Annotated in this window: 56 protein-coding genes, 1 tRNA gene and 1 pseudogene (1 of these 58 cut by a window edge); 49 read left to right on the top strand and 9 right to left on the bottom strand. The window is 63.4% G+C overall.

Features of this window, described 5'->3' with window-relative positions; genetic code table 11:
- Together SO156_RS21380 and SO156_RS21375 are read left to right on the top strand one after the other, a co-directional pair.
- Positions 1-601, top strand: partial view of an MFS transporter gene (locus tag SO156_RS21380; RefSeq protein ID WP_458148974.1) — the 3' end only. It extends 797 nt beyond the left edge of the window; the window shows 601 of its 1,398 coding nt (coding positions 798-1,398); its start codon lies beyond the left edge, outside the window; it ends in the stop codon at positions 599-601.
- Between the two features lie 194 nt (positions 602-795).
- Positions 796-1,623, top strand: a complete 828-nt coding sequence (locus SO156_RS21375) for a 3-oxoadipate:acetyl-CoA acetyltransferase (protein ID WP_458148975.1) — start codon at positions 796-798, stop codon at positions 1,621-1,623.
- A 1-nt stretch (position 1,624) separates the two neighbouring features.
- On the opposite strand, the gene SO156_RS21370 is transcribed toward SO156_RS21375, so the two are convergent.
- A complete protein-coding gene (locus SO156_RS21370) occupies positions 1,625-2,560 on the bottom strand; it encodes a diacylglycerol kinase catalytic domain-containing protein (protein WP_458148976.1) in 936 nt (311 codons plus the stop codon).
- A complete protein-coding gene (locus SO156_RS21365; RefSeq protein WP_498536153.1) occupies positions 2,544-3,590 on the bottom strand; it encodes an SPFH domain-containing protein in 1,047 nt (348 codons plus the stop codon). Before SO156_RS21365 ends, SO156_RS21370 begins: the two co-directional genes overlap by 17 nt.
- Positions 3,591-3,684: 94 nt before the next feature.
- Between SO156_RS21365 and SO156_RS21360 the strand changes: the two genes are divergently transcribed.
- Positions 3,685-4,419, top strand: a complete 735-nt coding sequence (locus SO156_RS21360) for an NUDIX hydrolase (protein ID WP_458148978.1) — start codon at positions 3,685-3,687, stop codon at positions 4,417-4,419.
- A gap of 6 nt (positions 4,420-4,425) precedes the next feature.
- Here SO156_RS21360 and SO156_RS21355 read toward each other — a convergent pair whose 3' ends face one another.
- A complete protein-coding gene (locus SO156_RS21355; protein ID WP_498536152.1) occupies positions 4,426-5,667 on the bottom strand; it encodes a hypothetical protein in 1,242 nt (413 codons plus the stop codon).
- Between the two features lie 186 nt (positions 5,668-5,853).
- On the opposite strand from SO156_RS21355, the gene SO156_RS21350 reads away from it, so the two are divergent.
- From SO156_RS21350 to SO156_RS21335, 4 genes are all read left to right on the top strand, one after another.
- Positions 5,854-7,059: an MFS transporter gene (locus SO156_RS21350; protein ID WP_498536156.1), complete on the top strand. Its 1,206-nt coding sequence runs from the start codon at positions 5,854-5,856 to the stop codon at positions 7,057-7,059.
- 142 nt (positions 7,060-7,201) lie between these two features.
- Positions 7,202-8,431 carry a CaiB/BaiF CoA transferase family protein gene (locus SO156_RS21345; RefSeq protein WP_498536151.1) on the top strand — a complete coding sequence of 410 codons (1,230 nt, stop codon included), beginning with the start codon at positions 7,202-7,204 and terminating at the stop codon, positions 8,429-8,431.
- 280 nt (positions 8,432-8,711) lie between these two features.
- Complete coding sequence (locus SO156_RS21340) at positions 8,712-11,435, top strand: autotransporter outer membrane beta-barrel domain-containing protein (protein ID WP_498536150.1); 2,724 nt, start codon at positions 8,712-8,714, stop codon at positions 11,433-11,435.
- A 134-nt stretch (positions 11,436-11,569) separates the two neighbouring features.
- Positions 11,570-11,785 (top strand): hypothetical protein, encoded by a 216-nt coding sequence (locus tag SO156_RS21335; protein ID WP_458148981.1) that lies wholly within the window; start codon positions 11,570-11,572, stop codon positions 11,783-11,785.
- A gap of 171 nt (positions 11,786-11,956) precedes the next feature.
- On the opposite strand, the gene SO156_RS21330 is transcribed toward SO156_RS21335, so the two are convergent.
- A complete protein-coding gene (locus SO156_RS21330; protein WP_498536149.1) occupies positions 11,957-12,619 on the bottom strand; it encodes a TetR/AcrR family transcriptional regulator in 663 nt (220 codons plus the stop codon).
- A 334-nt stretch (positions 12,620-12,953) separates the two neighbouring features.
- On the opposite strand from SO156_RS21330, the gene SO156_RS21325 reads away from it, so the two are divergent.
- The 3 genes and pseudogenes from SO156_RS21325 to SO156_RS21315 all read left to right on the top strand — a co-directional run.
- A complete protein-coding gene (locus tag SO156_RS21325; protein ID WP_498536148.1) occupies positions 12,954-14,192 on the top strand; it encodes an acyl-CoA dehydrogenase family protein in 1,239 nt (412 codons plus the stop codon).
- Positions 14,193-14,251: 59 nt separating this feature from the next.
- A complete protein-coding gene (locus SO156_RS21320) occupies positions 14,252-15,310 on the top strand; it encodes a phosphotransferase family protein (RefSeq protein ID WP_498536147.1) in 1,059 nt (352 codons plus the stop codon).
- Between the two features lie 16 nt (positions 15,311-15,326).
- Positions 15,327-15,695: pseudogene (locus SO156_RS21315) on the top strand (MBL fold metallo-hydrolase); the annotation flags it as partial.
- A 281-nt stretch (positions 15,696-15,976) separates the two neighbouring features.
- Here SO156_RS21315 and argE read toward each other — a convergent pair.
- Positions 15,977-17,149: an acetylornithine deacetylase gene (gene argE / locus SO156_RS21310; RefSeq protein ID WP_498536146.1), complete on the bottom strand. Its 1,173-nt coding sequence runs from the start codon at positions 17,147-17,149 to the stop codon at positions 15,977-15,979.
- A 375-nt stretch (positions 17,150-17,524) separates the two neighbouring features.
- The gene (locus SO156_RS21305; protein ID WP_458148987.1) at positions 17,525-18,310 is read right to left on the bottom strand and encodes an SDR family NAD(P)-dependent oxidoreductase; all 786 of its coding nucleotides are present in this window, start codon (positions 18,308-18,310) and stop codon (positions 17,525-17,527) included.
- Between the two features lie 137 nt (positions 18,311-18,447).
- Between SO156_RS21305 and SO156_RS21300 the strand changes: the two genes are divergently transcribed.
- Together SO156_RS21300 and SO156_RS21295 are read left to right on the top strand one after the other, a co-directional pair.
- A complete protein-coding gene (locus SO156_RS21300) occupies positions 18,448-19,146 on the top strand; it encodes a histidine phosphatase family protein (RefSeq protein ID WP_498536145.1) in 699 nt (232 codons plus the stop codon).
- Positions 19,147-19,218: 72 nt separating this feature from the next.
- Positions 19,219-19,986, top strand: a complete 768-nt coding sequence (locus SO156_RS21295; protein ID WP_284262321.1) for an SDR family NAD(P)-dependent oxidoreductase — start codon at positions 19,219-19,221, stop codon at positions 19,984-19,986.
- A gap of 168 nt (positions 19,987-20,154) precedes the next feature.
- Here SO156_RS21295 and SO156_RS21290 read toward each other — a convergent pair whose 3' ends face one another.
- Positions 20,155-21,378, bottom strand: coding sequence for a serine hydrolase domain-containing protein (locus tag SO156_RS21290; RefSeq protein WP_498536144.1), 1,224 nt, complete (start codon positions 21,376-21,378; stop codon positions 20,155-20,157).
- Positions 21,379-21,525: 147 nt separating this feature from the next.
- On the opposite strand from SO156_RS21290, the gene SO156_RS21285 reads away from it, so the two are divergent.
- A tRNA-Trp gene (locus tag SO156_RS21285) sits at positions 21,526-21,601 on the top strand.
- Between the two features lie 72 nt (positions 21,602-21,673).
- Here the strand turns inward: SO156_RS21285 and SO156_RS21280 are convergent.
- The gene (locus SO156_RS21280) at positions 21,674-21,802 is read right to left on the bottom strand and encodes a hypothetical protein (RefSeq protein WP_458149236.1); all 129 of its coding nucleotides are present in this window, start codon (positions 21,800-21,802) and stop codon (positions 21,674-21,676) included.
- A 367-nt stretch (positions 21,803-22,169) separates the two neighbouring features.
- Between SO156_RS21280 and secE the strand changes: the two genes are divergently transcribed.
- From secE to SO156_RS21225, 11 genes are all read left to right on the top strand, one after another.
- Positions 22,170-22,361 carry a preprotein translocase subunit SecE gene (gene secE / locus SO156_RS21275; protein ID WP_027520978.1) on the top strand — a complete coding sequence of 64 codons (192 nt, stop codon included), beginning with the start codon at positions 22,170-22,172 and terminating at the stop codon, positions 22,359-22,361.
- Positions 22,361-22,918 carry a transcription termination/antitermination protein NusG gene (gene nusG / locus SO156_RS21270; protein ID WP_027520977.1) on the top strand — a complete coding sequence of 186 codons (558 nt, stop codon included), beginning with the start codon at positions 22,361-22,363 and terminating at the stop codon, positions 22,916-22,918. The genes secE and nusG overlap by 1 nt, the downstream gene beginning before the upstream one ends.
- A 133-nt stretch (positions 22,919-23,051) precedes the next feature.
- Entirely contained in the window at positions 23,052-23,480 is a 429-nt protein-coding gene (gene rplK / locus SO156_RS21265) for a 50S ribosomal protein L11 (protein WP_027554142.1), read from the top strand.
- Positions 23,481-23,486: 6 nt separating this feature from the next.
- Complete coding sequence (gene rplA, locus SO156_RS21260; protein WP_458149235.1) at positions 23,487-24,179, top strand: 50S ribosomal protein L1; 693 nt, start codon at positions 23,487-23,489, stop codon at positions 24,177-24,179.
- Between the two features lie 94 nt (positions 24,180-24,273).
- Positions 24,274-25,227 carry a 2-hydroxyacid dehydrogenase gene (locus SO156_RS21255; RefSeq protein WP_498536143.1) on the top strand — a complete coding sequence of 318 codons (954 nt, stop codon included), beginning with the start codon at positions 24,274-24,276 and terminating at the stop codon, positions 25,225-25,227.
- A gap of 582 nt (positions 25,228-25,809) precedes the next feature.
- Positions 25,810-26,328 carry a 50S ribosomal protein L10 gene (gene rplJ, locus SO156_RS21250; RefSeq protein ID WP_027520974.1) on the top strand — a complete coding sequence of 173 codons (519 nt, stop codon included), beginning with the start codon at positions 25,810-25,812 and terminating at the stop codon, positions 26,326-26,328.
- Positions 26,329-26,382: 54 nt separating this feature from the next.
- On the top strand, positions 26,383-26,760 hold the full coding sequence (gene rplL / locus SO156_RS21245; RefSeq protein ID WP_027520973.1) for a 50S ribosomal protein L7/L12: 378 nt from the start codon (positions 26,383-26,385) through the stop codon (positions 26,758-26,760).
- 500 nt (positions 26,761-27,260) lie between these two features.
- A complete protein-coding gene (gene rpoB / locus SO156_RS21240) occupies positions 27,261-31,379 on the top strand; it encodes a DNA-directed RNA polymerase subunit beta (protein ID WP_498536142.1) in 4,119 nt (1,372 codons plus the stop codon).
- Between the two features lie 129 nt (positions 31,380-31,508).
- Entirely contained in the window at positions 31,509-35,705 is a 4,197-nt protein-coding gene (gene rpoC, locus SO156_RS21235; protein ID WP_458149232.1) for a DNA-directed RNA polymerase subunit beta', read from the top strand.
- 191 nt (positions 35,706-35,896) lie between these two features.
- Positions 35,897-37,957, top strand: a complete 2,061-nt coding sequence (locus tag SO156_RS21230) for an FAD-dependent oxidoreductase (protein ID WP_498536141.1) — start codon at positions 35,897-35,899, stop codon at positions 37,955-37,957.
- Positions 37,958-38,083: 126 nt separating this feature from the next.
- Entirely contained in the window at positions 38,084-40,108 is a 2,025-nt protein-coding gene (locus SO156_RS21225) for an ABC transporter ATP-binding protein (RefSeq protein ID WP_498536140.1), read from the top strand.
- Here SO156_RS21225 and SO156_RS21220 read toward each other — a convergent pair.
- A complete protein-coding gene (locus SO156_RS21220; protein ID WP_498536139.1) occupies positions 40,036-41,274 on the bottom strand; it encodes an FAD-dependent monooxygenase in 1,239 nt (412 codons plus the stop codon). The two genes, SO156_RS21225 and SO156_RS21220, sit on opposite strands and share 73 nt — an antisense overlap.
- A 642-nt stretch (positions 41,275-41,916) precedes the next feature.
- Here SO156_RS21220 and rpsL point away from each other — a divergent pair.
- The 25 genes from rpsL (at position 41,917) to rplO (ending at position 55,798) form a co-directional block, all read left to right on the top strand.
- Positions 41,917-42,288 carry a 30S ribosomal protein S12 gene (gene rpsL, locus SO156_RS21215; protein ID WP_007603006.1) on the top strand — a complete coding sequence of 124 codons (372 nt, stop codon included), beginning with the start codon at positions 41,917-41,919 and terminating at the stop codon, positions 42,286-42,288.
- Positions 42,289-42,303: 15 nt separating this feature from the next.
- The gene (gene rpsG / locus SO156_RS21210) at positions 42,304-42,774 is read left to right on the top strand and encodes a 30S ribosomal protein S7 (protein WP_254095943.1); all 471 of its coding nucleotides are present in this window, start codon (positions 42,304-42,306) and stop codon (positions 42,772-42,774) included.
- Positions 42,775-42,808: 34 nt separating this feature from the next.
- On the top strand, positions 42,809-44,881 hold the full coding sequence (fusA, locus tag SO156_RS21205) for an elongation factor G (protein WP_498536138.1): 2,073 nt from the start codon (positions 42,809-42,811) through the stop codon (positions 44,879-44,881).
- A 40-nt stretch (positions 44,882-44,921) separates the two neighbouring features.
- Positions 44,922-46,112 carry an elongation factor Tu gene (gene tuf / locus SO156_RS21200; protein WP_498536137.1) on the top strand — a complete coding sequence of 397 codons (1,191 nt, stop codon included), beginning with the start codon at positions 44,922-44,924 and terminating at the stop codon, positions 46,110-46,112.
- An 87-nt stretch (positions 46,113-46,199) separates the two neighbouring features.
- Positions 46,200-46,508 carry a 30S ribosomal protein S10 gene (gene rpsJ, locus SO156_RS21195; RefSeq protein WP_002712302.1) on the top strand — a complete coding sequence of 103 codons (309 nt, stop codon included), beginning with the start codon at positions 46,200-46,202 and terminating at the stop codon, positions 46,506-46,508.
- A gap of 52 nt (positions 46,509-46,560) precedes the next feature.
- Positions 46,561-47,277: a 50S ribosomal protein L3 gene (rplC, locus tag SO156_RS21190; RefSeq protein ID WP_458149229.1), complete on the top strand. Its 717-nt coding sequence runs from the start codon at positions 46,561-46,563 to the stop codon at positions 47,275-47,277.
- Position 47,278: 1 nt separating this feature from the next.
- A complete protein-coding gene (rplD, locus tag SO156_RS21185; RefSeq protein ID WP_027520963.1) occupies positions 47,279-47,899 on the top strand; it encodes a 50S ribosomal protein L4 in 621 nt (206 codons plus the stop codon).
- Positions 47,896-48,198 (top strand): 50S ribosomal protein L23, encoded by a 303-nt coding sequence (locus SO156_RS21180; RefSeq protein WP_027520962.1) that lies wholly within the window; start codon positions 47,896-47,898, stop codon positions 48,196-48,198. The genes rplD and SO156_RS21180 overlap by 4 nt, the downstream gene beginning before the upstream one ends.
- Before the next feature lie 12 nt (positions 48,199-48,210).
- On the top strand, positions 48,211-49,044 hold the full coding sequence (rplB, locus tag SO156_RS21175) for a 50S ribosomal protein L2 (protein WP_458149228.1): 834 nt from the start codon (positions 48,211-48,213) through the stop codon (positions 49,042-49,044).
- Positions 49,045-49,056: 12 nt separating this feature from the next.
- Positions 49,057-49,335, top strand: a complete 279-nt coding sequence (rpsS, locus tag SO156_RS21170; protein ID WP_008963465.1) for a 30S ribosomal protein S19 — start codon at positions 49,057-49,059, stop codon at positions 49,333-49,335.
- 10 nt (positions 49,336-49,345) lie between these two features.
- Positions 49,346-49,732: a 50S ribosomal protein L22 gene (rplV, locus tag SO156_RS21165; protein WP_028137020.1), complete on the top strand. Its 387-nt coding sequence runs from the start codon at positions 49,346-49,348 to the stop codon at positions 49,730-49,732.
- A 19-nt stretch (positions 49,733-49,751) separates the two neighbouring features.
- A complete protein-coding gene (rpsC, locus tag SO156_RS21160; RefSeq protein ID WP_458149227.1) occupies positions 49,752-50,468 on the top strand; it encodes a 30S ribosomal protein S3 in 717 nt (238 codons plus the stop codon).
- Positions 50,469-50,498: 30 nt separating this feature from the next.
- Entirely contained in the window at positions 50,499-50,912 is a 414-nt protein-coding gene (gene rplP, locus SO156_RS21155; protein WP_027520958.1) for a 50S ribosomal protein L16, read from the top strand.
- 5 nt (positions 50,913-50,917) lie between these two features.
- Positions 50,918-51,124, top strand: coding sequence for a 50S ribosomal protein L29 (gene rpmC, locus SO156_RS21150; protein WP_027520957.1), 207 nt, complete (start codon positions 50,918-50,920; stop codon positions 51,122-51,124).
- Between the two features lie 13 nt (positions 51,125-51,137).
- Complete coding sequence (gene rpsQ / locus SO156_RS21145) at positions 51,138-51,386, top strand: 30S ribosomal protein S17 (protein ID WP_008549247.1); 249 nt, start codon at positions 51,138-51,140, stop codon at positions 51,384-51,386.
- A gap of 86 nt (positions 51,387-51,472) precedes the next feature.
- Positions 51,473-51,841 (top strand): 50S ribosomal protein L14, encoded by a 369-nt coding sequence (gene rplN / locus SO156_RS21140; RefSeq protein WP_027520955.1) that lies wholly within the window; start codon positions 51,473-51,475, stop codon positions 51,839-51,841.
- Complete coding sequence (gene rplX, locus SO156_RS21135; protein WP_254095936.1) at positions 51,841-52,155, top strand: 50S ribosomal protein L24; 315 nt, start codon at positions 51,841-51,843, stop codon at positions 52,153-52,155. The genes rplN and rplX overlap by 1 nt, the downstream gene beginning before the upstream one ends.
- On the top strand, positions 52,148-52,705 hold the full coding sequence (gene rplE / locus SO156_RS21130) for a 50S ribosomal protein L5 (protein ID WP_128958540.1): 558 nt from the start codon (positions 52,148-52,150) through the stop codon (positions 52,703-52,705). The genes rplX and rplE overlap by 8 nt, the downstream gene beginning before the upstream one ends.
- 46 nt (positions 52,706-52,751) lie before the next feature.
- Positions 52,752-53,057, top strand: coding sequence for a 30S ribosomal protein S14 (gene rpsN, locus SO156_RS21125; RefSeq protein WP_027520952.1), 306 nt, complete (start codon positions 52,752-52,754; stop codon positions 53,055-53,057).
- Between the two features lie 14 nt (positions 53,058-53,071).
- Positions 53,072-53,470, top strand: coding sequence for a 30S ribosomal protein S8 (gene rpsH, locus SO156_RS21120; RefSeq protein ID WP_027520951.1), 399 nt, complete (start codon positions 53,072-53,074; stop codon positions 53,468-53,470).
- A gap of 16 nt (positions 53,471-53,486) precedes the next feature.
- Positions 53,487-54,020 (top strand): 50S ribosomal protein L6, encoded by a 534-nt coding sequence (rplF, locus tag SO156_RS21115; protein WP_458149226.1) that lies wholly within the window; start codon positions 53,487-53,489, stop codon positions 54,018-54,020.
- Positions 54,021-54,031: 11 nt separating this feature from the next.
- Positions 54,032-54,394 (top strand): 50S ribosomal protein L18, encoded by a 363-nt coding sequence (gene rplR, locus SO156_RS21110; protein ID WP_458149225.1) that lies wholly within the window; start codon positions 54,032-54,034, stop codon positions 54,392-54,394.
- Between the two features lie 47 nt (positions 54,395-54,441).
- Positions 54,442-55,017, top strand: coding sequence for a 30S ribosomal protein S5 (gene rpsE, locus SO156_RS21105; RefSeq protein WP_027520948.1), 576 nt, complete (start codon positions 54,442-54,444; stop codon positions 55,015-55,017).
- A 25-nt stretch (positions 55,018-55,042) separates the two neighbouring features.
- Positions 55,043-55,237 (top strand): 50S ribosomal protein L30, encoded by a 195-nt coding sequence (rpmD, locus tag SO156_RS21100; RefSeq protein WP_027520947.1) that lies wholly within the window; start codon positions 55,043-55,045, stop codon positions 55,235-55,237.
- 75 nt (positions 55,238-55,312) lie between these two features.
- Entirely contained in the window at positions 55,313-55,798 is a 486-nt protein-coding gene (rplO, locus tag SO156_RS21095; RefSeq protein WP_458149224.1) for a 50S ribosomal protein L15, read from the top strand.
- Positions 55,799-55,813: the final 15 nt, after the last annotated feature.

Below are 55,813 nucleotides of genomic sequence, written 5' to 3'. Positions count from 1 at the left end.
TGCCGTGCAGTCCGCCTACGGAATCGGCTTTGCGAAGGACGTCTACCTCTGGATTCCGGTCCTCGGAAACATGCTGGCGGTGTTCGTCATTCCCTTCGTTGGCAACCTGTCCGACAAGGTCGGCCGCAAGCCCCCGATCATCATCGGTTCGCTCTGCTCCGGCCTGCTCGCGTTCGGCTACCTCTATGCCATCAGCATCAAGAACGTGCCGTTGGCGATCCTGTTGTCGCTCCTGATGTGGGGCGTGGTCTATCAGGGCTACAACGCGATTTTTCCGAGCTTCTATCCCGAGCTGTTTCCGACGCGCACCCGGGTTTCGGCGATGGCGATCTCGCAGAATATCGGCACGACCATCACCGCGCTGCTTCCCGCCTTGTTTGCAACCGTGGCGCCTCCCGGCTCGGCCAACATCCCGCTGACCGTGGGAGCCATCGCCTTCGGCATCACGGTCATCGCCGCCCTCGCAGCGGTGACTGCCAGGGAAACGTACCGGATAAGCATCGACGATCTGGGCAAGCCGGATGCCGTTCCGATGCCAAGGGCGGACTATGAGCGCATGCGCGCGGAGGCCGCGAACGGGGCCGCGGCGGTTCCGACCTGACGGCCAGGGGCGGAGGTCACGCGATAATGGCGCAATTATCTCGTATATCGCCGTCTTCCCGCATATGAGAGACATGACTGCCGCTGCGGCCAAATAGGTCAGCAGCGGCGGACTTCACGGAAGTCCCGTGACGCACGATTTCGAATTTCACCGGTATGCGCCGGACTGCATATCGCCTGCCAAGGAGTTGAGAGATGAATCCCGTTGTTGTTGCTGTCGCGATCACCGGTTCCGTTCCGCGCAAGAAGGACAATCCGGCAGTGCCGATCGTGCCGTCCGAGCAGATCGAGTCGACGCACGCGGCCTTCGAGGCCGGCGCGACGCTTGCGCATATTCACGTTCGCAATGACGACGAAACGCCGTCCTCTGATCCCCAGCGTTTCGCCGAGGTGCAAGAAGGTATCAAGAAGCATTGTCCGGGGATGATCGTCCAGTTCTCGACCGGAGGGCGCGGCCGCGATCCGTCGGCGCGCGGGTCGGCGCTCTATCTAAAGCCCGAGATGGCGTCTCTCTCGACCGGATCGGTGAACTTTCCGACCATCGTCTATGAGAACAGCGCCGCTCTGGTCGAGCAGCTCGCCACCGGCATGAAGGCTGGCGGCATCCGCCCCGAAATCGAGATCTTCGATCTGTCGCACCTGCATGGCGCGCGCCGCCTGATCGAGGCGGGACTGATCGACGAGTACCCCCACGTGCAGTTCGTCATGGGCGTCAAGAACGCAATGCCGGCGGATGAGCATGTGCTCGACATTCTTCTCGCCGAGCTACAGCGGCTGATGCCGAAATCGACCTGGACCGCGGCAGGGATCGGGCGCCATCAAGCCGAGGTCATGGGCTGGGCGCTGTCGCGGGGCGCCGACGCGGTTCGCACCGGGCTCGAGGATAACATCAGGATCGACAAGAATCGTCTGGCGAAAAGCAACGCGGAGCTCGTGACCCTCGCCTGTGAAGCGGTGACGCGCCACGGCCGACGCGTCGCCACGCCAGCGGAGGCAAGAGCGGCGCTGAGGATAGCGAGGTAGATCACACGATCAGCCGTCCCCGTCGCGTCGCTATCCCGATCGCGACTTCGGCACCGGCGTTGAATTCGAGGCGGTCGGCTTCGATGCCGTCGCTGAAGATGACGCCGTTTTCCGGCATAAGTGAACGGATGCGCAGTTGTTCGGATGCGGTGAGGCTGCCGCAGACGAGGTTGGTCGCTGAATGCCGGCTGGGGAAAGGCTCGCGCACGGCAAAGCGCAGTTCCGGCGCGTCCCAGGGCAGGGCAGTGTAGGCGGCCGGCGCGACCGGGTGGCTGAATTGGCCGGCGATTGCGACCGAGCCGGTGACGATGCTCTTGAACCAGGCGGTCGAGCCGAGCCCGGTCGCGACGATCAGCCCGCTCGAGGACTGCCGCTCCGTCGTCTCGCCGGTCGCAATCTCGTAGATCGCTGAGGTGTGCGTGCGGGCGCCGATGAAGAGGTCGTTTACGGCGTGGAGCACCTGGCCGTCTGAGAGCCGCGCCTCTGCCATCGTCACCGCCTGACTGTCGCGCTTCTCGGTTGCGACATCGGGCAGGAGCTTTGCAAGATCGCTTGGCGCAAAGGGCAGGAGGATGCCGTCGTAGCGCACCGGATCCGGGTTGAGCCCGATCAGCGGATGGCCGTCGAGATATTTCATGGTGTTGGCGACGACGCCGTCCTGGCCGAGCGCGACCACGATGTCCGAGGGCGCGAAGATGAAGTTCGGCAGGAAGCTGCGCTCGATCACCTGGTAGCGGCCCCATTGCTCCAGCGCTTGCATGGATAGATGCTGCTGCGCGCGATAGACCTCGTGCTCGCGCTCATAGTCGGAGAAGTCGGCGCCGAGATGCTCGACATAGAAGCGCGCCTGCGCCGCGGTCAGGTAGCGCGCGACCAGGTCCTCCAGCCTGGTCTTGCGCGTCACCAGCACGATCTTGCGGTCATTGCCGGCGGGCATTGGCGACCTCCATCGCCTTGGGCTTCTCCATCAACTGGCTGAGCAGGTCCGGCGAGACGTTGAGCTGGCCGATCTTTTCGGCCTTCTCGGCAATGCCGGTGAAGGCCTGCGCGATGAGCTGGCCCGGCTGCATGCCGGCAGAGGCAAGTGCCTGAATCACGCGGGTGTCGACGCCCTCAAAAATCTTCATCAGCGCGCCGACGCGATAGGCTTCGGCATCGGCCAGCGTGCGGGTGTTTTCGGCGTTGAGTTCGACAAAGTCCTTGCGTTTGCCTTCGAGCGCGATGTCCGCGATCATGCCGGCCTGGCGCAGCTCGTTCTTCTTGGCGGCGACGCTGGCGTCCGCGTCCATCTGCGTCTCGCGGATCGAGCGCTTCTTCTGCTCGACCGCGATCTCGGTGTCGAGCTCGCTCTCGCGGATGGCGCGCTCCTGCTCGACCGCAAAATTGCGACGGGCGAAAATCGCTTCGTCCGCGTTCTTCAGGATCGCCTCGCGCGCTTCGGCCTCCAGCGCCTTCGCAGTGTCAGGCGTCGGTTTGATGCCGCGGATGGAGACGCCGAGGATCTCGAGCCCGAGCGAGGCGATGTCGGCGCGCGCACGCAAGCCGGTCGCGATGATGTCGGCGATGCGGTCGGAGGCCTGCAAGGCTTCCCTCAAGGTCAGCTCCTTCACCGCCTGCTGGGCCAGCACCTCGACGGTGCCGAGAATGCGCTGCGGCAGCTTCTCCGGGTCGTCGGTCTCATAGGTCTTGCCGTCGCTCTTCAGCGTGAAGTCGAGCATCGAAGCCGCCTTTTTCGGCTCGCTGACGCGATAGGTGACGTGGCCCTGCACGGTGAGGGTCTGAAAGTCGCGCGCGATCTGCTGAAAGATGAAGGAGGCGTCGCGGCTGCCGATGGGGACGGCGACGAGCGAGGTGGCCGGCGCGTAGTAGAACGCGGATAGTCCCGCGCCCTCGGCGACCACGGCGCCGGCGCGGTACTTCATGAGATAGGTGGTGGGCTGGGCCTTGATGAACCTGACGCCGAACATGGCATCCTCCTAATAAGTTGGTCTGGACAACTAAGTAAGTTGCACTGTACAACTAAGTGAGCTACTGTCAAGCGGCAAAAGAGGGGAGGTCGCAATGGCGTCGAAAGGCCAAGCCCAGGGCATTGAAAATTCGGGACAATTGGATTTCCCGCGGCCGCTGGTCACGGTCGACGTGGTGATCTTTGCGATCCGGAACGAGGGCCTCCACGTCCTCCTGGTGCAGCGGCCGGCTGGCGCGGGCGAGCCGTTCCCGCTCAGCTGGGCGCTCCCGGGCGGCTTCGTCGATGTCGCCAAAGACCGCGACCTCGAGGCTTGCGCCGTGCGCAAGCTCAAAGAGAAGACCGGCGTGACCAGTCCCTATCTCGAGCAACTCGGAAGCTGGGGCAGCGCCACGCGCGACCCGCGCGGCTGGTCGGCGACGCATGCCTATTTCGCGCTCGTGCCGGAGGAAGCAGGCCGGGCCGCACTCGCAACCGACGCACAATGGTTTCCGATTGTCGCCGGCAAGATCAAGCCGAAGCTCGCCTTCGACCACGGCGAGATCCTCGCTGCTGCCGTCGAGCGCCTCCGTAACAAGGTCGAATACACCTCGCTGCCCGCATACCTGATGCCGGCGGAATTCACGCTGCCCGATCTTCAGCGGGTCTACGAGATCGTGCTCGACCGTCCCTTGGAAAAGAGCGCCTTCCGTACACGGATCCTCTCGGCCGACATGATCGAACCGATCGCCAAGATGCGGCGCGGCCCGAACCGGCCGGCGCAGCTCTATCGCCTGAAGAAGGGCAAGGAGCCGGTGTACTTCGTGCGCACGTTCAATCCGCCGGAGTGAGGGACGTTACGCGAACTGGCTAGTTCGCGGCGGCTCTGGTGGATCAACCACAAACCCTTCGCAGGTGATGAGGCCGTCGATCAGTCTGAACTCCAGCCTGTCGTAACCCGGCATCGTCTCGCCGGGCTTCGGCGGCAGCAGGGCGATGCGACCTTGAATGCACAGCACGGACTGCCCGGCGCCATGCCACATCCTGATTCCGGTCTCCTTCCAGCGCCGGCGAATCAGCGTCTCGCGATCGCAGAGATCGTCGGATTTCGTGACGGCGGCTGGGGCGATATCGGCTTTGGCGGTGACCGGCTCGACTGGTGGCGCTTCGACGGGATCGGTCTCGACGAGGTCGAGCTGAACCACGTTGGTCTCGACGGCCGTGGCTGCGAAAGTTTCCGCGGCATCGGGATCGGCCGCATCGATGTCGAAAGTTTCGATGCGAGAGGGAGCGGTCTCAACTGCCTCGGGCTCGACTGCCTCGGACTCAATCGTATCGGGCTGAGCAGCCTCGCTCTCGGTCTTGAGTTCAACAGCCGACGTCTCAATTGCGTCGACCTCGATCGTGTCGGTTTCGGCAGAACCGAGCGGAAGGACATCGGTCTCGGCAACAACGGTCTCGGATGAATCCTCTGATGGCACAACCTGGGTCGTAACGTCTTCGGTGCCATGCGCATCGGTTTCGGCTGTCGCGGCCTCAGCCGCGTCGGCCTCGGCGCTTTCGATTGCGACAATGGGCGTCTGAGCCAACTCGATTTCAGCTATTTCGCTCTCAGCGGGGAGACCTTCGTTTTCAACGGTCTCGATGTCAGGCGAGGAGAGGTCGTCGGACGCCATAGCAGGGGAGACGACATCGCATACGCTTGTCGTGACCGGCTCGTCTGCATCCATCTCGGCAGCGTCAGTCTTGGCGGTTGCGGTCTCAGCGACATCGGTCGCGGGAGCCTCCATCTCCTCAGCTTCGACGGTGTCAGGTTCGATGGGCTCGGCCGCAGCGGTCTCGGTTCCACCGGGAGCCGCCTGCACGGTGTCGGGTTCGATCGTTTCCGCTTCGACCGCGCCACGCGCGCCATCGTCCTTCGTGACGTCCGCAGCCGGTGCCTGAAACTCGCTGACGACGGCCGGTTCGTCGTTCGTTCGACCGCGCAGCAAGGATTTGAATTTCGCGACCGCAAATTCAACCGCCGGGATCCGGCGCAGCGCTATCGCCAGTCTCGTGAGGACTGGGAGCTGTTTGGGAGCATACTCGGCGTGAGACATCGGTGATTCTCGAAAGGAGCAAGAGTTGCCCGCGACGCGCGGGACTGTCAAATCGCGCTCATGCCCGTTGTCGCCATGTCAATGCCGTTGTGGCGGATAGGGTCATGCCGGGCTCGTAGTGCAGCGCGGGGTGGAGATGGTGTATTCGGGAATGACCGGATCGGTCCGATCCGGCCTCGGGGCGGAATACGTCGCTTGAAATTCGATACGAAGCTGATTGGCGTCATGGCGGTGCTCGCCGTCACCCAACTCGTCGGATGGGGGACGATCGGGCTTCCTGCCATCGTCGGCCGCGATCTCGCTGCCGATCTCAATATGAGCCTTCCGGCGGTCTTCGCGGGAACGTCGGTTCTGTACGTCGCCATGGGGCTGTGCGCGCCCTGGCTCGCAAAGTCCTTCACGCAACATGGCGCGCGTCGTGTGATGATGGTGGGCACGGTCGTGACCGTGCCGGGCTTTGTGTTCCTGTCCTATGCGCAGGAGCCGATTCATTATTTCGCGGCCTGGATCATTCTCGGTGTGGCTGGCAGCGCCACGCTGTCGACCGGCGCCTACATCATGCTGAACGAGGTTGCCGGCCCGCGCGCCAAGAACGCGATCGGCGCATTGATGCTGGTGACGGGCCTTTCCGGCAGTATCTTCTGGCCGACGACGTCGTATCTGAGCAGCCTCGCCGGCTGGCGCGGAACGTGTCTGATCTATGCGGCCATGATGATCGTCGTCAGCCTGCCGCTCCTGGCCTTCTGTGCACCGCGCTGGCGCAAGGCGAGCGAGGAAGCCCCCACCAAGCTACGGGACGTGCCGGCTTCTCCAGTTCCCAGGAGCACCTTCCACTTGGTGGTGTCAGCGGTCGCGCTCAATGCCTTCGTGAACTTCGGCTTGGGCGCCGTCTTCGTCGAGCTCCTGAGAGCCGAGGGGTTGTCTCCGGCGGAGGCGGTCGGCTTCGGCTCAATGCTGGGCGTGATCCAGGTCAGCGCGCGCGGCATCGATTTCCTTGGCGGCGGACGTTGGGACGGAATCACGACCGGGCTGGTCGCGGGCACCGCGCTGCCGCTTGCCATGCTGCTCCTGATGGCGGGCAACGGCTCATATTGGGTGGTTGCGCTGTTCATCCTGCTCTATGGCCTCGGCAGCGGCGCGATGGCAGTGGCGCGGGCAACGATTCCGCTGGTGTTCTACGATCAGACCGAATTCGCCAAGGCGACGTCGGTGATCGCCCTGCCGGTCAATCTCGCCGCAGCCGTGTCGCCTCCGGTTCTCGCAGCGCTGCTGGTGCATTTCGGCAGCCGTGGCCTGCTTGGCCTGACCATGCTCTGCTCATGCGCAACGGTGCTGATCCTCGTCGCCCTGGGCCGCCGCCGGCCGGGTGCCGCGACGGCTGCAGCGGCGTAACGTTGTCAGGACCGCCCTGAGAGCGGCCCGCGGATGGCGGCATGCCACCAATGCAAGGCTCGCAGGTCCAAAATAGTGTATCCGCAGGAAGCGCGGCCCGGCCTTGGCCGCCGCGCCAACAGCAGTTCCCGGAGGAAACCTTATGTCGGCCCTGCCGCTCTCAGGCATCAAGATCCTTGACCTCACGCGCGTGCTCGCGGGGCCCTTGTCGGCCCAGATGCTCGGCGATCTCGGAGCGCAGGTGATCAAGATCGAACGGCCCGGCACCGGCGACGACGCGCGCGCCTTCGGCCCGCCTTACCTTAGCGACCCCGACGGCAAGCAGAACAACAACAACTCGTTCTACCTCTGCGCCAACCGCAACAAGAAGTCGGTCACGGTCAACATCGCCAAGCCCGAAGGGCAGGCGATCATCCGCGAGCTTGCCAAGGACGTCGACGTCTTCATGGAGAACTACAAGGTCGGCGATCTCAAGCGCTATGGCCTCGATTACGAGACGATCAAGGCGGTCAACCCCGGCATCGTCTACTGCTCGGTGACCGGTTTCGGCCAGACCGGCCCCTACGCCCCGCGCGCTGGCTACGATGCGATCCTGCAGGCGATGGGTGGCTTGATGAGCGTCACCGGCCATATCGACGGCGAGCCTGGCGAGGGTCCGATGAAGGTCGGCCCGTCGATCGTCGACTACATGACCGGCATGAACACCTCGATCGGGATTCTCTCGGCGCTTTACCATCGCGACGCCAATGGCGGCGAGGGGCAGCACATCGACGTCTGCCTGTTCGATACCGTCATCGCATCGTTGTCGCACTGGCTGCAGATCTACCTCGTCAACGGCAAGACACCGCCGCGCCGCGGCACCTGGGGCAATGGTGGCATGCCGGCCGGCGTGTTCCGCTGCACCGATGGCGAACTGATGCTGGTGGTCGGCAATGACGGTCAGTTCCAGCGGACCTGCGCCGTGCTCGGCGAGCCCGAACTCTCGAGCGACAAGCGCTTCATCAAGAACAACGACCGCGTCGTGCACGGCAAGGAGATCATGGCGATCTTCGCTGGTCTGTTCCTGAAGAAGCCGGTGGTCTACTGGCTGGAAAAGCTGGAGGAGGCCGGCGTGCCGTCAGGTCCGATCAACAATTTCGAGCAGGTGTTTGGCGATCCGCACGTCCAGTCGCGCGGCATGCGGGTGAAGGTGAAGCACAAGTTCGAGCCCGAACTGTCGCTGATCCGCAACGCGCTGACGTTCTCGGAAACCCCCGTGACGGACTATCGCGCGCCGCCGCTGCTCGGGGAGCACACGCAGGAAATCCTTGGCGGACAACTCGGCTATGATGCGGAGAAGATCGCGGCGCTGAAGAAGCAGGGCGTGATCTAGGACGATATCGCGGACATTGGAAGCCGGCGACTGATCCGAGCGGCCGAGGTACCAGCGTGGATCGCTGATGCATTCGCTAAGTGATGGCGCGAGGAGCGCAACCAGATGTCGGCCGAAGCCGAAACGTCTGGGCGAATGGTGGCGCGGCGGCAACATCGACCGCGAAATCGGCCGTCAGGGCGTTCTAGGGCAAATCTTTATTCGCTGGAGTCCAAGACAGTTATTCGCCGTCTGATCATCTTGCAGTCACTGTTTCGACCGCAAGATGATGGAATCGGTAATGAAAATACGACGTGGCGCCCTGCTGAAGACGACGGCGCAGTTGTCCCAGTCGCCCCTTCGCATGAGACCCCTGGCGCTGACGGCATCGTTTTCGCTCTCTTTGGCTGCGGTCGTCATGTTGCCGTCCGGTGAGGCCGCGGCTGCCTGCGTGCAATCCGGCAATGCCGTGACCTGCAGCGGAGCGAGCAGCACCGGCTTCGGCACCGGCGTCGAGAGCAACCTCTCCGTCACGGTTCAGTCCGGCGCCGCGATCTCGGTCGGCGCGTCAGAAGTGGCGATCAAACTCGACAGCGGTAACACCGTCGTTAACAGCGGCGCCATCAGCTCGACGGGGGCGAGCGCCGCCGGCATCCGGCTCACCGGCTCCGGCAACACGGTAAGCAACTCCGGCACCATCACCCTGACTGGTGACGGGTCGTACGGCATCGGCGTCAACAGCACCAACACCATCCAGAATTCCGGTACGATCACGATCGGCGCCAATGGCTATGGTGTCTATCTGGGGAGCGGCAACAATTTCACCAACAGCGGCACGATCAACGTCGGCTCCAGCTCGGCCGGCGTCTACGCTCTCTACAACAACAACACCGTGATCAACAACGGCACCATCGTCACTGACAGTATCGGAATCCAGGGCACCGGCGACAATAACGCCTTCACCAATGCCGGCACGATTTCTCTCGGCGCTCCCGGATCTATCGGCATGTTCGTATCCAGCACAGGCAACGTGCTGACCAACACCGGCACGATCAGCTCTGGTAGCGCGAGCTCCTACGGCATCGCCGCTGACGGCGGCGGCAACACTATCCTCAATTCCGGCGTCATCACGGTGGGCAGCAGCACCAGCATCAACAGCACCGGCGTGTATTTGTTGAACAACAGTGTGCTTACGAATAGCGGCACCATCACCGCCGTCGATACGGGGGGCATTGGCGTCATGCTCTGGAGTAACGGCAATACCGTGACCAACAATGGAACGATCAGCGCACTCGGCAACGGCGGAGTTGCGATCGAATTCGTCGGCAACGGCAACACGATCGTCAACAGCGGCACGATCAGGGGCGGTCAGAACGGCTTCTCGCTGTTTACCTTTGGCGCCGCGAACAACACCATCACCAACAATGGAACGCTTGACGGCGCCATACGGCTCTGGGGCAGCGGCGATAGCCTGACCAACAACGGGCTCGTCACCATCAGCGATCCGGCGACTGCACTGGGGCACGGCATAATCGAGCTCGGCGGCACTTTCACCCAGTCCGCGTCGGGCACTCTTGCGCTGCGCGTCGACAATGCCGGCAACAGCGACGGTCTGTATGCTGCCGGGCAGGTCAAGCTCGACGGCACGTTGCGCTTGGTGGCGCAGCCGGGCCTCTATCAGTCGTCGACGACTTACACCGACGTTGTGCAGACGGCTACAGGCGTCTCGGGCCGGTTCGCGAATGTCACGGTGTCATCGGCCTTCCTCAATGCCGCGGCGACCTACAACACCAATTCGGTCGACGTGACGCTGACGCGCCAGGGGTTCGGCTCGGTCGCAGGCGAGACCGCCAACCAGCGCGCGGTCGGCAATGCACTGGAGGCCGGCTACTCGACCGCGCTGACCGGCGCGGCCGCGACGTTCTATTCCAATCTGTTGCAGGCGGGCTCGGTGCGCGTGCTCGATCAGCTCTCGGGCGAGGGGACCAGCGGCACGCAAAACACCGCCTTTGCCGCGGGCAGCATGTTCGGCCAGACCATGGACGGCCAGATGGATGCGTGGCGCAGCGGTCACCGCGGCGAGGCCGCGGGAAGTGGCGCGCTCGGTTACGCCTCGGAGCGTCCGGTCACCTCGGCCTTCAACGCGCTGAAGGCGCCACCGCTCGTCGAGCCGCAGTGGCACGCCTGGGCGTCGGGTTTCGGGGCCGGTCAATCGCTGTCGGGCGACGCCACGGTCGGCAGCGCGGGCTTCAGCGACCGCATCGCGGGCGGCGCGGCCGGTGTCGATCATCTCTTCGGACCGGATCTGCTGGTCGGCATCGCCGCCGGCGGCTCCAGCGCGACGTTCAACGTCGATGATCGTGCCACCTCCGGCAGGGTCGATGGTGCCCATGTCGGCGCCTACGCGATCCAGCGGTTCGGCGCGACTTACGTCTCCGCGCAGCTCGCCTACAGCCATTTCAACAATTCGACCACGCGCACCATCACCGGCATCGGCGGCGACGAGATCGCCAAGGGCTCGTTCGGCAGCGACCAGTTCGGCGGACGATTTGAGGTCGGGCGGACCTACGACTTCGGCAGGGTCGCCGTTACGCCGTTCGCCGCGCTCCAGGCCGCGCAGCTGTGGCAGGCCGGCTATACCGAGACCAGCATCACGGGCACAGGGCCTGGCGTGCTCGGCCTGAGCTACGCCTCGCGCAGCGTCTCCTCACTGCCGACCTTCCTCGGCAGCAAGTTCGACGCCCGCTTCGATCTCGGCAACGGCATGATGTGGATGCCGTTCGCTAGCCTCGCCTGGGTGCATGAGTTCTCGCCGAACCGCGACGTCACGGCGACGCTGGTGTCGATGCCGGTTTCCGCTTTCACCGTGGAGAGCGCGCGCGCCGCGAGCGACGCCGGTCGAGTCGAGCTCGGCTCGCGCCTGGTGCTGAACCGGTGGTCAGAACTCTCCGCGCGCTTCACCGGCGAGTTCGCTAGTGGCAGCCAGAGCTATGCCGGCACGGGAACTTTTCGGGTGAACTGGTGAGAGACAACGGAACGGTGAGGGGCGAGCGTTCCCTTGTCCACAGATGATCCGTAGTTGCCCCGGCTTTCGTCGCAATCCGGACTCGTATTCGATCGCTTCATCTGACGAACTGGTGTTCGGCAGGGAGGAATCGAATGTCCTATACGATCGGCTATCAAGCGAAGAACCAGAAGGCAGTTCTAGCCACCGAGGCGGCGACGGCCAACCAGGCCGTGGCGATCGTCGCAGCGCTGCAAACGTCGGCCGAGGAAATCAAGTTCATCCGCTCGCCGCAGGAAGGCGACATGGGCATTGAAATGCTGCTGCTGCTGGCGAAGGAAGAAGCCGAGGAGATGCCGCAGAGGATGTGATGCTGCTTTTACCCTCCCCCCTTGCGGGAGAGGGTGCGCTCGCGAAGCGAGCGAGGGTGAGGGGTCTCTCTCCGCGAGTGACGCTCGCGCAATAGAATCTGCGGAAGCCACCCCTCATCCGGCGCTTTGCGCCACCTTCTCCCGCAAGGGAGAAGGAAAAATATGCGCGCCTCAGCGCGCAGCGACCTTCGCCGGGGCCTTGCCCTCTGCCTTTCCGGCCGTCAGCCCCATCACCGCCATTACGACCACGCGTTCGATGATGCCGTTGACGTCGTCGAGATCGCATTTTCCGTCCGACAGCTTGGTCAGCCGTTCGCTCTCGCGGATGGTGTGGTGCGCCATGGCCAGCGCGAAGTGCAGGCCCCAATAGATCTCCTCATCGCTGCGGTCGGGCAGCGCGCGGCGCATCGCGGCGGCGAATTTGCGCAAATGGTCAATCTCCCGGTTCTTGATGCGGCGGATCGGCGGCACCGATTCAATGGAGGCGCGGATCATGAAGCGTGCCGCGGTGGAACGCTGGTTCGCCGGCCCCAGGCAGCCATTCAGGGTCGGGCCGACGAGGGCGCGCAGGATCATTTCGATCGGGGCGCGGCCGCCGCCCTGTTCTTCCGCCGTCTTGAGCTCCGCCAGGCGCTCGCGGTTGAGGGCGATGCTCCGCGTCACGAACAATTCGGCGATCAATTCGTCCTTCGAGCCGAAATGGTAGTTCACGGCCGCAAGGTTGACGTTGGCCTCGGCGACGATGTCGCGCAGCGTTACGTCGCCGAAGCCGCGATCGGCGTAGAGCCGCTCGGCGGCGGCGAGAATGGCAGATCTGGTCTGATCGCTGGCCATGGCTGAGAGCCTTTTCTCGTCATTCCGGGGCGCGGCGAAGTCGCGAACCCGGAATCTCGCGCACAACTTCCAGATTCCGGGTTCAGCCCTGCGGGCTGCCCCGGAATGACGACGAGGGGCGCGCGCCGGAGGGAGTTGCAATTCAAACAGTTGTATGAAACTATCGTTTGAAGGTCGGGAAAAGTCAATCCGCAATCGGGACCGGTTCGCAACAGCGAGGCCCCGGTTCCGAAAGGTGGCGCGCAAGCCCCGCTGTCGCGGCTTGCAGGCCGCGCAAGGCGGGAGGACAGTCCGGCACAAAAGATCGTTCAGAGAGAGAGACGAGGAGCGTCCCATGGACTTCGACATGTCCCCCAAGCAGAAGGAATGGCTCGAACGCGTGCAGTCCTTCATGACCAAGCACGTGCGTCCCGCTGTTCCCGTCTACAATCAGCAGGATCACACGGGCGAGCGTTGGAAGGTCATCCCGGTTCTCGAAGAGCTGAAGAAGAAGGCCAAGGCCGAAGGCCTTTGGAACATGTTCCTGCCGCCGTCCAAGGAGCATGACGACGACGAATTCCACGGTGCGGGATTGACCAACCTCGAATACGCGCTGCTCTCGGAGCAAATGGGGCACATCTCCTGGGCCTCGGAAGTGTTCAACTGCTCCGCGCCCGACACCGGCAACATGGAAGTGCTGTTCCGCTACGGCACCAAGGAGCAGAAGCGCAAATGGCTGCGTCCGCTGATGGACGGCGAGATCCGCTCCGCGTTCCTGATGACGGAGCCGGCGGTGGCTTCGTCCGACGCCACCAACATCGAAACCCGTATCGAGCGCGACGGTGACCACTACGTCATCAATGGCCGCAAATGGTGGTCCTCCGGTGTCGGCGACCCCCGCTGCAAGATCGCCATCCTGATGGGCAAGACCGACGTCAACGCCGCCAAGCATCAGCAGCAGTCGCAGATCCTGGTGCCGCTCGACACGCCCGGCATCAAGGTCGAGAAGATGCTGCCAGTGTTCGGCTTCGACGATGCGCCGCATGGCCACGCCCAGGTGCTCCTGGAGAACGTCCGCGTTCCCGCATCGAACCTGTTGCTCGGCGAGGGCCGCGGCTTCGAGATCGCGCAAGGCCGCCTCGGGCCCGGCCGCATCCATCACTGCATGCGCACCATCGGCAAGGCCGAGGAGGCGCTGGAGAAGATGGTGAAGCGGCTGATGTCGCGCACCGCGTTCGGCAAGAAGATCATCGAGCACTCGGTGTGGGAGCAGCGCATCGGCGAGGCGCGCACCGATATCGAGATGAATCGCCTGCTGTGCCTGAAGGCAGCTGACATGATGGACAAGGTCGGCAACAAGACCGCGCAGCTCGAGATCGCCATGATCAAGGTCGCAGCCCCCAACATGGCGCTGAAGATCATCGACCAGGCGATCCAGGCTTTTGGCGGCGCCGGTGTCTCGGACGAAGCCGGTCTCGCCAAGGACTATGCGGGCATCCGCACGCTCCGTCTCGCCGATGGTCCGGACGAGGTGCACAATCGCGCCATTGCCAGACTTGAAATCCGGAAGTATGCAAACTCTCCCAAGCACTAATAGGGAGGGCCCGGCGGCGTTCCCGAATAAGATCGACAAGACTGTGAGGGAGCGTCATCGTGGCTGACGGCGTCAGGAAAGACGAGGAGTTCTCGGGCACCAAGCCCGTCGAGGAGCGGCATCGTTTCGACGAGCTGCGGCTCGAGAACTGGATGCGCGAGAACGTCGAAGGCTATCAGGGCCCGCTGGTCGTCCTGCAATTCAAGGGCGGCCAGTCCAACCCGACCTACCGGCTCGACACGCCCGGCCGTTCCTACGTGATGCGCCGAAAGCCGTTCGGTAAATTGCTGCCGTCGGCGCATGCCGTCGATCGCGAATATCGCGTGATCGCAGCGCTCGGAAAGCAGGGTTTTCCGGTCGCGAAAGCCTATGCGCTCTGCCAGGACGACAGCATCATCGGTGCCGCCTTCTACATCATGTCGATGGAGGAGGGCCGCGTATTCTGGGATCCGACGCTGCCAACCCAGACGCCGGATGGGCGGCGACAAATCTTCACCAGCAAGATCGAGACGCTCGCGAAGCTGCACATGTTCGATCCCGCGGCGATCGGCCTCGGGGACTTCGGCAAGCCCGGCAATTATTTCGCGCGGCAGATCGACCGCTGGACCAAGCAGTATCGGGCATCCGAGACCCAGCACATTCCGGAGTTCGAGAAGGTCGCCGAATGGCTGCCGCGCACCGTGCCGGAGCAGGCGCGCGTCTCGATCGTCCACGGCGACTATCGGCTCGACAACATGATTTTCCACGCAACGGAACCGCGCGTGCAGGCCGTGCTGGATTGGGAGCTGTCGACGCTCGGCGATCCCATGGCCGACTTCACCTATCTGTTGATGCAGTGGATCATGCCGGGTCTGGAAGGCGCGGACCTCAAGGCGCTGAACATTCCGAGTCTGGAAGAGGCTGCGCAGATCTACTGCAACGCGACCGGGATGAGCGTGCCGGATCTCAACTGGTACTTCTCGTACAATCTCTTCCGCCTTGCGGGCATCACGCAGGGAATCGCGGGCCGGATCCGCGACGGCACCGCCGCCAACGCCAAGGCGCTCGAATCCGCCAAGCGCACCGTGCCGCTCTCGAAGGCATCATGGGACTACGCGCAGAAGGCGGGCGCGGTATGAACGAGACGAAGGCGCGCCGGGACACACGCCGGGCTGCACGAGCTGGACCACAACGGTGAAGGACGGTGACGCAACACGAAGCGTGCTGTTCTTCTGCAGCGCGACCGTGGCGCTCAACCGGCTGGCCGGGAAGGGGATGACCTATCCGGGCATCGTCGACGATTACAGAAAAACATTCGCGTGGTCGAAGACAGCACATCCTGACGTCCTGCTCGCCCCGCACCCCGAAATGTACGACATGCCCGGCAAGCGCGCGAAGATCGCCGACGGCGCGCCCAATCCCTTCGTGGTGCCGGGCGAGTTCAACAGCTATGCGGACAATCTTGAGAAGCTGTTCGCCGAAGGCCTCGCGAAGCAGACTGTGGAGGCCGAGGCCGGGAAGTGATAGGCGCGGGCGCGTAGGTTGGGCAAAGGCGCGTCGGCGCCGTGCCCACCGCTTATGCGTATACAGAAGTGGTGGGCACGCTTCGCTTTGCCCACCCTACGCACTGGGTACCGGCTCTGCGGCGCGTCACTTCGTACCGCACCGCGTCCGGGACACGATATCTCTGTGATTTGCGGACATGGCGCCGTAGCCCGGATGGAGCGAAACGCAATCCGGGAGCCCTGTCCCCGCATTTCGCTTCGCTTCATGCGGGCTACGGCTGGTGAAGCTAACCCTACGTTTCATTCCTTCGCGCAATGCGCGATCAGCTCCGCGACGAACTCACCGCACTTCTCCAGCTCCGACATCTCGACGAACTCGTCCGGCGTATGCGCCTGTGCGATCGCGCCGGGACCGATCACCACCGAGGGGATATCGGCCATGCTGGTAAACAGGCTCGCTTCGGTGCCGAAGGCGACCTTGGCGTGGTCGTTGCGGCCGGCGAGCTTTTTGGCGAGCGTGACGATCGCGTTGTCGGCCCGGGTGTCGAGGGCGGGATAGTCGAGGATCTCCGCAAAATCGATGCCGCATTCCGGATGGCGTTTCTTCATCGCCGGCTCGATCTCCGCCTTGGCCCAGGCAACGATCGCATCCGTCACCTCTCGTGACTCGGTGATGCCGAGCCCGCGGCACTCGAACTCCACGGTGCAGGTATCCGGCACGATGTTGAGCGCGGCGCCGCCATGCACGATGCTGGTGAGCAGCGTTGCATGCGGGACGTCGTAGAGGCTGTCCTGCTCCGCCTTTGCGGCTAGCGTGACGGCGCGGCGGCGGATCTCGGTGATCAGCTCGGCCGCATATTCGATGGCGTTGACACCATCGGGCGCGATCGAGGAGTGGCGGGCGAGCCCCTTGAAGGTCGCGCGCACGCCATGCTTGCCCTTGTGACCGATGATGACCTTCATCTCGGTCGGCTCGCCGACGAAGCAGCCGAGTGGCCGCAGCGGCTTCTTGGCAACCTCGCGCAGCATCGGCCGCACGCCGACGCAGCCGATCTCCTCATCATAGGAGATCGCAAGATGAATCGGGGTTGTCAGCTTCGCCTCGACCATCTCCGGCACCATGGCAAGGCACACCGCGACGAAACCTTTCATGTCGGTGGTGCCGCGCCCGTAGAGGCGTCCGTCGCGCTCGATCAGCTTGAACGGATCGTGGGTCCATGTCTGGCCCGCGACGGGGACGACGTCGGTGTGCCCCGACAGCACGAGGCCTGCGCGGTCCTCAGGGCCGATGGTGACCCAGAGCGAGGCCTTCTGCCCGGTCTCATCCACGATCCGCTGTCCGCTGACGCCGAAGGAGGCAAGGTAGCTCTCGATATAGGCGATCAGAGACAGGTTGGAGCGGTCGCTCACGGTGTCGAAGGCGACGAGATCGACGAGCAGTTTGCGAATACGGTCGGGTCTTTGGTTTGGCATTGTCGGGTTCTTGGGATGGGAGGGTGGCGGCGCAGCCGCGTGCACGAACCATACCAACAGCGGCGCCCGTCGGGCAAATCATCTGCCGGTAGCTTTCCCGCAGAGATCCCGCATTTGGCGCGATCCTACTTTGCATGGGGTTGTTTTCGAAGAAAAAGAAATCGCCTGTGCCGTCGGGCAAAATCACCTCTGCGATTTTGTTTTGACGATACTGGGAATCGCGGTGTTGTGGACGGAGACTCTCGTGTCCCGGATGCGGTGCAGCGTGCAACGCTGCGCCGCAGAGCCGGGACCTACTCCGGTCGTGCCGTTGAAAAGCATGGGCCCCGGCTCAGCAGCGCATCACTATCGCGCTGCGTCCGGGGCACGAGAGAGTCAAACCGGCTTGCCGGTGTACGGCATCGACGCGGTGAGGCCGCCATCGACCGGAAATGCCTGGCCGTTGACATACGACGCCTCGTCGCTAGCCAGGAACAAGCCCATCGCTGCGAGCTCGTGCGGTTGGCCGGGGCGCTTGAGCGGATTGAGCTGGCCGATCTTGTCGGCGGTGCCGCGCTCCTTGGCGCGATCGAAGATCGGTTTCGTCATGCCGGTCTCGATCAGCCCGGGGCACACCGCGTTGATGCGCACGCCGGTGCCGGAGAGTGAATAGGCCGTGGTCTGCACCAGACTGATCACGCCGGCCTTGCTCGCGGCGTAGGGGTGACCGCTGGCACCGGCCTTGAGGCCCGCGACCGAGGCCGTCAGCACGATCGCGCCCGACTGCTGCTGCACCATGTGCGGCATCGCGTACTTCACCGCGAGGAAGGGGCCGATCAGGTTGACGCGCAAAACCTCCTGCCAATGCTCGACCGTCTGCTCGGCAAGCGGAATGAGCCCGCCGGAGACGCCGGCATTGGCCCAGATCACGTCGAGCCGGCCGTGCGTCTTCACCGCCTTGTCGATGACGGCCATGACGTCCTTCTCGGAACCCGCGTCGGCCATCATGGCCTCTGCAGTGCCGCCGGCGCGCTTGATCTCCTCGACCGTCTCCTTCACGCCCTCGCTGCGATCGACTGCGATCAGTCGTGCGCCTTCTTTCGTGAACAGCAGCGAGGCCGCGCGGCCGATGCCGCTGCCCGCGCCGGTGATGATGACGGATTTGCCTTGCAGACGGCCCATGCGTTTCTCCTTTTTGGTTGTCGCACGACGCTTGCCGTGCGACGGAATTTCAAACAGAATTTGAAACATGCAAGTGTCTTGAGACACGTTCGCTACTCACGTACAGCGACATCGAACGGGATGAAAGGGTTTCGACGATGTCCGATTCCAGCAAGCCCACGGTGGTCACGACGCGGTGGTGGTGGGTCCGTCATGCGCCAGTGCGCAATGACGGCGGCAATATCTACGGCCAGCAGGATCTCGCCTGCGACACCAGCGATCTCGAAGTGTTCGAGGCAGTCGCAAAGATCCTCCCGCGCAATGCGGTCTGGTACTCGAGCAATCTGATGCGCACGCACCAGACGGCGGAAGCAATCTGGGCGGCCGGCTTTCCGAAGCCAGCCAGCATGACGTGGGAAGCGGATTTCGCCGAGCAGAATCTCGGCGAGTGGCAGGGGATGAATCGTGCTGCCTTCGTCGCGAGCCGCCCCGCAGGCAGCAGCTGGTTCGCCGACATCAACGAGCCCGCGCCAGGCGGCGAAAGCTTCATGGACCTCTACAATCGCACCTGCCGCACCATCGAACGGATCAATCGCGAACAGGCGGGGCAGGACGTGATTGCGGTTACGCATGGTGGCACGATCAAGGCGGCGCTGGGGCTCGCGCTCGGCGACGAGCCTGAGAAGGGGCTCTCCTTCGATATCGATAATGTCTCGGTGACGCGGCTCGATTATTTCGCAACAGCCGAGCGCGCCGTCTGGCGTCTGCCGATGGTGAACCAGCAGCCGTGGATCGCGGACGACAGGCATAACGCGATGCATCAACCCGCAGGGCCGGAAGTCAAGAAGCTCGCTTGAGCCGTTGCCGCTCAGCACGGTGGCGGCTCAAGCTTGCGATCACATCAACGTCGTTAGATCTGGGAGAGAAACATGACCTTGTTCGACATGAAGGGAAAAGTCGCCGTCATCACGGGATCGACGCGCGGCATCGGGCTTGCGATCGCGGAGCGCATGGCTGAGCACGGCGCCAAGGTCGTGATCTCCTCACGCAAGGCCGACGTCTGCGAGGAGGTGGCGAAGGGGATCAACGACAGGTTCGGCAAGGGGACCGCGGTCGCGATCGCCGCCAACATCTCCTCGAAGGAAAACTTGCAAAACCTCGTCGACGAGAGCAACCGCGCCTTCGGCAAGATCGACGTGCTGGTTTGCAACGCCGCCTCGAACCCGTACTACGGTCCGCTCGCCGGCATCTCGGACGATCAGTTCCGAAAGATCCTCGACAACAACATCGTCGCCAACAACTGGCTGATATCGATGGTGGTGCCGCAGATGATCGAGCGCAAGGATGGTTCGGTGATCATCGTTTCCTCGATCGGCGGCCTCAAAGGCTCGACCATTCTCGGCGCTTACGCGATCTCCAAGGCGGCCGACATGCAGCTCGCGCGAAACCTCGCCTGCGAATACGGCAAGCACAACATCCGCGTGAACTGCATCGCGCCCGGACTGATCAAGACCGACTTCGCGAAGGCGCTGTGGGACAACCCGGAGAACCTGAAGGCCTCGACCTCGCGCTCACCTCTCCTGCGCATCGGCATCCCCGACGAGATCGCCGGCGCGGCTGTGTTCCTGGGATCGAAGGCCGGCGACTTCATGACTGGTCAGACCATGGTCATCGACGGCGGCGCGACGATCAGTTGAGGCGTTAGTCAGCAGGCGTTTGCCTCACACTCAACTGTCATCGCCCGACTTGATCGGGCGATCCAGTATCCCAGAGGCGGCAATCGCGTAAACCAACTGCCGCCGCGGAGTACTGGATGCCCCGGTCAAGCCGGGGCGTGACACGGAGGATGTTGCGGCAGCCTCGCCTCAATCCACCGCCGCGTACACCAGATTCCGCACCAGGGTCCGCGTGTACTCGCGCTGTCCCGGGCCCTGGCTCATGAACACTGTGAACAAATCCTCCTTCGGGTCGATCCAGAAGAAGGTGCCGGCAATGCCGCTCCAGAAGAACTGGCCGACGCTGCCAGGGAAGGGCGCAATGCCGGGTTCGGTTCGGACGGCGAAGCCGAGGCCGAAGCCATGGCCCGGTGCGAGCAGCGTGCCGTTGACCTTCACGCCCGCGCCAAGGTGATCGGAGGCCATCAGCTCCAGCGTCTTGCGACCGATGATGCGCACACCATCAAGCGCGCCGCCGTTGCGCAGCATCAGCGCGAAGCGGGCGTAGTCCAAGGTGGTCGAGACCAGACCGCCGCCTCCGGACTGCATCACCGGAGCTTCCAGCATGTTGAAGAGGGCGATCTTGTCGCCGGTCCAGGGATCGGCGGGGAAGGGCTTGGCGAGGCGGGCGGCGTTGGCCTCGCTGGTCGAGAAACCGGTCTCGGTCATCTGAAGGGGGCCGAGGACGCGCTCGCTCAGGAAGGCGCCGAGTGACTTGCCGCTGATCACCTCGATGATGCGGCCAAGAATGTCGGTCGAACGACTGTAGTTGAATTCCGCGCCGGGCTGGCAGACGAGCGGGAAGCTTGCGACGAGGCCGGCGTGCTCGGCGTTCGTGATCTTGCGGCTGCGGACGCGGGACTCCTGGTAGAGCTTGTGCACGGGGCTGTCGCCCTGGTGCTCGTAGGTGATGCCGGAGGTGTGGCGGAGCAGGTCCTGCACCGTGATCGGACGGTGGGTCGGAACCAGCTCGAGCTTGCCACCGCTGACGATGCCGACCTGCGGGTTGGCGAATTCAGGGATGTACTTGGCGACGGGGTCACTGAGCAGGACATGGCCGTCCTCGACCAGCGTCATGATGCCGACCGAGACGATCGGCTTCGTCATCGAGAAGATGCGGAAGATCGAATCCTGCGCCATCGGCGCCGTGTCCGCAGGACTCTGCCGGCCCAGCGCCTCGAACCAGCCGACCTGGCCGCGGCGAGCCACCAGCACGGTCACGCCGGGAATGGTTCCCTTATCGATCTCGCGCTTGAAGGCATCCGACATCGCCTGGAGGCGGGGGCGCGACAGACGCAGCGTTTCGGGCCTGGCCTCGGGCAAAAGAGGGGTTCGCGCGGCGATTTTCGACGTCAGGGCGGTCTGGGCGCTCATAGTCATTCCCGGGTTGTTGTTCTTGTTCAGGATGAACTGTGGCCCGGAAGTCGCGGTGCGAACAAGCGCCTCGCTTGCGCTTCTCCCTTGCAAACCGGCCGCCCCCTGTGCTTGAAAGCGGCCTGACCCGTGGCGACGCAGGTCCGTAGGAGTGTAGCTCAATTGGTAGAGCACCGGTCTCCAAAACCGGGGGTCGCAGGTTCGAGCCCTGCCACTCCTGCCAGCTAGCCACCGACCCAATCATCAAAAAGACGGACCAGACCCAGGCGGGATCAGGGTGAGGCTCAGGTTTTGGCTACAGCCCGACAGCATAGGCGGTCGGAGCCGCAAGGACGAGCAGGACGCTTCCGGCGATCGGGGCAGCAACGATAGTAATGGCTGTGGTGGCAATCAGGGCGGTCAAAGCGGCAATGGGCTTCAGCATGGTCATCTCCCAAAAGGGGGCATGCCCCGCCTTGTTGTCCGTCCTTGCAATTGGCAGGTTCGAAGCCCCGTCGGAGCTTCATCCTGGCCCGATAAGCCCTTGATCCTGATCGGCTCTCGCACCGCTTCCCGGGAATAGGGCCTGACGGGACCGGCTGCCCGCACCTTGACCTTTGCCCCCATCCGCAGTAGATACCCGCCACCTGCAGCCGGCCCGTTAGACGCGGATTTCCGGCGCGGCCTTGAAATCCCCGAACAATCGAGCCCGGTTTCCGGCTCACCTTCAAGCGAAGAGGGTTGGGCAGACGGCGGCTGTTCGGATCCCTTTAAATCTTTTCTCGTCTCACGACGGACGTTGGACATCAACGATGGCAGTCAGCCCATTCAAGTTCTTGCAGGAAGTGCGCTCGGAGACCGCGAAGGTCACCTGGCCGACCCGTCGCGAGACGACGATCACCACGATCATGGTGTTCGTCATGGTTGCCCTGGCGTCGATCTTCTTCTTCGCCGCCGACCAGATCATCCGTTACCTCGTCACCCTTCTTTTGGGCATTCACTGATGGCAACAGCCGCAGCAACTCAATCGTCCGACAAGCGCTGGTACATCGTTCACGCGTACTCGAACTTCGAGAAGAAGGTCGCCGAATCGATCCGTGAGCAGGCCAAGCAGCGCAACCTCGAGGAACTCTTCGAGCAGGTGCTGGTGCCGACCGAGAAGGTCACGGAAGTGCGCCGCGGCCGCAAGATCGACGCCGAGCGCAAGTTCTTCCCGGGCTACGTGCTGGTGAAGATGAAGCTGACCGACGAGGCGTTCCATCTGATCAAGAACACGCCGAAGGTCACGGGCTTCCTTGGCGCGGAAAACAAGCCGATGCCGATCTCGGAAGCCGAGGCGATGCGCATCCTGCACCAGGTGCAGGAGGGCGTGGAGCGGCCGAAGGCGTCGGTGTCGTTCGAAATCGGCGAGAACGTGCGCGTGGCCGATGGCCCGTTCGCCTCGTTCTCCGGTGTGGTCGAGGAAATCGACGAGGCGCGCTCGCGCGTGAAGGTCGCGGTGTCGATCTTTGGCCGCGCAACGCCGGTCGAACTGGAATTCGGTCAGGTCGAGAAGGTCTGACCGAACTACGCGCGTAGCCTATGGCTTCGCGTGAAATAGGCCGTGGGAGGAGAGGGGCGGTCGCCAGCCGAGCCTGATCCCGACCACGAACCTGAAACCGCTGGCCTTCGGACCGGCACAACAGGAGTGATACATGGCAAAGAAAGTGACCGGATACCTGAAGCTTCAGGTCCCGGCCGGCGCGGCGAATCCCTCGCCCCCGATCGGTCCCGCGCTTGGTCAGCGCGGTCTCAACATCATGGAGTTCTGCAAGGCGTTCAACGCCCAGACCCAGAAGGAAGAGAAGAACACCCCGATCCCGGTGATCATCACCATTTATGCGGACCGTTCCTTCACCTTCGAGATGAAGACGCCGCCGATGTCCTTCTTCCTGAAGCAGGCTGCCAAGATCCAGTCCGGCTCGAAGGCGCCGGGCCGTGACAAGGCCGGCAAGGTGACCAAGGCGCAGGTGCGCGAGATCGCCGAGAAGAAGATGAAGGACCTGAATTGCGACACCATTGAATCGGCCATGAAGATGGTCGAGGGCTCTGCCCGTTCGATGGGTCTGGAAGTTGCGGGGTAACGGGCCATGGCAATCGGAAAGCGTTTGAAGAAGGCCCGCGAGGGCGTTGATCGCGAGAAGCTTTACCCGCTCGCGGAAGCCATCAAGATGGTCAGGGAGCGTGCCAAGTCGAAGTTCGACGAGACCATCGAGATCGCTATCAATCTCGGCGTCGATCCTCGTCACGCCGACCAGATGGTCCGTGGCGTCGTGAACCTGCCGAACGGCACCGGCCGCACCCTGCGCGTCGGCGTGTTCGCGCGCGGCGCCAAGGCGGACGAAGCCAAGGCCGCTGGTGCCGATGTCGTCGGCGCCGAGGACCTGGTCGAGAAGGTGCAGAACGGCACTATCGACTTCGACCGTTGTATTGCGACCCCCGACATGATGCCGCTGGTCGGCCGCCTCGGTAAAGTGCTCGGTCCGCGCGGTCTGATGCCGAATCCGAAGATCGGCACCGTGACCATGGACGTCACCGGTGCCGTGAAGGGTGCCAAGGGCGGCTCGGTCGAGTTTCGGGTCGAGAAGGCCGGCATCGTGCAGGCTGGCGTCGGCAAGGCCTCGTTCTCCGAGGAGAAGCTGGTCGAGAACGTCAAGGCACTCGCGGACGCGGTTTCCAAGGCAAAGCCGGCCGGCTCCAAGGGCACCTACATCCAGCGCGTCGCTGTGTCCTCAACCATGGGCCCGGGCGTGAAGGTCGAGCCGGGCACGATCCTCGGCTAAGGCCATAGATCATAGAGATGCGAGCAGGGGCGGAATTGGGCAACCGATTCCGCCCCTTCCATTTGTGTGGCGTCGTTCACGGGAAACAATAACAATGGCTGACAAGGTCCTGATCTATTCGCGCTTCCCAAAGACGATGATGGCGCGCTTTGCCGAGCGGTTCGAATTGCTCGACACTGCCGGCAAGCCGGCACAGGAGGTGTTTTCAAGCGATGCATTGGGGAGCATCCGCGCGCTGCTTACGGCCGGTGGCACGCCGCTTGGCGCGGGCGTGATGGATCTCTTTCCGGAGCTGGGTGCAATCGTCTGCTACGGCACCGGCTATGACGGCGTCGACTTGAAGGCTGCCGCTGCACGCAACATCGAGGTCGGCCACAGCCCCGGCGCCAATGCATCCTCGGTCGCCGATATCGCGATGACCTTGATGCTCGCCGCCAGCCGCCGGATCCTGGCTGCGGATCGATACGTCCGCAGTGGCGATTGGGCCGCGTCAAAACCTTCGCCGATGATGCGGCCGCAGGCCGGCATGCCCGGCCGCCGCATCGGCGTCTACGGCATGGGCGAGATCGGCCGCAAGATCGCCGCGCGCTGCGCAGCCTTCGAGAGCGAGGTCGGCTATTTCAGCCGCACCCGCCGTGACGTGCCCTATCAATATTTCTCCTCGCTCGAGGCCCTCGCCGACTGGTGCAACGTGCTCATGATCGCGGTCCGCGCCGGTGCTGAGACGCATCACGCCGTCAACGCCGACGTCCTCGAGCGGCTGGGCGAGGGCGGCTATGTCGTCAACATCGCCCGCGGCTCGGTGATCGACGAGAAGGCGCTCGTGGCGGCGCTGATCGACAAGACCATCGCCGGCGCCGGCCTCGACGTCTATGCGAAGGAGCCGCATGCGCCCGATGCGCTGACGGCGCTCCCCAACGTGGTGCTTGCCCCGCATATCGGCGGCCATACCCTGGAATCGCACGTCGCGATGCAGGACTGCGTGCTGGCGAACCTGACCGCGTTCTTTGAAGGGCGGCCGCTGCCTTACGCGGTGAAAACGGCCTGAAACAACCCTTTCGCCGCCGCGTCAGGGTTCTCGGGCAATCGATTGGAACTGGTGCGAATTTTGCTCTTGGCAAGGCCGTCAAGAGCGGTTAAAGAACCGCCTCCGGACGTGCTGGCCGTAGCTGGCGCGTCCGTGCACGCATTCCGAAAACCCGACACGGTAGGAGATCATTCCTTCTCAGGACGTCCGCAAGGATTTGCCCGAAAAGGAAGGGGACCTCATCAAGTTGGTGGAATGTGGGCAGAGGTCAACCGGCATGCCGGCTGGCCTTGTCCTGTCCAAGACTGCAGGCGCCCGCGGAAAATCTTGATTTCCCAACGGCTTAATCGCATGGCCTGCATAGACGGGTGAAGACCGGATTTCACTTCGCAGCCACCTCTTGGGCGGCTCGGAATGGGTTTGGTTCGGACCTCGACACCCCGTGGGCCCCTCAAGGGTTCCGGGAGGGCAGGCTTTGAATTGTCGTCTTGCCCGGCGTGTCCGAAGGGTTTTGGCCCAGAGGTTCAGGTTTGGGTGGGACGATGGGTGCAACCCGGCGGTCCCGCCTTTCGCGCGACGACCGCCAACCGGAGAGAGCTTGCTGTGGAACGAGCGGCAAAAAAGGAAGCGGTCGAACAGCTCAATGAGGTCTTCAAGACCACGAGCGTCGCGGTCGTTGCTCAATATTCCGGCCTCACCGTCGCCCAGATGCAGAAGCTGCGCATGCAGATGAAGCAGGCGGGTGCCTCGGTGAAGGTCTCGAAGAACCGTCTCGCCAAAATTGCTCTTGAAGGCACTGACGTCGTTGCCATCGGCCCCATGCTGAAGGGGCCGACCGTGATCGCGACTTCGAACGATCCGGTAGCGGCGCCGAAGGTCGCCATCGACTTCGCCAAGGCGAACGAAAAGTTCGTCATCATCGGCGGCTCGATGGGCAAGACCGTCCTGAATGTCGACGGCGTGAAGGCGCTTGCCTCGCTGCCGTCGCTTGACGAACTGCGCGGCAAGATCGTCGGCCTCATCGTGGCTCCGGCGACCAAGCTCGCCCAGCTCGCGAACGCGCCGGCGGGCAAGCTCGCACGCGTCATTCAGGCTCATGCCTCAAAGGGCGAAGCGGCCTGACGCCCTTCGCAAAACTCAAACCCGAACCAGACTTACACTTAAGGAAACAGAACAATGGCTGACTTGCAGAAGATCGTTGACGACCTCTCGAGCCTCACCGTGCTCGAAGCCGCTGAACTCGCCAAGCTCCTCGAAGAGAAGTGGGGCGTGTCCGCCGCTGCCGCCGTCGCGGTGGCCGGCCCGGCTGCCGGTGGCGCTGCCGCCGCTCCGGCTGAAGAGAAGACCGAGTTCACGGTCGTTCTCGCTGCCTCCGGCGACAAGAAGATCGAGGTCATCAAGGAAGTCCGCGCCATCACCGGCCTGGGCCTGAAGGAGGCGAAGGACCTCGTCGAGGGCGCGCCGAAGCCGGTCAAGGAAGGCGTGAACAAGGAAGAAGCCGACAAGATCAAGGCCCAGCTCGAGAAGGCTGGCGCGAAGGTCGAGCTCAAGTAACTGCAGGTTACTTGAGCGAGATCCCGGGCGAGCGAAGCGAGGCCCGGGATCCAGCCCTCCGAGGTGGGTGGCCGACACTGGCCTGGGCAGGCGCTCTGATGCAAAAGGCGTGCGACGGGACATCTCGACGCAGGCCGAACACGAAAAAGTGTGGGGATTTGAGGGCTTACCCCTCGAATCTCCACTATTGTCGCCCCATATCGGGTCGACAGCACGAAAGCACGGTGGCGTGGAAAGGCGAGTTTCCCGCAAGCCGTTGGGAGAGCAGGCTATTTCGGGCTTTTGCAGTCCGTGAAGACAATCGTTGTGACGGGCGGGTGCGCGTTTGCGCCCCGCGCGTCGTTTTGCGTTTTGAAGATCTGAAGAACAGTTCAGGACTTTGGCGGTCCGAGGCTGGGTTTCCGATCCTCAAAACGGGTTCGAAAAATTCAACCCGGGGAGCGGTGGCAGCCGTGTCCCGGAAGGCGCGCCCAGAGCGGGCGCCGAAATGAGAGGCCACGATGGCGCAGCAGACATTCACCGGTCGCAAACGCGTTCGCAAGTTTTTCGGACACATCAAGGAAGTTGCCGAGATGCCGAACCTCATCGAGGTTCAGAAGGCATCCTATGACCAGTTCCTGATGGTCGACGAACCCACGGGCGGGCGGCCGGATGAGGGCTTGCAGGCGGTGTTCCGGTCGGTGTTCCCGATCTCGGACTTCTCCGGTACCTCGATGCTGGAATTCGTCCGCTACGAGTTCGAGCCGCCGAAGTACGACGTCGACGAGTGCCGCCAGCGCGGCATGACCTTCGCCGCCCCCCTCAAGGTGACGCTGCGCCTCATCGTGTTCGATATCGACGAGGAAACCGGCGCGAAGTCGGTCAAGGACATCAAGGAGCAGGATGTCTACATGGGCGACATCCCGCTCATGACGATGAACGGCACCTTCATCGTCAACGGCACCGAGCGCGTCATCGTCTCCCAGATGCACCGTTCGCCCGGCGTGTTCTTCGACCACGACAAGGGCAAGACCCACTCCTCGGGCAAGCTGCTGTTCGCCGCCCGCGTGATCCCGTATCGCGGCTCCTGGCTCGACATCGAGTTCGACGCCAAGGACATCGTCTATGCGCGTATCGACCGTCGCCGCAAGATTCCGGTGACGTCGCTGATGTTCGCGCTCGGGCTCGACGGCGAGGAGATCCTCAACACCTTCTACAAGCGCATTCTCTACAAGCGGACCAAGGAAGGCTGGCGCGTTCCGTTCGACGCCAACCGTTTCCGCGGCTATTCCACGACCTCGGACCTGATCGACGCCGACACCGGCAAGGTCGTGCTAGAGGCCGGCAAGAAGCTCACCGTGCGTGCCGCCCGCCAGCTCCAGGAGAAGGGGCTGAAGGCGCTGCGTATGGCCGATGAGGAGCTGGTCGGCAACTACGTCGCCGAGGACCTCGTCAATCCGAAGACCGGCGAGATCCATGCGGAGGCCGGTGAGGAAATCACCGACAAGCTGATGAAGGCCCTCAACGAGCACGGCTATAAGGAGCTGCCGCTGCTCGATATCGACCACGTCAATGTCGGCGCCTACATCCGCAACACGCTCTCGGCCGATAAGAACATGACGCGCGAGGACGCGCTGTTCGACATCTACCGCGTGATGCGTCCGGGCGAGCCGCCGACGCTGGAATCGGCGCAGGCCATGTTCCAGTCGCTGTTCTTCGACGCCGAGCGTTACGACCTCTCGGCCGTCGGCCGCGTCAAGATGAACATGCGCCTCGACCTCGATGCGCCCGACACCCAGCGCACGCTGCGCAAGGAAGACATTCTCTCCGTCATCAAGACGCTGGTGGACCTGCGCGACGGCAAGGGCGAGATCGACGACATCGACCACCTCGGCAACCGCCGTGTGCGCTCGGTCGGCGAGCTCATGGAGAACCAGTACCGCATCGGTCTGCTGCGCATGGAGCGCGCGATCAAGGAGCGCATGTCGTCGGTCGACATCGACACGGTCATGCCGCAGGACCTGATCAACGCCAAGCCGGCGGCTGCCGCCGTGCGCGAGTTCTTCGGTTCCTCGCAGCTCTCGCAGTTCATGGACCAGACCAACCCGCTGTCGGAGATCACCCACAAGCGCCGCCTCTCGGCGCTTGGACCGGGCGGTCTGACTCGCGAGCGCGCCGGCTTCGAGGTGCGCGACGTGCATCCGACGCATTACGGCCGCATCTGCCCGATCGAGACGCCGGAAGGTCCGAACATCGGCCTGATCAACTCGCTCGCGACCTTCGCGCGCGTCAACAAGTACGGCTTCGTCGAGACGCCCTATCGCAAGGTGAAGGACGGCCGCGTCACCGACGAGGTCGTGTACCTCTCGGCGATGGAGGAAGGCCGCTACACCGTCGCGCAGGCCAACGTGCCGCTCGACGCCAAGGGCCGCTTCACCGAGGACCTCGTGGTCTGCCGCCACGCCGGCGAAGTTCTGCCGGTGACGCCGGACAAGGTCGACTACATGGACGTGTCGCCGAAGCAGCTCGTTTCGGTCGCCGCGGCCCTGATCCCGTTCCTCGAGAACGACGACGCCAACCGCGCGCTGATGGGCTCGAACATGCAGCGCCAGGCGGTGCCGCTGGTTCGTGCCGAGGCGCCGTTCGTCGGCACCGGCATGGAAGGCGTGGTTGCGCGTGACTCGGGTGCCGCGATCGCGGCGCGCCGCTCGGGCGTGATCGACCAGATCGACGCGACCCGCGTCGTCATCCGCGCGACGGAAGATCTCGATCCGACCAAGTCGGGCGTCGATATCTACCGTCTGATGAAGTACCAGCGCTCCAACCAGTCGACCTGCATCAACCAGCGTCCGCTGGTGAAGGTCGGCGACACCGTCAAGAAGGGCGACATCATCGCCGACGGTCCGTCGACCGATCTCGGCGAGCTCGCTCTGGGACGCAACGTGCTGGTCGCGTTCATGCCGTGGAACGGCTACAACTTCGAAGACTCGATCCTGCTCTCGGAGCGGATCGTGAAGGACGACGTCTTCACCTCGATCCACATCGAGGAGTTCGAGGTGATGGCGCGCGACACCAAGCTCGGTCCTGAGGAAATCACCCGCGACATTCCGAACGTCTCGGAAGAAGCGCTGAAGAACCTCGACGAAGCCGGTATCGTGTACATCGGTGCGGAAGTGCGCGCCGGCGACATCCTGGTCGGCAAGATCACGCCGAAGGGCGAGAGCCCGATGACGCCGGAAGAAAAGCTCCTGCGCGCCATCTTCGGCGAGAAGGCCTCCGACGTCCGCGATACCTCGCTTCGCGTGCCCCCGGGCGTGCAGGGCACGATCGTGGAAGTGCGCGTGTTCAACCGCCACGGCGTCGACAAGGACGAGCGTGCGCTGGCGATCGAGCGGGAAGAGATCGAGCGTCTCGCCAAGGACCGTGACGACGAGCAGGCGATCCTCGACCGCAACGTCTACAGCCGTCTGGCCGACCTTCTCGAAGGGCGGCAGGGCATCGCAGGCCCCAAGGGCTTCAAGAAGGACACCAAGATCACCCGTGCGGTGCTCGAGGAGTATCCGAAGTCGCAGTGGTGGCTGTTTGCTTCGCCCAACGACAAGCTGATGGCCGAGATCGAGGCCATGCGGAAGCAGTACGACGAGTCGAAGAAGGGGCTTGAACAGCGCTTCCTCGACAAGGTCGAGAAGCTGCAGCGCGGCGACGAGCTGCCGCCTGGTGTGATGAAGATGGTCAAGGTCTTCGTCGCGGTGAAGCGCAAGATCCAGCCGGGCGACAAGATGGCCGGCCGCCACGGCAACAAGGGCGTGGTGTCGAAGATCGTGCCGATCGAGGACATGCCGTTCCTCGAGGACGGTACTCATGCCGACATCGTGCTCAATCCGCTCGGCGTGCCCTCGCGCATGAACGTCGGGCAGATCCTCGAGACGCATCTCGGCTGGGCTTGCGCCGGCCTCGGCAAGCGCATCGGCCAGACGGTCGATGCCTATCTGTCGAAGCAGGACATGAAGCCGCTGAAGGAGACGCTGAAGAAGATCTACGGCGAGGACGAGACGATCAAGACGCTCAACGACAATGAGCTGATCGAACTCGGCCGCAACCTGAGCCACGGCGTGCCGATCGCGACGCCGGTGTTCGACGGCGCCAAGGAAGCCGACATCGAGGAGATGCTGAAGCTCGCCGGTCTGGACGCTTCGGGCCAGTCGACCGTCTATGACGGGCGTACCGGTGATCCCTTCGATCGCAAGGTGACGGTGGGCTACATCTACATGCTGAAGCTGCACCACCTCGTCGACGACAAGATCCACGCGCGTTCGATCGGTCCGTACTCGCTCGTCACCCAGCAGCCGCTGGGCGGCAAGGCGCAGTTCGGTGGCCAGCGTTTCGGCGAAATGGAGGTGTGGGCGCTCGAAGCTTACGGCGCGGCCTACACGCTCCAGGAAATGCTGACCGTGAAGTCGGACGACGTCGCCGGCCGTACCAAGGTGTACGAGGCGATCGTGCGCGGCGACGACACGTTCGAGGCCGGTATTCCGGAGTCCTTCAACGTCCTGGTCAAGGAAATGCGCTCGCTCGGCCTCAACGTCGACCTGCACAATTCCAAGATGGGACCGGCGCCGACCTCCGAGGCGGCCGAGTAACGCGACTTTGTCATGCCCGGCCGAAAAGGCCGGGCATCGGCGCCTTGTCCCGCGCGGTGAGGCAGGGCGCTCCGCGAGTAAGATTTTCGAATTTGCTGCCGGCCTCGATCGGCACGCGAGGAGAAGACGATGAACCAAGAGATTATGAATCTTTTTAACCCGACGACGCCGGCTCAGGTCTTCGACCAGATCCGGATCTCGATCGCGTCTCCAGAGAAGATTCTGTCCTGGTCCTACGGCGAGATCAAGAAGCCGGAGACCATCAACTACCGGACCTTCAAGCCCGAGCGCGACGGCCTGTTCTGCGCGCGCATCTTTGGGCCGATCAAGGATTACGAGTGCTTGTGCGGCAAGTACAAGCGCATGAAGTACAAGGGCATCATCTGCGAGAAGTGCTCGGTCGAGGTCACGCTGTCGCGCGTCCGGCGCGAGCGCATGGGCCATATCGAGCTCGCTGCGCCCGTCGCCCACATCTGGTTCCTGAAGTCGCTGCCCTCGCGCATCGGCCTCCTGCTCGACATGACGCTGAAGGATCTCGAGCGGATCCTCTATTTCGAATATTACGTCGTGCTGGAGCCCGGCCTCACCGCCCTGAAGGACCGTCAGCTCCTGTCGGAAGACGAGTATCTGAAGGCGCAGGACGAGTACGGCCAGGATTCCTTCACCGCCATGATCGGCGCCGAGGCGATCCGCGAGCTGCTCAAGGGCATGGACCTCGAGAAGCTCGAGGTGACGCTGCGTGCCGAGATGCAGGAGACCGACTCCGACATCAAGCACAAGAAGCTCGCCAAGCGCCTGAAGATCGTTGAGGCGTTCCGCCACTCCGGCAACAAGCCGGAATGGATGATCCTCACCGTCGTTCCGGTGATTCCACCGGACCTGCGTCCGCTGGTGCCGCTCGATGGCGGCCGTTTCGCGACCTCGGACCTCAACGACCTCTACCGCCGCGTCATCAACCGCAACAACCGCTTGAAGCGGCTGATGGAGCTGCGCGCGCCTGACATCATCATCCGCAACGAGAAGCGCATGCTTCAGGAGGCCGTCGACGCGCTGTTCGACAACGGCCGCCGCGGCCGCGTCATCACGGGCGCCAACAAGCGCCCGCTGAAGTCGCTCGCCGACATGCTCAAGGGCAAGCAGGGCCGCTTCCGTCAGAACCTGCTCGGCAAGCGCGTCGACTACTCGGGTCGTTCGGTGATCGTGGTCGGTCCCGAGCTGCGCCTGCATCAGTGCGGCCTGCCGAAGAAGATGGCGCTCGAGCTGTTCAAGCCGTTCATCTATTCGCGGCTTGATGCCAAGGGGCTGTCCACCACCGTCAAGCAGGCGAAGAAGCTGGTCGAGAAGGAGCGGCCCGAGGTCTGGGACATCCTGGACGAGGTGATCCGCGAGCATCCAGTGCTGCTCAACCGCGCGCCGACGCTGCACCGCCTCGGCATCCAGGCGTTCGAGCCCGTGCTGATCGAGGGCAAGGCGATCCAGCTCCACCCGTTGGTCTGCGCCGCGTTCAACGCCGACTTCGACGGCGACCAGATGGCCGTGCACGTTCCGCTGTCGCTGGAAGCGCAGCTCGAAGCGCGCGTCCTGATGATGTCGACCAATAACATTCTGCATCCGGCGAACGGCCAGCCGATCATCGTGCCGTCGCAGGACATCGTGCTCGGTCTCTATTACCTCTCGATCCTGCGCGAAGGCATGCCCGGCGAGGGCAAGGTGTTCGGCGAGATGGCCGAGCTCGAGCACGCGCTGCATTCGAAGGTCATCCACCTCCACACCAAGATCAAGTACCGGTGGGAAGGCGTCGGCGAGGATGGCAAGCCCGCCCGCCGCTGGATCGAGACCACGCCCGGCCGCATCATGCTCGGCAACGTGCTGCCGAAGAGCTCGAAGATCTCGTACGACATCATCAACAAGCTGATGACCAAGCGCGAGATCTCCGGCGTCATCGACCAGGTCTACCGCCACTGCGGCCAGAAGGAGACGGTGATCTTCTGCGACCGCATCATGGCGCTCGGCTTCTACAACGCGTTCAAGGCCGGCATCTCGTTCGGCAAGGACGACATGGTCGTGCCGCACGGCAAGTGGAAGATCGTCGATACCACCCGTACGCTGGCGAAGGATTTCGAGCAGCAGTACAATGACGGTCTGATCACCCACGGCGAGAAGTACAACAAGGTCGTCGACGCCTGGTCGAAGGCGACGGAAGAAATCGCCAAGGCGATGATGAAGGAGATCTCCGCCACCAAGAAGACGGCGAGCGGAGCCGACGCCGACATCAACTCGATCTACATGATGGCCCATTCCGGCGCGCGTGGTTCGCCCGCCCAGATGCGCCAGCTCGCCGGCATGCGCGGCCTGATGGCCAAGCCGTCGGGTGAGATCATCGAGACGCCGATCATCTCGAACTTCAAGGAAGGCCTCTCGGTGCTCGAGTACTTCAACTCGACCCACGGCGCCCGCAAGGGCCTCGCGGACACTGCGTTGAAGACCGCGAACTCCGGCTACCTGACCCGTCGTCTGGTCGACGTCGCGCAGGACTGCATCATCACGCAGGACGACTGCGGCACCAAGCTCGGCATCAAGATGCGCGCCATCGTCGATGCCGGCACCGTGGTGGCTTCGCTCGGCTCGCGCATCCTGGGCCGCGTGGCCTGCGAAGACGTGCGTGACGGCTCGGGCAAGGTGATCATCAAGCGCGGTACGCTAATGGAAGAGAGCCATCTGGATGCCATCCACCAGGGTGGTGTGCAGGAGGTGAAGATCCGCTCGGCGCTGACCTGCGAACTCGTCAACGGCATCTGCGGCAAGTGCTACGGCCGCGACCTCGCCCGCGGCACGCCGGTCAACCACGGCGAAGCGGTCGGCGTCATCGCGGCGCAGTCGATCGGCGAGCCGGGCACCCAGCTCACCATGCGCACCTTCCACATCGGTGGTGCGGCTCAGCTCAACGAGCAGTCGTTCGTCGAATCCAACTTCGACGGCAAGATCGTGATCAGGAACAAGGCCATCGCCCGCAACAGCGAAGGTCACCTGATCGCAATGGTCCGCAACATGGTGGTGGCGATCGTCGATGCCGACGGCACCGAGCGTGCAACGCACCGTATTCAGTACGGCTCGCGCCTGCACGTCGATGAAGGCGACAACGTCAAGCGCGGCCAGCGCATCGTCGAGTGGGATCCCTATACCCGTCCGCTTCTCACCGAGGTGGAAGGCACCATCGGCTTCGAGGATCTGGTCGAAGGGCAGTCGATCTCGGAAACGCTGGACGAGGCCACCGGTATCGCCAAGCGTGTGGTCATTGACTGGCGCTCGACTCGCGGCGGCGCGGACCTGCGTCCGGCCATCGTGATCAAGGGCAAGGACGGCAAGGTGCTCAAGCTCGCCCGTGGCGGCGATGCCCGCTACATGCTGTCGGTCGACGCCATTCTCTCGGTCGATATCGGAGCCAAGGTCGCGCCGGGCGACATCCTCGCCCGTGTCTCGACCGAAAGCGCCAAGACGCGTGACATCACCGGCGGTCTGCCGCGGGTGGCGGAACTGTTCGAGGCACGGCGTCCGAAGGATGCGGCGATCATCGCCGAGATCGCGGGCACCATCCGCTTCGGCCGCGACTACAAGAACAAGCGTCGCATCTCGATCGAGCCGATGGACAAGACCGACGAGCCGCGCGAGTACCTGATCCCGAAGGGCAAGCACATTCACCTTCAGGACGGCGACGTCGTCGAAAAGGGCGACTTCATCGTGGAAGGCAACCCGGCGCCGCACGACATCCTGGCGGTCAAGGGCATCGAGGAACTCGCGGCCTATCTGGTCAACGAGATCCAGGAGGTCTACCGGCTCCAGGGCGTGCTCATCAACGACAAGCACATCGAGGTGATTGTCCGTCAGATGCTCCAGAAGGTGGAAATCACCGACCAGGGCGAGACCGACATGATCTCCGGCGAGCAGGTCGACAAGATCGAGTTCGACGCGCTCAACGAGAAGGCCAAGGAAGAGGGCAAGAAGCCCGCCACGGGAACGCCGGTTCTGCTCGGCATCACCAAGGCGAGCCTCCAGACCCGCTCGTTCTTCTCGGCGGCCTCGTTCCAGGAGACCACCCGCGTCCTCACGGAGGCGGCGGTCAACGGCAAGGTCGATCCGCTCGAGGGCCTTAAGGAGAACGTCATCGTCGGCCGGCTGATCCCGGCGGGCACCGGCGCTTCCATGGCCAAGATCCGCGAGGTCGCCATGAAGCGCGACAAGCTGATCCTCGACGAGCGCGAGAAGCAGACCTCGGTCGTCTCGCCGGCGCCGGAAGCGGAGCCGGTGGCACTGCCGCCTGCGGAATGATGGTTCATCCGTACGATTACTGAGGACAATGAAAAGGCCGGCTTTTGCCGGCCTTTTTGCTGCTTTGTTTCCTTGCTGCGGTGCAGGGACGACGTTTGTTCATCTTTCCTTCAGCCAAAAAAGCGCTTCTGTTAAGAGAGCTTAGACCGGTGGTCCCGACACGGGGGGCGGCCGGAGACCACGGACCTGACATGCTTGACCTCGCAATCGTAGGCGGCGGCCCCGGCGGGCTGATGAGCGCCTGGTATCTGAAGCGCAAACTCGGCGACCTCTGCCGCATCACCATCTACGAGGCGTCCGACCGGCTCGGCGGCAAGATCGTCACGCGCAAATTCGATTCGGCGCCTGCGATGTACGAGGCGGGCGTTGCCGAGATCTACGATTACTCGATGACCGGCCCGGATCCCCTGCGGGAGTTGATCCAGCATTTCGGGCTTCAGACCATTCCGATGGACGCCGAGCAGGTCCAATTCGGCGGCGAGCTCCTGAACGACGTGCCCGGCATTCGCCGCAAGTACGGCGCCAAGACCGCTGCTGCCATCGAAGCGTTCCGAAAGCGCTGCTCCGATCTGATGTCGCCGATCGAATATTACGAAGGCGTCGGTGCGCACGACAACGAGCATCCCTGGGCCTACAAGACCGCCGAGCAGGTTCTCGACGAGGAGGTCGATGACGCGACCGCCAAGCGATTCTTCAAGGTGATGGCGCGCTCCGACATCGCGACCGAGAGCCACAACACCAACGGGCTCAACGCGCTCAAGAACTATCTGATGGATGTCGACGGCTATATCGGCCTCTATTCCATTCAGAACGGCAACGAGCAGCTCGTCGAGTGCCTCCAGTCGGAGGTCAACGCCGACATCCAGCTCAATCACCGTGTCCTCGCCGTCGGCAAGGCGCCGACGGGGCGCTACCAGCTCAAGATGATGAACGGCAAGGGACCGGAGACGCGCGACTTCGACCTCGTGCTGGTCTGCCTGCCGCATTCCTGGCTCGCCACGCTCGGCTGGGAAGGCGAGCAGCTCCGCAAGTCGATGGTCAAGCACGTCTCCTATTTCGACCGTCCGGCGCACTACCTGCGTGTGTCGATCCTGTTCGACACCCCGTTCTGGGGCGACAAGATCCCCGGCGCCTGGTTCATGTCGGAAGCCTTCGGCGGCTGCTGCGTCTACAACGAGGGCGCCCGCCACGACGTCGGCAAGCACGGCGTGCTGAACTGGCTCATTCCGGGCTCCGATGCTTTGGCCTTCGCCAATCTCACCGACCAGGAGCTGATCGACGCCGCGCTGAAATCGCTGCCGGCCGCGCTCGGCGATGCGCGTGCCCATTTCATGGAAGGCAAGATCCACCGCTGGCTGTCTTCGGTGAACGCGTTGCCGGGCGGCTTGCCCATACGCGACGTCATGACCAATCATCGGCCGGAGCCGAAGGAGCATCCCGGTATCGTCGTGGTCGGCGACTATCTGTTCGATTCGACGCTGAACGGTCTGCTCGATTCCTCTGACGCTGCGACCGACATCATCGTCACCGAGATGATGCGCCTGCGCCGCGCGCGCAGCCAGAGCGAGACGCCGCTGTCCGACAAGATCGACCGCAATTATTTCGACAATTACCGCGGCCAGGGTCCCTATGGCGAAGTGTGGCGCCAGTTCACCGATCCCGACTATCTGACGAAGCTCATCGGCATCGTCTGGGGCAAGGTGAAGGGCGCCAAGCTGCTGGTGGCGGGCTCTGCCAGCGGCGAGCTCGTCGGCGCGCTGCGCGAGCGCGGGATCGACGCCTTCGGCATTGAGAACAACCGTGCCATCCATGCCAGGACGCCGAAGGCGCTCAGGAAATACAACAAGCTCGGATCGATCGTGGACATGCCGTTCAAGGACGGCGCGTTCGATTTCGTATTCGAGACGAGCCTCTGCCACGTCTCCGAGAAGCAGGTCGTCCGCGCAATCAGGGAGTTGAACCGCGTGGTCAAGACGGGCCTCGTGTTCGGGTCGATCACCTCCGACATGGCGCCTGGCCTGATCGACCGCTATGACCTCCTGCGCGGGGTCAAGAAGCTCGGCACCTGGTGGGAATGGTCGGAATTGTTCTTCGGCAACGGGTTCGACCTGTCGATGCACCGCAACGACTGCACCGATGCGCTGTGGGCTGCGACGCTTGGCGCCAACAAGGGGCCGGGGCAGTGGTATGCCGACGCCGACAGCTTGCGCTATTCCTTCTTCGACAAGGTCAAAGACGAGGACGACGAATAGCTGCCTCGCGAATTCGCCAATTGTTTTGCCGAATTGATCCTGATCGCATAGAATCGGTGCAATAGCGGTTCTCCGCTGTTTCCCTGATTTTTGCGGTCATGCCGGCCGTCAGCATCGGTTGGTTTCATGGCATCCAGGCCTCTCTCGCCCGACAAACAGAAGCTCGCCGCGGAAGAAGCGGCAGAGCTCGAGGACAAGCTCGCCTCCGCCCGCAAGCCGGACCTTGCCGCCGAAGACGACGAGGAGGAGGATGACGAGGACGATCTTCCTGAGCTCGACGATGACGATGAGGACGAGGACCTCGTTGTCTTCACGGCGCGCGAAGCCGCCGGCGCGCTTGCAACCATCTGGGGCTTCGTCAAGCCCTACCTCTCCAACTACAAGCGGATCCTGGCCTTCGTGTCGTTCGGCGTCCTGATCGAGACGCTGTTCAACGTCATCATGCCGCTCAGCCTGAAATTCCTGATCGACGACGCGCTCGGCGAGGAGGATTTCCAGGCACTTTACAAGATCCTCGGCGTGCTCGCGGTCGCCGGCATCTTCACCTCTATCGTCGCAGTCTGGTACGAGCGCTGGGACGCGCGGCTGGCAGCCTGCATCATCTCCGACGTGCGCAAGCGGCTGTTCGAGCACGTGCAGGATCTGCCGGCCGCCTATTTCGGCCGTACCAAGCGCGGCGAGATCCTGTCGCGCTTCTCGGTCGATCTCTCGGCCTTCGAAGGCTCGGTCAAGACATTCGTCAACAGCGCTGCACTGCCGTTCATGGAGCTGATCGCCGGCATCATCCTGTTGCTGTTCCTGAACTGGCAGCTCGCCGTGGTTGCGCTCCTGGTATTTCCGATCACGCTGATCGGGCCGCGCATCATCACCCCGAAGGCGGTGCAGGCGAATTACGAGCAGAAGCTCAACGAAAGCGGGCTGCTCGGCATGGTGCAGGAGAACGTGGCGGCGCAGGCCGTGATCAAGGCGTTCAGCCTGCAACGCAAGATGTTCGGCTTCTTCGCCTTCCGCAACGACGAGACCCGCAACCGGATCGCGTCGGCCGCGTTCCTGTCGACCATGGTGGAGCGGACGGTCACGATCTCGGTCCTGCTCCTGCACCTCGTGGTGCTCGCGATCGGCGCGTATCTTGCGACCAAGGGGCAGATCACCATCGGCACCTTCGTCACCTTCGAGAGCGCGTTCTGGGAGGTGTCCTACAACATCGCCCATGTGATGCACTTCATCCCCGTGTCGATCTCCTCGGCCGCCGCCGTGCGCCATATCCAGGAGCTGCTGGACGAGCCGACGCGAGGCGCCGATCGCCCCGGCGCGCCTGACCTGCCGCGTATCACCAACGACATCACCTTCGACCATGTCACCTTCCAGTACGACGGCAGCCAGACGCCGGTTCTGGACAACCTCAGCCTCAAGCTCAAGGTCGGCAAGCGCATCGCGATCGTCGGCCCCAGCGGATCGGGCAAGAGCACGCTGCTCAATCTGATCTTGCGCCTGTATGTGCCCGACGAAGGGCGCGTCACCATCGACGGTGTCGATGTGCGGAAGGTGACGCTGGATTCGCTGCGCCGGAGCATGGCGGTGGTGTTCCAGGAGAACATGCTGTTCAACATGTCGATCCGCGAGAACATCCGGCTCGGCAAGGAGGGCGCCAGCGACGAGGAGGTGGAGGAGGCCGCGAAGAAGGCCGAGATCCACCGCTACATCATGAGCCTGCCGCAGAAATACGACACGCCGGTCGGCGAGCGCGGCGATACGCTGTCGGGCGGCCAGCGCCAGCGCCTCGCGATCGCGCGCGCGATCATCCGCAATCCGTCGGTGCTGCTGCTCGACGAGGCGACCTCGGCGCTCGACCAGACGACTGAGGCTGCGATCAATCGCACGTTGCTGAAGGTCGCCAAGGGCCGCACCATGATCTGGTCGACCCACCGCCTGACCTCTGTCGTCGAGATGGACGAGATCATCGTGATTTCAGGTGGCCGCGCTATCGAGCGCGGCTCGCATGCCGAGCTGCTCGCCAAGAACGGCACCTATCGCAAGCTGTGGGACGATCAGATCCACCAGCCGCATGGCGGCGCGGCTCAGGTCGATGACGACGACAGCGATGATGATGATGAGGAGGACGACGACGAGGAGGATGGCGACGAGGAGTGACCGAGGAAGTTCGGCTCGACGTGGACCAGTCGCGCCACCCGCCGGACTGCACCTTGGGCAGACCAGGCCACGAAGCGCGCCCAGCGCTGCGCGGCCCAGTAGGGGCTCGTTGCGAGCGACACTTCACGGAAGTCGAATGCCTTGGCCGCCGACCAGGCATCGCAGGCCCGCTTGATCGGGTCGTCGTAAAAGGCCGCGATCTTGTCCTCGTTCATGCCCTCGGTCGCAAGCCAGGCCGGGATGTGCACTTCGCAGAGTCGTTCGACGTCGGTGAACACCTTGTCGGTGCCGGTGCCGGCGACGGGGCAGGAGGTCGCGAAGGCATCGCCAACCAGCACGATGCCGGCCTGGCGGCAGGCCCGGTGCACATAAAGATCAACGGGACGAATCTTCATCTCGCTCGCGATGTCGAAGACGCCGGTGATGCGCGACAGGCGCGGCAGGGCGGCGTTCAAAGTCGCGACCGGTGCCTGCCGCAGATCGCGCAGCCAGGGATCGTCGAAGGCGCGGTAGACGAACAGGTTTGCACGCATCCGCGTGCCGATCGGAAACAGTGTGATGTAGGGGATGCAGTCGCTTGGCCGCTCGGAGAAATACGTCATCGCAGGAAAATCGAACGCGGTGCGTCCGACCGGCACGACGTCGAATCCGACCGATATCGAATGGCAGGCGCTGACGATCTCGCGTTCGATGCCAAGCTGGTGGCGCAGGCCGACGTTCAATCCGTTGGCGAGCACGACGAGGCGGGCGGAGACGACCTCGTCATTGGAGAGCGTGATCTTCTGCCGGTCGGGGCTCGTCGCGATCGACAGCGCCTTGGCGCAGACCCGCTCGACCGTGTCGGGGATTTCCGCGCGGATCGCGTTGACGAAGGATTCGTAGCGGAAGCCAAACTGCTGGCTCGGCGCCTTGTCGAGCAGGTGGCCGAATCGCGCGATCCAGTTCTCACCGCAGAACGTCGCGTGGCGCAGCACTGATTCTGCGATTCCGGTCCGCCAGAAGCGCTCGAACTGAGCGTCACCGTTGATTTTCTCGACCCGGAAGTCCGGCGGATACTCGGTGTGGGGGTCGATGAGGACGGCCCGGACGCCGGCGCGACCCAGCATTGCGGCGGCGGCGGAGCCGGCCATACCCCCGCCGATGATCGCAATGTCGGTATACCGCATAGGTATTTCTCCGTCCGGCGCGGCACCGTGCCGCACGAACAGGAAAGAAAACCTTAGCGCACGCCATAAAAGTATATTTTGCCCGGATATAAATAGGGTTTGGGGCTGGCAGAATGGGGGGTGGGAACCTACATCAGCGAGGCGGCGAGGGCGCCGACCGAGCTAATTCTTAAAGCGCGAGAAGCCCTTTGCTTGCTGTGGTTTCGCCTTGACTCAGGTGATTCCCACTTATAGAAAGCGCGTCACTTAACGACAGGCGGTGAGCATCGCCAACGTCGGAACGGGCCACCCGCCTGATCCTTTTGGGATCGCAAAGCGGGCACCAACCTCGACGAATGCCGCTCAAACGCTGTCGATCATAGCTAGGCAATGCCAGTGCGATTTTAGTTCTCTAGAGCTCGTTCTCTTGAGATCAAACTCGGATGCATGACCTCGGTACGCGGCCGTCGGCTTTATGCTGATTGGCTCTAAGACTGCGGTCCTCTGTGGCGTCGAAGCGCTTTCCGCTCGTTGATGGAGCGGTTGGCGCAATTTCGCTTTGCGCGGATTGTTCCGCGTCAAGCGGCCCCATCGGGCGGGTAGTCCGGAAGAAGAATTTGCGGGCCCGAAAGGGACCGCGGCAGAAAAAGGGTGAAGGCCAGGATGCCGACGATCAACCAGCTGATCGCACAACCGCGTGAAGTGCAGAAGTCGCGCAAGAAGGTGCCGGCGCTGCAGCAGTCGCCGCAGAAGCGCGGCGTGTGCACGCGCGTCTACACCACGACGCCGAAGAAGCCGAACTCGGCGCTTCGTAAGGTCGCCAAGGTGCGTCTGACCAATGGCTTCGAGGTGATCGGCTACATCCCCGGTGAGGGCCATAACCTCCAGGAGCACTCGGTGGTCATGATCCGCGGCGGTCGCGTCAAGGACTTGCCCGGCGTGCGCTACCACATCCTCCGCGGCGTGCTGGATACCCAGGGCGTCAAGAACCGTAAGCAGCGTCGTTCGAAGTACGGCGCAAAGCGTCCGAAGTAAGCGGGAACCTCTTCCATGTCTCGTCGCCACTCAGCGGAAAAGCGCGAAGTTCTGCCGGATCCCAAGTTCGGGAACATCGTGATCACGAAGTTCATGAACTCGGTGATGTACGCCGGCAAAAAGTCGGTCGCCGAAGGCATCGTCTACGGTGCGCTCGGCCTCATCGAAACCAAGACCAAGCAGAACCCGCTCGGCGTGTTCGAGCAGGCACTTGAGAACGTCATGCCGACGATCGAAGTGCGCTCCCGCCGCGTCGGCGGCGCGACCTATCAGGTTCCGGTCGAGGTTCGCTCGGTGCGCCGTCAGGCGCTGGGCATTCGCTGGCTGATCTCGGCTGCGCGCGAGCGCAACGAGAAGACGATGACCGAGCGGCTCTCCGCGGAGCTCCTGGACGCATCGAACAACCGGGGGAACGCCGTCAAGAAGCGTGAAGACGTTCATCGGATGGCGGAAGCCAACCGCGCCTTCTCGCATTATCGCTGGTAACGGCGACACCTAACGGACTTGCAAGGAACGACCCATGCCCCGCCAACATGCCATCGAGGACTACCGTAACTTCGGTATCATGGCGCATATCGACGCCGGCAAGACGACGACGACCGAGCGCATCCTCTATTACACCGGCAAGAGCCACAAGATCGGCGAAGTGCACGAAGGTGCCGCGACGATGGACTGGATGGAGCAGGAGCAGGAGCGTGGCATCACGATCACCTCGGCTGCGACCACCGCGTTCTGGGCTGGCAAGCGCCTGAACATCATCGACACGCCAGGCCACGTCGACTTCACCATCGAGGTCGAGCGTTCGCTCCGCGTGCTCGACGGCGCCGTCTGCGTGCTCGACTCGAACCAGGGCGTCGAGCCCCAGACCGAGACCGTCTGGCGCCAGGGCGACAAGTACAAGGTTCCGCGCATCGTCTTCGCCAACAAGATGGACAAGACCGGCGCTGACTTCTTCAAGTGCCTGTCCGACATCGTCGATCGCCTCGGCGCCAAGCCGATCGCGATCCAGCTTCCGATCGGCGCCGAGAGCAACTTCAAGGGTCTCGTCGACCTCGTGAAGATGAAGGGCATCGTCTGGAACGATGAATCGCTTGGTGCGAAGTTCGACTATGTCGACATCCCGGAAGATCTCGTCGACCAGGCCAAGGAATACCGCGAGAAGATGGTGGAAGCCGCCGTCGAGCTCGACGACGACGCATTGGCCGCCTTCCTCGACGGCAACGAGCCGGACGAGGCGACGCTGAAGCGGCTGATCCGCAAGGCGGTCTTGACTGGCGCGTTCTATCCCGTGCTGTGCGGCTCGGCCTTCAAGAACAAGGGCGTGCAGCCGCTGCTCGACGCCGTCGTCGACTATCTGCCGTCGCCGATCGACGTGCCCGCGATCAAGGGCACGGACGACCGTGGCAATGAAGTCGTGCGCAAGGCTGACGACAAGGAGCCGCTCGCGCTGCTCGCGTTCAAGATCATGGACGACCCGTTCGTCGGCACCATCACCTTCTGCCGCATCTACTCGGGCATCCTGCAGAGCGGCACCGGCGTCGTGAACTCGACGCGCGAGAAGAAGGAGCGCATCGGGCGCATGCTGCTGATGCATGCGAACAACCGCGAAGACATCAAGGAAGCCTATGCCGGCGACATCGTCGCGCTGGCCGGCCTGAAGGAAGCGCGCACCGGTGACACGCTGTGCGATCCCGACAAGCAGGTGATCCTGGAGAAGATGGAATTCCCAGAGCCGGTCATCGAGATCGCGATCGAGCCGAAGTCGAAAGCCGACCAGGAAAAGCTGGGCGTGGCGCTGGCCAAGCTCGCCGCGGAGGATCCGTCCTTCCGCGTGTCGACCGACCAGGAGTCCGGCCAGACCATCCTCAAGGGCATGGGCGAACTCCATCTCGACATCAAGGTCGACATCCTCAAGCGTACCTACAAGGTCGACGCCAACATCGGTGCGCCGCAGGTTGCGTTCCGTGAGCGCGTCACCAAGAAGGCCGAGGTCAAGTACACCCACAAGAAGCAGACCGGCGGTACCGGTCAGTTCGCGGAAGTGTCGATCGTAGTCGAGCCGAACGAGCCCGGCAAGGGTTACGAGTTCGAGTCCAAGATCGTCGGCGGTGCAGTTCCGAAGGAATACATCCCCGGCGTCGAAAAGGGCCTCAACAGCGTGATGAGCTCTGGTGTCGTCGCGGGCTTTCCCGTGGTCGACGTCAAGGTGCAACTCGTCGACGGCAAGTATCACGACGTCGACTCGTCGGCGCTCGCCTTCGAAATCGCATCGCGCGCGGCATTCCGCGAGGCCTTGCAGAAGGGCAAGTCCGTCCTGCTCGAGCCGATCATGAAGGTCGAGGTGGTGACGCCGGAAGACTATACTGGCTCGGTCATCGGCGACCTGAATTCCCGGCGCGGTCAGATCCAGGGTCAAGACATGCGCGGCAACGCCAACGTCATCAACGCGATGGTGCCGCTCATGAACATGTTCGGTTACGTGAATAACCTGCGCTCGATGAGCCAGGGGCGCGCGACCTTCACCATGCAGTTCGACCACTACGCAGAAGCGCCGGCTAACGTGTCGGCAGAAGTCCAGAAGAAGTTTGCCTGATTGTCGTCGGTCTCGAGCTGACGATTGAACGGAGAGTCAAATGGCCAAAGCAAAGTTTGAACGTAACAAGCCCCACTGCAACATCGGCACCATCGGTCACGTCGACCATGGCAAGACGTCGCTGACCGCGGCGATCACCAAGATCCTCGCTGAAACCGGTGGTGCGACGTTCACGGCGTACGACCAGATCGACAAGGCGCCGGAAGAGAAGGCGCGCGGCATCACCATCTCGACCGCGCACGTCGAGTACGAGACCAAGAACCGCCACTATGCGCACGTCGACTGCCCCGGCCACGCCGACTACGTGAAGAACATGATCACTGGCGCTGCCCAGATGGACGGCGCGATCCTGGTCGTGTCGGCCGCTGACGGCCCGATGCCGCAGACCCGCGAGCACATCCTGCTCGCCCGCCAGGTCGGCGTGCCCGCGCTCGTCGTGTTCCTCAACAAGTGCGACATGGTCGACGATCCGGAGCTGCTCGAGCTCGTCGAGCTCGAAGTCCGCGAGCTCCTCTCGAAGTATGAATTCCCCGGCGACAAGATCCCGATCGTCAAGGGCTCGGCGCTGGCCGCTCTCGAAGACTCCGACAAGAAGCTCGGCCACGACGCCATCCTCGAGCTGATGCGCAATGTCGACGAGTACATCCCGCAGCCGGAGCGTCCGATCGACCAGCCGTTCCTGATGCCGGTCGAAGACGTGTTCTCGATCTCGGGCCGCGGCACCGTGGTGACCGGCCGTGTCGAGCGCGGCATCGTCAAGGTCGGCGACGAAATCGAGATCGTCGGTCTGCGTGCGACGACCAAGACCACCGTCACCGGCGTCGAAATGTTCCGCAAGCTGCTCGATCAGGGCCAGGCCGGCGACAACATCGGCGCGCTGCTCCGCGGCACCAAGCGCGAGGAAGTCGAGCGCGGCCAGGTGCTCTGCAAGCCCGGTTCGGTCAAGCCGCACACCAAGTTCAAGGCTGAGGCCTACATCCTCACCAAGGACGAGGGCGGCCGCCACACCCCGTTCTTCACCAACTACCGTCCGCAGTTCTACTTCCGCACCACCGACGTGACCGGTGTCGTGCACCTGCCGGAAGGCACCGAGATGGTGATGCCGGGCGACAACATTGCGATGGAAGTGCATCTGATCGTGCCGATCGCGATGGAAGAGAAGCTCCGCTTCGCGATCCGCGAAGGCGGCCGTACCGTCGGCGCCGGCGTCGTCGCCTCGATCATCGAATAATTACGCGAATAGGGAATGGCGAATGGCGAGTAGGTTTCTACTCGCTACTCGCTACTCGCCACTCACCTGAGAAGAAAGACCACGGCAATGAACGGCCAAAATATTCGCATCCGTCTCAAGGCGTTCGACCATCGTATCCTCGATACGTCGACCCGCGAGATCGTGAATACGGCGAAGCGCACCGGCGCGCAGGTTCGCGGACCCATTCCGCTGCCGACCCGCATCGAGAAGTTCACCGTCAACCGTTCGCCGCACGTCGACAAGAAGAGCCGCGAACAGTTCGAGATGCGCACCCACAAGCGTCTGCTCGACATCGTCGATCCGACCCCGCAGACCGTCGATGCTTTGATGAAGCTCGACCTGGCCGCCGGTGTCGACGTCGAGATCAAGCTCTAAGATTTTTGGATCCCGTTCGCGAAAGCGGACAGAAAGAACAGGAAGCAAGCCGATGCGCTCCGGAGTGATCGCACAAAAGGTCGGGATGACGCGGGTCTTCACGGAGGCCGGCGAACATATCCCCGTGACCGTGCTGAAGCTCGGCAATTGCCAGGTCGTAGGCCACCGCACCGAAGAGAAGAACGGTTATGTCGCGCTCCAGCTTGGCGCCGGCACCCGCAAGACCGTGTACATGCCCAAGGCTGAGCGCGGCCAGTTCGCGGTCGCCAAGGTCGAGCCGAAGCGGCAGGTCGAGGAATTCCGCGTCTCCGCGGATGCCATGATCCCGGTCGGCGCCGAGATCCTGGCCGATCACTTCGTCGTTGGCCAGTTCGTCGATGTCACCGGCACCTCGGTCGGTAAGGGCTTCGCCGGCGGTATGAAGCGCTGGAACTTCGGCGGTCTGCGCGCCACGCACGGTGTGTCGATCTCGCACCGCTCGATCGGTTCGACCGGCGGCCGTCAGGATCCCGGCAAGACCTGGAAGAACAAGAAGATGCCCGGCCACATGGGTGTCGACCGCATCACCACGCTCAACCTTCGCGTCGTCCAGACCGATGTCGAGCGCGGCCTGATCCTCGTCGAAGGCGCCGTTCCCGGCTCCAAGGGCGGCTGGATCCGCGTGCGCGACGCCGTCAAGAAGCCGCTGCCGAAGGAAGCTCCGAAGCCCGGCAAGTTTAAGGTTGCCGGCGGCGAAGCCGAGGCTGCGGCCCAGCAGGAGGGTGCGTGAGATGGAACTGAAAGTCACGACCCTTGAGGGCAAGGAAGCCGGCTCGGTCCAGCTCTCCGACGCCATTTTCGGCCTCGAGCCGCGCGAGGACATCATTGCGCGCTGCGTGAAGTGGCAGCTCGACAAGCGTCAGGCCGGCACCCACAAGGCCAAGGGCCGCGCCGAGATCTGGCGCACCGGCAAGAAGATGTACAAGCAGAAGGGCACCGGTGGTGCTCGTCACGGCTCGGCCCGCGTGCCGCAGTTCCGTGGCGGCGGCCGTGCCTTCGGTCCGGTGGTGCGCTCGCACGCCTCCGATCTGCCGAAGAAGGTCCGTGCGCTCGCGCTGAAGCATGCGCTGTCGGCCAAGGCCAAGGACGGTGATCTCGTCGTGATCGAGAAGGCTGCGCTCGAGGCTGCCAAGACCAAGGCGCTGCTCGGTCACTTCTCGGGGCTGGGCCTGACCAACGCGCTGATCATCGACGGTGCCGAGCTCAATCAGGGCTTCGCCGCGGCGGCACGCAACATCCCGAACATGGACGTGCTGCCGATCCAGGGCATCAACGTCTACGACATCCTGCGCCGTCAGAAGCTCGTTCTGACCAAGGCCGCCATCGATGCGCTGGAGGCGCGCTTCAAATGACGAAGAACATCGAGGCTCGCCACTACGACGTGATCCTGTCGCCGGTCGTGACCGAAAAGGCGACGATCGCTTCTGAGCACAACAAGGTTCTGTTCAAGGTGGCCGCCAAGGCAACCAAGCCGCAGATCAAGGAAGCGATCGAGAAGCTGTTCGACGTCAAGGTGAAGAGCGTCAACACGCTGGTCCGCAAGGGCAAGGTCAAGGCCTTCCGCGGCAATCTCGGTTCGCAGTCGAACACCAAGCGCGCGATCGTGACCCTCGAAGAGGGCCACCGGATCGACGTGACCACCGGTCTGTAAGGTCCTACGACGATGGCACTGAAGACATTCAACCCCACGACGCCAGGCCAGCGCCAGCTGGTGATGGTCGATCGTTCGGCCCTCTACAAGGGCAAGCCGGTCAAGGCGCTCACCGAAGGCAAGAAGTCTTCGGGCGGCCGCAACAACACCGGCCGCATCACCGTGCGTTTCCGCGGCGGCGGTCACAAGCAGACGCTGCGCACCGTCGACTTCAAGCGCGAGAAGGTGGACGTTCCCGCCACCGTCGAGCGGCTGGAGTACGATCCGAACCGCACCGGCTTCATCGCCCTGATCAAGTATCAGGACGGCGAGCAGGCCTACATCCTGGCGCCGCAGCGCCTCGCCGTGGGTGACACCATCATTGCCGGCAACTATGTCGACGTGAAGCCGGGCAACGTCATGCCGCTCGGTAACATGCCGGTCGGCACGATCATCCACAACATCGAGACCAAGATCGGCAAGGGTGGCCAGCTCGCGCGTTCGGCCGGCACATATGCCCAGCTCGTCGGTCGTGACCAGGACTACGTGATCATCCGCCTGAACTCGGGCGAGCAGCGCCTGGTGCATGGCCGCTGCCGCGGCACGATCGGCGCGGTGTCGAACCCGGATCACATGAACACCTCGATCGGCAAGGCCGGCCGCAAGCGTTGGATGGGCCGTCGCCCGCACAACCGCGGTGTCGCGATGAACCCGATCGACCATCCGCACGGCGGTGGTGAAGGTCGTACCTCGGGCGGTCGCCACCCGGTCACCCCGTGGGGCAAGCCGACCAAGGGCAAGAAGACCCGCACCAACAAGTCGACCAACAAATTCATTCTCCTAAGCCGCCACAAGCGGAAGAAGTAAGGAACGCCGGACATGGTTCGTTCAGTCTGGAAAGGCCCGTTCGTCGAGGCGTCGCTGCTCAAGAAGGCAGATGCGGCGCGTGCGTCCGGCCGTCACGACGTCATCAAGATCTGGAGCCGTCGCTCGACCATCCTGCCGCAGTTCGTCGGCCTGACCTTCGGCGTCTACAACGGTCAGAAGCACGTGCCGGTGGCGGTCAACGAAGAAATGGTCGGTCACAAGTTCGGCGAGTTCTCGCCGACCCGGACCTTCCATGGCCACTCCGGCGACAAGAAAGCCAAGAAGGCTTGAGGATTAAGTCATGAGCAAACCTAAGCGCGAACGGAGCCTCGCCGACAACGAGGCCAAGGCGGTCGCCCGGATGCTGCGGGTGAGCCCGCAGAAGCTCAACCTGGTGGCCCAGCTCATTCGCGGCCGTAAGGCGGCTGCTGCGCTCGCCGATTTGCAGTTCTCGCGCAAGCGGATCGCTGTCGACGTGAAGAAGTGCCTGGAATCGGCTATCGCCAACGCCGAGAACAATCACGACCTCGACGTCGACGATCTCGTCGTGGCGCAGGCCTTCGTCGGCAACGGGCTCGTGATGAAGCGCTTTGCTGCCCGCGGCCGTGGTCGCTCGGGTCGCGTCTACAAACCATTTTCGCAGCTGACGATCATCGTTCGTCAGGTCGAAGCCGAAGCGGCCGCCTAAGGGACGCGAGGAGAAAACGATGGGTCAAAAGATCAATCCGATCGGTCTGCGTCTCGGCATCAACCGGACCTGGGATTCCCGCTGGTTCGCCGGCAAGCAGGAATACGGCAAGCTGCTGCACGAGGACGTCAAGATCCGCGAGATCCTGCACAAGGAGCTCAAGCAGGCGGCGGTCGCGCGCATCGTGATCGAGCGTCCGCACAAGAAGTGCCGCGTCACCATCCACTCGGCTCGTCCGGGCGTGGTGATCGGCAAGAAGGGCGCCGACATCGACAAGCTGCGCAAGAAGGTGGCCGACATCACCTCGTCGGACGTCGTGATCAACATCGTCGAGATCCGCAAGCCCGAGCTCGATGCGACGCTGGTCGCCGAATCGATCGCGCAGCAGCTCGAGCGCCGCGTTGCGTTCCGCCGCGCCATGAAGCGCGCCGTGCAGTCGGCGATGCGTCTCGGCGCGGAAGGCATCCGCATCAACTGCTCGGGTCGTCTGGGCGGTGCGGAAATCGCGCGCATGGAGTGGTACCGCGAGGGTCGCGTGCCGCTGCACACGCTGCGCGCCGACATCGACTACGGCGTCGCGACCGCGTTCACGACCTTCGGCACCTGCGGCGTCAAGGTCTGGATCTTCAAGGGCGAGATCCTCGAGCACGATCCGATGGCCCAGGACAAGAGAATGGCCGAAGGCGAGGGTAGTGGCAGCGGTGGCGGCCGGCAGCGTCGCGACGCTGCAGCCTGAGCCAGCACAGGAATTTGAGGGCTTAAAGCCATGATGCAACCTAAGAAAACGAAGTTCCGGAAGGCGCATAAGGGCCGCATCCACGGCGTTGCGTCTTCGGGCGCGACGTTGGCGTTCGGCCAGTTCGGCCTGAAAGCGACCGAGCCTGAGCGCGTCACTGCGCGCCAGATCGAGGCCGCCCGCCGCGCGCTGACCCGCCACATGAAGCGCGCCGGCCGCGTCTGGATCCGCGTGTTTCCCGACGTTCCGGTGTCGAAGAAGCCGGCCGAAGTCCGCATGGGCTCCGGCAAGGGCTCGCCGGAATTGTGGGTCGTCCGCGTCAAGCCGGGCCGGGTGCTGTTCGAGATCGACGGCGTCAACAACCAGACCGCGCGCGAGGCGCTGACCTTGGCTGCTGCCAAGCTGCCGATCAAGACGCGCTTCGTCGAGCGCATTGCGGAGTAATGGCCATGGCCCAGATGAAGATCGAAGACATCCGCGCGATGAGCCCCGACCAGCAGGATGACGCCGTCCTGAACCTGAAGAAGGAGCGCTTCAACCTGCGCTTCCAGCGTGCCACCGGGCAGCTCGAGAACACCTCGCGCCTGCGCGAGGCCCGCCGTGACATCGCCCGGATCAAGACCGTCGCCGCGCAGCAGCGCGCGAAGAAGAAGTAAGAGGCTTACGAAGATGCCGAAACGTACTTTGCAGGGCGTGGTCGTCAGCGACAAGCAAGCCAAGACCATCGTGGTGCGCGTCGATCGCCGCTTCACGCACCCGATCTACAAGAAGACGATCCGCCGTTCGAAGAACTATCACGCGCACGACGAGAGCAACCAGTTCAAGCCGGGCGACGTGGTGTGGATCGAGGAATCGAAGCCGATTTCGAAGTTGAAGCGCTGGGTCGTGATCCGGGGCGAACACAAGAAAAGCGCCTGAGCTGCCGGCACTTAGCCGGTTGACTTCAGGGAAATGTTGAGCGCTGGCCAGGCTGGCGCAAAAGAGAAAGAGGACGAGGTGCATCAATGATTCAGATGCAGACCAACCTCGACGTGGCCGACAATTCTGGCGCACGCCGTGTCATGTGTATCAAGGTGCTCGGAGGCTCCAAGCGCCGCTACGCCACCATCGGCGACATCATTGTCGTGTCGATCAAGGAAGCGATTCCGCGTGGCAAGGTGAAGAAGGGCGACGTGATGAAGGCCGTCGTGGTGCGAGTCCGCAAGGACATCCGCCGCCCCGACGGGTCGGTCATCCGCTTCGACCGCAACGCCGCCGTCCTGATCAACAATCAGGCCGAGCCGGTCGGAACCCGTATCTTCGGGCCCGTGCCGCGCGAGCTGCGCGCCAAGAACCACATGAAGATCATTTCGCTCGCGCCGGAGGTGCTGTGATGGCTGCGAAGATCCGCAAGGGCGACAAGGTCGTCGTGCTGACCGGCCGCGACAAGGGCCGCACCGGCGAGGTGTTTGAGGTGCGTCCGGACGCCGGCACGGCTCTGGTGCGCGGCATCAACATGGTGAAGCGCCACCAGAAGCAGACCCAGAACCAGGAGGGCGGCATCATCTCGAAAGAGGCGCCGATCCAACTGTCCAATATCGCGTATCTCGGCAAGGACGGAAAGCCGACGCGCGTCGGATTCAAGATTCAGGCGGACGGCAAGAAGGTTCGCATCGCCAAGAGCTCGGGAGCTGAGATCGATGGCTGAGACTGCTTACACCCCGCGCTTGCGCGCGGAATACGACGCGAAGATCCGCACGGCGATGACCGAGAAGTTCGGTTACGAGAACGTCATGCAGGTTCCGCGGCTGGACAAGGTCGTGCTGAACATGGGCGTTGGCGATTCCGTCAACGACCGCAAGAAGGCCGAGACCGCGGCCGCCGAATTGACCCAGATCGCCGGCCAGAAGGCGATCGTGACCTATTCGCGTATCGCGATCGCGACCTTCAAGCTGCGTGAGAACCAGCCGATCGGCTGCAAGGTCACGCTGCGCAAGGCCCGCATGTACGAGTTCATCGATCGCCTGGTGACGGTCGCGCTGCCGCGCGTCCGCGACTTCCGCGGCCTGAACCCGAAGAGCTTCGACGGCCGCGGCAACTACTCGCTCGGCATCAAGGAGCACATCATTTTCCCCGAGATCGACTTCGACAAGGTCACGGAAGCCCGCGGCATGGACATCACCGTCTGCACCACGGCCAAGACCGACGAAGAGGCGAGGGCCTTGTTGACCGCTTTCAATTTCCCGTTCCGGCAGTGAGATGCTGACCTAAAGCCTCTCAAACGCGGATACCCAGGAGCCAAGCATGGCAAAGAAGAGTTCAATCGAGAAGAACAACCGGCGCAAGCGGATGGTGAAGAACGCCGCCGCCAAGCGCGAGCGGTTGAAGGCGATCATCGCCGACAAGAAGCTCCCGATGGAGGAGCGCTTCGCTGCGACGTTGAAGTTGGCGGAAATGCCGCGCAACTCGTCGGCGACCCGCATCCGCCTGCGTTGCGAGCTGTCGGGCCGCCCGCGCTCGAACTATCGCAAGAACAAGCTGTCCCGTATCGCGCTTCGTGAACTTGGCTCCAAGGGCATGGTCCCGGGCCTCGTGAAGTCGAGCTGGTAAGGAGGGTCGTTTAGATGTCTACGCACGATCCAATCAGCGATCTGATCACCCGCATCCGCAATGCGCAGATGCGCTCCAAGACCAAGGTCTCCACGCCTGGCTCGAAGATGCGCGAGAACGTGCTCGAGGTGCTGAAGAGCGAGGGCTACATCCGCGGCTACGCCACGGTCGAGCATTCCTCGGGCCGCAGCGAGATCGAGATCGAGCTGAAGTATTTCGACGGCGAGCCCGTCATCCGCGAGATCGAGCGGGTCTCCAAGCCCGGGCGTCGCGTCTACGCCTCGGTGAAGGCTTTGCCGCGGGTCAACAACGGGCTCGGCATTTCGGTGTTGTCGACGCCGAAGGGGATCATGGCCGACCACAGCGCGCGCGACGCGAATGTGGGCGGTGAAGTTCTCTTCACGGTGTTCTGAGAAGGATTTTTGATCCATGTCACGTGTTGGCAAAAGGCCTGTTGCGGTGCCGTCGGGCGTTACCGCGACCGTCGACGGTCAGACCGTCAAGATGAAGGGGCCGAAGGGCCAGCTTCAGTTCGTCGTCCATGACGACGTCGAGGTGAAGCTCGAGAACGGCCAGGTCAAGGTCAAGCCGCGGGCCGAGACCAACCGCGCGCGGGCGCTTTACGGCACCGCTCGCGCCCAGGTCGCGAATCTGGTCGAAGGCGTCACCAAGGGCTTCGAAAAGAAGCTCGAGATCACCGGCGTCGGTTACCGCGCCGCGATGCAGGGCAAGAACCTGCAGCTCGCGCTCGGCTACAGCCACGACGTGATCTATCCGATCCCGGATGGGATCACGATCGCCGTGCCGAAGCCGACCGAGATCACGGTGACGGGCAGCGACATCCAGCGCGTCGGCCAGGTCGCGGCCGAGATCCGCGCCTATCGCCCGCCGGAGCCCTACAAGGGCAAGGGCGTGAAGTATGTTGGCGAATTCATCTTCCGCAAGGAAGGCAAGAAGAAGTAACGGAGCCGGTCATGTCGAAAGCCAAGGTTACGAATGCCCGGCGCAAGCGGAGTGTGCGGCTGAAGCTGCGCCGCTCCGGTGGCGGCCGTCCGCGCCTGTCGGTGTTCCGCTCGTCCAAGCACATCTACGCCCAGGTCATCGACGACCAGAAGGGCGAGACGCTGGCCTCCGCCTCGTCGCTCGAAAAGTCGATGCGCGATGGTGGCAAGACCGGCGCCGACATCGATGCGGCGAAGGCGGTGGGCAAGCTGCTCGCCGAGCGCGCCGCGGAGAAGGGCGTCAAGGAAGTCGTGTTCGATCGCGGCAGCTATCTCTATCACGGGCGCGTCAAGGCTCTTGCCGATGCTGCGCGTGAGAGCGGGCTGAACTTCTAACAGAATTTGAGGATTGAGGCGTAAGCCTCTGAAGGATTGGAAAAACCATGGCAGGTGAACGCGAACACCGCGGCGGACGTGAACGCAAGGAGCGCGAGGAGCGCGACAGCGAGTTCGTCGACAAGCTGGTCCACATCAACCGCGTGGCCAAGGTCGTCAAGGGCGGCAAGCGCTTCGGCTTCGCAGCGCTGGTCGTGATTGGCGACCAGAAGGGCCGTGCCGGCTTCGGTCACGGCAAGGCGCGCGAAGTGCCTGAGGCGATCCGGAAGGCGACCGAGTCCGCCAAGCGCAACCTGACCCGCGTGTCGCTGCGCGAGGGCCGCACGCTCCATCACGACATCGCCGGCCGTCACGGCGCAGGCCGTGTCTATCTGCGTGCCGCCCCGGCCGGTACCGGCATCATCGCCGGCGGTCCGATGCGCGCCGTGTTCGAGACGCTTGGCGTCCAGGACGTGGTGGCCAAGTCGATCGGCTCGTCGAACCCCTACAACATGGTGCGCGCGACCTTCGACGCGCTGAAGCACCAGGATTCGCCGCGCTCTGTCGCTGCCCGCCGCAACATCAAGGTGTCCACCCTGCAGTCCCGTCGTATCGGCGGCGATGCCGAGGCGGCTGCCGACTAACGGAAGCTTTTCGGAGTTTTAAAAAATGGCCAAGGCCGCCAAGACGATCAAGATCGAGCAGATCGGCAGCGCGATCCGCCGCCATCACTCGCAGCGCTCGACGCTGATCGGGCTCAAGCTCAACAAGATCGGCCGCGTCGCCGAACTGCCGGACACCCCGGCGGTTCGCGGCATGATCGAGAAGGTTCACCATCTCGTCCGTATCGTCGACGGGAAGTAAGCAAGGGCGCATGATCCCGGAACGCGAATACCGGTTTTCGGGCAAGATCATGCGCAAGAAACAAGGAGAAGGGCGATGAAGCTCAGCGATATCGCCGACAACCCCGGCTCGCGCAAGAAGCGCATGCGCGTCGGCCGCGGCATCGGTTCGGGCAAGGGCAAGCAGTCCGGCCGCGGTGGCAAGGGCCAGACCGCGCGTTCGGGCGTGCGCATCAAGGGTTTTGAAGGCGGCCAGATGCCGATGCATCGCCGTCTGCCCAAGCGCGGCTTCAACAACATCTTCCGCGTCGAGTTCGCCGAGATCAATCTCGACCGGCTCCAGGACGCCGTCGATGCCAAGAAGCTCGACACCGGCAGCGTGGTGAACGCCGAAGCGCTGGTGAAGGCCGGCGTGCTGCGGCGCGCCAAGGCCGGCGTCCGGCTGCTCGGCCGCGGCGAGCTCAAGGCCAAGCTCAACATCGAAGTGCACGGCGCCTCGAAGTCCGCGATCGCGGCGGTCGAGAAGGCCGGCGGCTCGGTGAAGATCCTCGCGCCTGCCGCCGAAGAAGGCGAGGCGGCGTAACATCTGCGTCATTGG

Source organism: Bradyrhizobium sp. UFLA05-125, assembly GCF_059803515.1.
This window is presented reverse-complemented; position numbering and strand designations above follow the sequence as displayed.

What these genes read in the sequence shown, in the direction of transcription:
- rpsL (WP_007603006.1), top strand. Translation starts at nt 41,917, where the DNA reads ATGCCGACGATCAACCAGCTGATCGCACAACCGCGTGAAGTGCAGAAG.
- SO156_RS21230 (WP_498536141.1), top strand. Translation starts at nt 35,897, where the DNA reads ATGCTTGACCTCGCAATCGTAGGCGGCGGCCCCGGCGGGCTGATGAGC.
- SO156_RS21370 (WP_458148976.1), bottom strand. Translation starts at nt 2,560, where the DNA reads ATGCCCGCCGGCAATGACCGCAAGATCGTGCTGGTGACGCGCAAGACC.
- SO156_RS21225 (WP_498536140.1), top strand. Translation starts at nt 38,084, where the DNA reads ATGGCATCCAGGCCTCTCTCGCCCGACAAACAGAAGCTCGCCGCGGAA.
- rpsS (WP_008963465.1), top strand. Translation starts at nt 49,057, where the DNA reads ATGGTTCGTTCAGTCTGGAAAGGCCCGTTCGTCGAGGCGTCGCTGCTC.
- SO156_RS21305 (WP_458148987.1), bottom strand. Translation starts at nt 18,310, where the DNA reads ATGGGCCGTCTGCAAGGCAAATCCGTCATCATCACCGGCGCGGGCAGC.
- SO156_RS21340 (WP_498536150.1), top strand. Translation starts at nt 8,712, where the DNA reads ATGAAAATACGACGTGGCGCCCTGCTGAAGACGACGGCGCAGTTGTCC.
- rpsN (WP_027520952.1), top strand. Translation starts at nt 52,752, where the DNA reads ATGGCAAAGAAGAGTTCAATCGAGAAGAACAACCGGCGCAAGCGGATG.
- argE (WP_498536146.1), bottom strand. Translation starts at nt 17,149, where the DNA reads ATGCCAAACCAAAGACCCGACCGTATTCGCAAACTGCTCGTCGATCTC.
- rpsG (WP_254095943.1), top strand. Translation starts at nt 42,304, where the DNA reads ATGTCTCGTCGCCACTCAGCGGAAAAGCGCGAAGTTCTGCCGGATCCC.
- SO156_RS21345 (WP_498536151.1), top strand. Translation starts at nt 7,202, where the DNA reads ATGTCGGCCCTGCCGCTCTCAGGCATCAAGATCCTTGACCTCACGCGC.
- SO156_RS21300 (WP_498536145.1), top strand. Translation starts at nt 18,448, where the DNA reads ATGTCCGATTCCAGCAAGCCCACGGTGGTCACGACGCGGTGGTGGTGG.
- rplP (WP_027520958.1), top strand. Translation starts at nt 50,499, where the DNA reads ATGATGCAACCTAAGAAAACGAAGTTCCGGAAGGCGCATAAGGGCCGC.
- rplV (WP_028137020.1), top strand. Translation starts at nt 49,346, where the DNA reads ATGAGCAAACCTAAGCGCGAACGGAGCCTCGCCGACAACGAGGCCAAG.
- rpsJ (WP_002712302.1), top strand. Translation starts at nt 46,200, where the DNA reads ATGAACGGCCAAAATATTCGCATCCGTCTCAAGGCGTTCGACCATCGT.
- fusA (WP_498536138.1), top strand. Translation starts at nt 42,809, where the DNA reads ATGCCCCGCCAACATGCCATCGAGGACTACCGTAACTTCGGTATCATG.
- rpoC (WP_458149232.1), top strand. Translation starts at nt 31,509, where the DNA reads ATGAACCAAGAGATTATGAATCTTTTTAACCCGACGACGCCGGCTCAG.
- SO156_RS21280 (WP_458149236.1), bottom strand. Translation starts at nt 21,802, where the DNA reads ATGCTGAAGCCCATTGCCGCTTTGACCGCCCTGATTGCCACCACAGCC.
- SO156_RS21330 (WP_498536149.1), bottom strand. Translation starts at nt 12,619, where the DNA reads ATGGCCAGCGATCAGACCAGATCTGCCATTCTCGCCGCCGCCGAGCGG.
- rpoB (WP_498536142.1), top strand. Translation starts at nt 27,261, where the DNA reads ATGGCGCAGCAGACATTCACCGGTCGCAAACGCGTTCGCAAGTTTTTC.
- SO156_RS21220 (WP_498536139.1), bottom strand. Translation starts at nt 41,274, where the DNA reads ATGCGGTATACCGACATTGCGATCATCGGCGGGGGTATGGCCGGCTCC.
- rplE (WP_128958540.1), top strand. Translation starts at nt 52,148, where the DNA reads ATGGCTGAGACTGCTTACACCCCGCGCTTGCGCGCGGAATACGACGCG.
- SO156_RS21180 (WP_027520962.1), top strand. Translation starts at nt 47,896, where the DNA reads ATGACGAAGAACATCGAGGCTCGCCACTACGACGTGATCCTGTCGCCG.
- secE (WP_027520978.1), top strand. Translation starts at nt 22,170, where the DNA reads ATGGCAGTCAGCCCATTCAAGTTCTTGCAGGAAGTGCGCTCGGAGACC.
- rpsE (WP_027520948.1), top strand. Translation starts at nt 54,442, where the DNA reads ATGGCAGGTGAACGCGAACACCGCGGCGGACGTGAACGCAAGGAGCGC.
- rplD (WP_027520963.1), top strand. Translation starts at nt 47,279, where the DNA reads ATGGAACTGAAAGTCACGACCCTTGAGGGCAAGGAAGCCGGCTCGGTC.
- rplX (WP_254095936.1), top strand. Translation starts at nt 51,841, where the DNA reads ATGGCTGCGAAGATCCGCAAGGGCGACAAGGTCGTCGTGCTGACCGGC.
- rplK (WP_027554142.1), top strand. Translation starts at nt 23,052, where the DNA reads ATGGCAAAGAAAGTGACCGGATACCTGAAGCTTCAGGTCCCGGCCGGC.
- rplO (WP_458149224.1), top strand. Translation starts at nt 55,313, where the DNA reads ATGAAGCTCAGCGATATCGCCGACAACCCCGGCTCGCGCAAGAAGCGC.
- SO156_RS21355 (WP_498536152.1), bottom strand. Translation starts at nt 5,667, where the DNA reads ATGTCTCACGCCGAGTATGCTCCCAAACAGCTCCCAGTCCTCACGAGA.
- rplR (WP_458149225.1), top strand. Translation starts at nt 54,032, where the DNA reads ATGTCGAAAGCCAAGGTTACGAATGCCCGGCGCAAGCGGAGTGTGCGG.
- tuf (WP_498536137.1), top strand. Translation starts at nt 44,922, where the DNA reads ATGGCCAAAGCAAAGTTTGAACGTAACAAGCCCCACTGCAACATCGGC.
- rpmC (WP_027520957.1), top strand. Translation starts at nt 50,918, where the DNA reads ATGGCCCAGATGAAGATCGAAGACATCCGCGCGATGAGCCCCGACCAG.
- rpsH (WP_027520951.1), top strand. Translation starts at nt 53,072, where the DNA reads ATGTCTACGCACGATCCAATCAGCGATCTGATCACCCGCATCCGCAAT.
- rpmD (WP_027520947.1), top strand. Translation starts at nt 55,043, where the DNA reads ATGGCCAAGGCCGCCAAGACGATCAAGATCGAGCAGATCGGCAGCGCG.
- rpsC (WP_458149227.1), top strand. Translation starts at nt 49,752, where the DNA reads ATGGGTCAAAAGATCAATCCGATCGGTCTGCGTCTCGGCATCAACCGG.
- rplC (WP_458149229.1), top strand. Translation starts at nt 46,561, where the DNA reads ATGCGCTCCGGAGTGATCGCACAAAAGGTCGGGATGACGCGGGTCTTC.
- rplL (WP_027520973.1), top strand. Translation starts at nt 26,383, where the DNA reads ATGGCTGACTTGCAGAAGATCGTTGACGACCTCTCGAGCCTCACCGTG.
- SO156_RS21360 (WP_458148978.1), top strand. Translation starts at nt 3,685, where the DNA reads ATGGCGTCGAAAGGCCAAGCCCAGGGCATTGAAAATTCGGGACAATTG.
- SO156_RS21325 (WP_498536148.1), top strand. Translation starts at nt 12,954, where the DNA reads ATGGACTTCGACATGTCCCCCAAGCAGAAGGAATGGCTCGAACGCGTG.
- SO156_RS21295 (WP_284262321.1), top strand. Translation starts at nt 19,219, where the DNA reads ATGACCTTGTTCGACATGAAGGGAAAAGTCGCCGTCATCACGGGATCG.
- rpsQ (WP_008549247.1), top strand. Translation starts at nt 51,138, where the DNA reads ATGCCGAAACGTACTTTGCAGGGCGTGGTCGTCAGCGACAAGCAAGCC.
- rplN (WP_027520955.1), top strand. Translation starts at nt 51,473, where the DNA reads ATGATTCAGATGCAGACCAACCTCGACGTGGCCGACAATTCTGGCGCA.
- SO156_RS21255 (WP_498536143.1), top strand. Translation starts at nt 24,274, where the DNA reads ATGGCTGACAAGGTCCTGATCTATTCGCGCTTCCCAAAGACGATGATG.
- nusG (WP_027520977.1), top strand. Translation starts at nt 22,361, where the DNA reads ATGGCAACAGCCGCAGCAACTCAATCGTCCGACAAGCGCTGGTACATC.
- SO156_RS21375 (WP_458148975.1), top strand. Translation starts at nt 796, where the DNA reads ATGAATCCCGTTGTTGTTGCTGTCGCGATCACCGGTTCCGTTCCGCGC.
- SO156_RS21290 (WP_498536144.1), bottom strand. Translation starts at nt 21,378, where the DNA reads ATGAGCGCCCAGACCGCCCTGACGTCGAAAATCGCCGCGCGAACCCCT.
- SO156_RS21335 (WP_458148981.1), top strand. Translation starts at nt 11,570, where the DNA reads ATGTCCTATACGATCGGCTATCAAGCGAAGAACCAGAAGGCAGTTCTA.
- rplA (WP_458149235.1), top strand. Translation starts at nt 23,487, where the DNA reads ATGGCAATCGGAAAGCGTTTGAAGAAGGCCCGCGAGGGCGTTGATCGC.
- SO156_RS21365 (WP_498536153.1), bottom strand. Translation starts at nt 3,590, where the DNA reads ATGTTCGGCGTCAGGTTCATCAAGGCCCAGCCCACCACCTATCTCATG.
- rplB (WP_458149228.1), top strand. Translation starts at nt 48,211, where the DNA reads ATGGCACTGAAGACATTCAACCCCACGACGCCAGGCCAGCGCCAGCTG.
- rplF (WP_458149226.1), top strand. Translation starts at nt 53,487, where the DNA reads ATGTCACGTGTTGGCAAAAGGCCTGTTGCGGTGCCGTCGGGCGTTACC.